The 51300-nt window shown below is 69.4% G+C and carries 52 protein-coding genes, 1 tRNA gene and 3 pseudogenes; 17 read left to right on the forward strand and 39 right to left on the reverse strand.

The annotated features are described in order from the left end of the window. The 4 genes and pseudogenes from ASF71_RS24950 to ASF71_RS06205 all read right to left on the reverse strand — a co-directional run. Positions 1-374: NAD(P)/FAD-dependent oxidoreductase (locus ASF71_RS24950; protein ID WP_235514175.1), on the reverse strand; the 374-nt coding region annotated here is incomplete at both ends. Position 375: 1 nt separating this feature from the next. Then, positions 376-1001 (reverse strand): annotated as a pseudogene (locus tag ASF71_RS24955) (NAD(P)/FAD-dependent oxidoreductase); the annotation flags it as partial. Between the two features lie 38 nt (positions 1002-1039). After that, positions 1040-1172: pseudogene (locus tag ASF71_RS22380) on the reverse strand (FAD-binding protein); the annotation flags it as partial. Positions 1173-1279: 107 nt separating this feature from the next. After that, positions 1280-1353 (reverse strand) — tRNA-Gln (locus ASF71_RS06205). Positions 1354-1648: 295 nt separating this feature from the next. Here ASF71_RS06205 and ASF71_RS06210 point away from each other — a divergent pair. After that, positions 1649-3358 (forward strand): 30S ribosomal protein S1, encoded by a 1710-nt coding sequence (locus tag ASF71_RS06210; RefSeq protein ID WP_056296711.1) that lies wholly within the window; start codon positions 1649-1651, stop codon positions 3356-3358. A 151-nt stretch (positions 3359-3509) separates the two neighbouring features. Here the strand turns inward: ASF71_RS06210 and ASF71_RS06215 are convergent, their stop codons facing one another. From ASF71_RS06215 to ppgK, 6 genes are all read right to left on the reverse strand, one after another. Further along, a complete protein-coding gene (locus tag ASF71_RS06215) occupies positions 3510-4118 on the reverse strand; it encodes a thymidine kinase (RefSeq protein ID WP_056296714.1) in 609 nt (202 codons plus the stop codon). Between the two features lie 6 nt (positions 4119-4124). Then, complete coding sequence (locus ASF71_RS06220; protein WP_056296716.1) at positions 4125-5132, reverse strand: NAD-dependent epimerase/dehydratase family protein; 1008 nt, start codon at positions 5130-5132, stop codon at positions 4125-4127. A gap of 64 nt (positions 5133-5196) precedes the next feature. After that, positions 5197-5415, reverse strand: a complete 219-nt coding sequence (gene rpmE, locus ASF71_RS06225) for a 50S ribosomal protein L31 (RefSeq protein ID WP_029483090.1) — start codon at positions 5413-5415, stop codon at positions 5197-5199. Between the two features lie 77 nt (positions 5416-5492). After that, positions 5493-6653 (reverse strand): amidohydrolase family protein, encoded by a 1161-nt coding sequence (locus ASF71_RS06230; RefSeq protein ID WP_056296720.1) that lies wholly within the window; start codon positions 6651-6653, stop codon positions 5493-5495. Positions 6654-6704: 51 nt separating this feature from the next. Continuing rightward, positions 6705-7439, reverse strand: coding sequence for a sporulation protein (locus ASF71_RS06235; RefSeq protein WP_056296722.1), 735 nt, complete (start codon positions 7437-7439; stop codon positions 6705-6707). Positions 7440-7486: 47 nt separating this feature from the next. Further along, positions 7487-8242 carry a polyphosphate--glucose phosphotransferase gene (ppgK, locus tag ASF71_RS06240; RefSeq protein WP_056296724.1) on the reverse strand — a complete coding sequence of 252 codons (756 nt, stop codon included), beginning with the start codon at positions 8240-8242 and terminating at the stop codon, positions 7487-7489. Between the two features lie 140 nt (positions 8243-8382). On the opposite strand from ppgK, the gene ASF71_RS06245 reads away from it, so the two are divergent. Further along, entirely contained in the window at positions 8383-9111 is a 729-nt protein-coding gene (locus tag ASF71_RS06245; RefSeq protein WP_056296727.1) for an SDR family oxidoreductase, read from the forward strand. A gap of 57 nt (positions 9112-9168) precedes the next feature. On the opposite strand, the gene ASF71_RS06250 is transcribed toward ASF71_RS06245, so the two are convergent. The 4 genes from ASF71_RS06250 to tatA all read right to left on the reverse strand — a co-directional run bounded on the left by ASF71_RS06250 (position 9169) and on the right by tatA (position 12040). Beyond that, positions 9169-10092 carry a ferritin-like domain-containing protein gene (locus ASF71_RS06250; RefSeq protein WP_056296731.1) on the reverse strand — a complete coding sequence of 308 codons (924 nt, stop codon included), beginning with the start codon at positions 10090-10092 and terminating at the stop codon, positions 9169-9171. Positions 10093-10389: 297 nt separating this feature from the next. Beyond that, complete coding sequence (locus ASF71_RS06255) at positions 10390-11082, reverse strand: anti-sigma factor domain-containing protein (RefSeq protein ID WP_056296734.1); 693 nt, start codon at positions 11080-11082, stop codon at positions 10390-10392. A gap of 6 nt (positions 11083-11088) precedes the next feature. Then, on the reverse strand, positions 11089-11697 hold the full coding sequence (locus ASF71_RS06260) for an RNA polymerase sigma factor (RefSeq protein ID WP_056296739.1): 609 nt from the start codon (positions 11695-11697) through the stop codon (positions 11089-11091). Positions 11698-11776: 79 nt separating this feature from the next. Then, complete coding sequence (tatA, locus tag ASF71_RS06265; RefSeq protein ID WP_056296742.1) at positions 11777-12040, reverse strand: twin-arginine translocase TatA/TatE family subunit; 264 nt, start codon at positions 12038-12040, stop codon at positions 11777-11779. 390 nt (positions 12041-12430) lie between these two features. Here tatA and ASF71_RS06270 point away from each other — a divergent pair, with 390 nt between their 5' ends. The 6 genes from ASF71_RS06270 to ASF71_RS06295 all read left to right on the forward strand — a co-directional run bounded on the left by ASF71_RS06270 (position 12431) and on the right by ASF71_RS06295 (position 18500). Next, positions 12431-12670: a twin-arginine translocase TatA/TatE family subunit gene (locus tag ASF71_RS06270; RefSeq protein ID WP_056296745.1), complete on the forward strand. Its 240-nt coding sequence runs from the start codon at positions 12431-12433 to the stop codon at positions 12668-12670. A gap of 13 nt (positions 12671-12683) precedes the next feature. Continuing rightward, the gene (gene tatC / locus ASF71_RS06275; RefSeq protein ID WP_056296749.1) at positions 12684-13481 is read left to right on the forward strand and encodes a twin-arginine translocase subunit TatC; all 798 of its coding nucleotides are present in this window, start codon (positions 12684-12686) and stop codon (positions 13479-13481) included. A 136-nt stretch (positions 13482-13617) separates the two neighbouring features. Continuing rightward, the gene (locus ASF71_RS06280) at positions 13618-14553 is read left to right on the forward strand and encodes a prolipoprotein diacylglyceryl transferase (protein WP_056296753.1); all 936 of its coding nucleotides are present in this window, start codon (positions 13618-13620) and stop codon (positions 14551-14553) included. A 111-nt stretch (positions 14554-14664) separates the two neighbouring features. Beyond that, complete coding sequence (glmU, locus tag ASF71_RS06285) at positions 14665-16119, forward strand: bifunctional UDP-N-acetylglucosamine diphosphorylase/glucosamine-1-phosphate N-acetyltransferase GlmU (protein ID WP_056296756.1); 1455 nt, start codon at positions 14665-14667, stop codon at positions 16117-16119. A gap of 85 nt (positions 16120-16204) precedes the next feature. Further along, a complete protein-coding gene (locus tag ASF71_RS06290; protein WP_056296759.1) occupies positions 16205-17092 on the forward strand; it encodes a UbiA family prenyltransferase in 888 nt (295 codons plus the stop codon). A 55-nt stretch (positions 17093-17147) separates the two neighbouring features. After that, positions 17148-18500, forward strand: a complete 1353-nt coding sequence (locus ASF71_RS06295) for an NAD(P)/FAD-dependent oxidoreductase (RefSeq protein WP_056296762.1) — start codon at positions 17148-17150, stop codon at positions 18498-18500. 12 nt (positions 18501-18512) lie between these two features. Here the strand turns inward: ASF71_RS06295 and ASF71_RS06300 are convergent, their stop codons facing one another. From ASF71_RS06300 to ASF71_RS06330, 7 genes are all read right to left on the reverse strand, one after another. Further along, complete coding sequence (locus tag ASF71_RS06300; RefSeq protein ID WP_056296765.1) at positions 18513-19166, reverse strand: hypothetical protein; 654 nt, start codon at positions 19164-19166, stop codon at positions 18513-18515. Between the two features lie 58 nt (positions 19167-19224). Beyond that, on the reverse strand, positions 19225-21000 hold the full coding sequence (locus ASF71_RS06305; RefSeq protein ID WP_056296768.1) for a S8 family serine peptidase: 1776 nt from the start codon (positions 20998-21000) through the stop codon (positions 19225-19227). 253 nt (positions 21001-21253) lie between these two features. Beyond that, complete coding sequence (pruA, locus tag ASF71_RS06310; RefSeq protein ID WP_056296770.1) at positions 21254-22825, reverse strand: L-glutamate gamma-semialdehyde dehydrogenase; 1572 nt, start codon at positions 22823-22825, stop codon at positions 21254-21256. Between the two features lie 43 nt (positions 22826-22868). Continuing rightward, the gene (locus tag ASF71_RS06315; RefSeq protein ID WP_056296772.1) at positions 22869-23801 is read right to left on the reverse strand and encodes a proline dehydrogenase family protein; all 933 of its coding nucleotides are present in this window, start codon (positions 23799-23801) and stop codon (positions 22869-22871) included. Then, positions 23794-24450 (reverse strand): GntR family transcriptional regulator, encoded by a 657-nt coding sequence (locus ASF71_RS06320; protein ID WP_056296775.1) that lies wholly within the window; start codon positions 24448-24450, stop codon positions 23794-23796. The genes ASF71_RS06315 and ASF71_RS06320 overlap by 8 nt, the downstream gene beginning before the upstream one ends. Before the next feature lie 58 nt (positions 24451-24508). After that, positions 24509-24982, reverse strand: a complete 474-nt coding sequence (locus ASF71_RS06325; protein WP_056296778.1) for an MgtC/SapB family protein — start codon at positions 24980-24982, stop codon at positions 24509-24511. Between the two features lie 30 nt (positions 24983-25012). Then, entirely contained in the window at positions 25013-25414 is a 402-nt protein-coding gene (locus tag ASF71_RS06330) for a hypothetical protein (RefSeq protein WP_056296781.1), read from the reverse strand. 122 nt (positions 25415-25536) lie between these two features. Between ASF71_RS06330 and recO the strand changes: the two genes are divergently transcribed. After that, positions 25537-26274, forward strand: coding sequence for a DNA repair protein RecO (gene recO / locus ASF71_RS06335; RefSeq protein WP_056296784.1), 738 nt, complete (start codon positions 25537-25539; stop codon positions 26272-26274). A gap of 38 nt (positions 26275-26312) precedes the next feature. Here recO and ASF71_RS06340 read toward each other — a convergent pair whose 3' ends face one another. Next, a complete protein-coding gene (locus ASF71_RS06340; RefSeq protein ID WP_056296786.1) occupies positions 26313-27230 on the reverse strand; it encodes an alpha/beta hydrolase in 918 nt (305 codons plus the stop codon). Between the two features lie 154 nt (positions 27231-27384). Between ASF71_RS06340 and ASF71_RS06345 the strand changes: the two genes are divergently transcribed. The 4 genes from ASF71_RS06345 to sdaAA all read left to right on the forward strand — a co-directional run bounded on the left by ASF71_RS06345 (position 27385) and on the right by sdaAA (position 30666). Then, a complete protein-coding gene (locus ASF71_RS06345) occupies positions 27385-28704 on the forward strand; it encodes a lycopene cyclase family protein (protein WP_082505635.1) in 1320 nt (439 codons plus the stop codon). Then, entirely contained in the window at positions 28701-28874 is a 174-nt protein-coding gene (locus ASF71_RS23540) for a hypothetical protein (RefSeq protein ID WP_156372651.1), read from the forward strand. Before ASF71_RS06345 ends, ASF71_RS23540 begins: the two co-directional genes overlap by 4 nt. 55 nt (positions 28875-28929) lie before the next feature. Beyond that, the gene (gene sdaAB / locus ASF71_RS06350; RefSeq protein WP_056296791.1) at positions 28930-29595 is read left to right on the forward strand and encodes an L-serine ammonia-lyase, iron-sulfur-dependent subunit beta; all 666 of its coding nucleotides are present in this window, start codon (positions 28930-28932) and stop codon (positions 29593-29595) included. A 201-nt stretch (positions 29596-29796) separates the two neighbouring features. Beyond that, positions 29797-30666, forward strand: coding sequence for an L-serine ammonia-lyase, iron-sulfur-dependent, subunit alpha (gene sdaAA, locus ASF71_RS06355; protein WP_056296845.1), 870 nt, complete (start codon positions 29797-29799; stop codon positions 30664-30666). A gap of 74 nt (positions 30667-30740) precedes the next feature. Here the strand turns inward: sdaAA and cax are convergent, their stop codons facing one another. The 8 genes from cax to ASF71_RS06395 all read right to left on the reverse strand — a co-directional run bounded on the left by cax (position 30741) and on the right by ASF71_RS06395 (position 40246). Continuing rightward, positions 30741-31916, reverse strand: coding sequence for a calcium/proton exchanger (gene cax, locus ASF71_RS06360; protein ID WP_056296795.1), 1176 nt, complete (start codon positions 31914-31916; stop codon positions 30741-30743). 69 nt (positions 31917-31985) lie between these two features. Further along, complete coding sequence (lysS, locus tag ASF71_RS06365; protein ID WP_056296797.1) at positions 31986-33566, reverse strand: lysine--tRNA ligase; 1581 nt, start codon at positions 33564-33566, stop codon at positions 31986-31988. Between the two features lie 42 nt (positions 33567-33608). Beyond that, entirely contained in the window at positions 33609-34502 is an 894-nt protein-coding gene (locus ASF71_RS06370) for a menaquinone biosynthetic enzyme MqnA/MqnD family protein (protein WP_056296801.1), read from the reverse strand. A gap of 99 nt (positions 34503-34601) precedes the next feature. Further along, the gene (locus ASF71_RS06375; RefSeq protein ID WP_369814965.1) at positions 34602-34958 is read right to left on the reverse strand and encodes a nuclear transport factor 2 family protein; all 357 of its coding nucleotides are present in this window, start codon (positions 34956-34958) and stop codon (positions 34602-34604) included. After that, on the reverse strand, positions 34955-36100 hold the full coding sequence (gene mqnE, locus ASF71_RS06380; protein ID WP_056296809.1) for an aminofutalosine synthase MqnE: 1146 nt from the start codon (positions 36098-36100) through the stop codon (positions 34955-34957). Before mqnE ends, ASF71_RS06375 begins: the two co-directional genes overlap by 4 nt. Positions 36101-36209: 109 nt before the next feature. Further along, positions 36210-37235, reverse strand: coding sequence for an ABC transporter permease (locus tag ASF71_RS06385; RefSeq protein WP_056296812.1), 1026 nt, complete (start codon positions 37233-37235; stop codon positions 36210-36212). A gap of 31 nt (positions 37236-37266) precedes the next feature. Continuing rightward, positions 37267-38289 carry an ABC transporter permease gene (locus tag ASF71_RS06390; RefSeq protein ID WP_056296815.1) on the reverse strand — a complete coding sequence of 341 codons (1023 nt, stop codon included), beginning with the start codon at positions 38287-38289 and terminating at the stop codon, positions 37267-37269. A 244-nt stretch (positions 38290-38533) separates the two neighbouring features. Beyond that, positions 38534-40246 carry an ABC transporter substrate-binding protein gene (locus ASF71_RS06395; RefSeq protein WP_056296818.1) on the reverse strand — a complete coding sequence of 571 codons (1713 nt, stop codon included), beginning with the start codon at positions 40244-40246 and terminating at the stop codon, positions 38534-38536. 244 nt (positions 40247-40490) lie between these two features. Here ASF71_RS06395 and ASF71_RS06400 point away from each other — a divergent pair, with 244 nt between their 5' ends. Further along, positions 40491-41510: a D-alanine--D-alanine ligase family protein gene (locus tag ASF71_RS06400; protein ID WP_056296823.1), complete on the forward strand. Its 1020-nt coding sequence runs from the start codon at positions 40491-40493 to the stop codon at positions 41508-41510. A 42-nt stretch (positions 41511-41552) separates the two neighbouring features. On the opposite strand, the gene ASF71_RS06405 is transcribed toward ASF71_RS06400, so the two are convergent. From ASF71_RS06405 to cobA, 7 genes are all read right to left on the reverse strand, one after another. Beyond that, a complete protein-coding gene (locus tag ASF71_RS06405) occupies positions 41553-42677 on the reverse strand; it encodes a ComEC/Rec2 family competence protein (RefSeq protein WP_235514179.1) in 1125 nt (374 codons plus the stop codon). Beyond that, positions 42674-43006, reverse strand: a complete 333-nt coding sequence (locus ASF71_RS06410; protein WP_056296827.1) for a DUF3006 domain-containing protein — start codon at positions 43004-43006, stop codon at positions 42674-42676. Before ASF71_RS06410 ends, ASF71_RS06405 begins: the two co-directional genes overlap by 4 nt. 12 nt (positions 43007-43018) lie before the next feature. After that, a complete protein-coding gene (locus ASF71_RS06415) occupies positions 43019-43495 on the reverse strand; it encodes a hypothetical protein (protein WP_056296829.1) in 477 nt (158 codons plus the stop codon). Continuing rightward, the gene (locus ASF71_RS06420; protein WP_056296831.1) at positions 43488-44360 is read right to left on the reverse strand and encodes a folate-binding protein YgfZ; all 873 of its coding nucleotides are present in this window, start codon (positions 44358-44360) and stop codon (positions 43488-43490) included. The genes ASF71_RS06415 and ASF71_RS06420 overlap by 8 nt, the downstream gene beginning before the upstream one ends. Positions 44361-44428: 68 nt before the next feature. Further along, complete coding sequence (gene hemA, locus ASF71_RS06425) at positions 44429-45541, reverse strand: glutamyl-tRNA reductase (protein WP_056296834.1); 1113 nt, start codon at positions 45539-45541, stop codon at positions 44429-44431. Beyond that, positions 45538-46095 carry a bifunctional precorrin-2 dehydrogenase/sirohydrochlorin ferrochelatase gene (locus ASF71_RS06430; protein WP_235514180.1) on the reverse strand — a complete coding sequence of 186 codons (558 nt, stop codon included), beginning with the start codon at positions 46093-46095 and terminating at the stop codon, positions 45538-45540. Before ASF71_RS06430 ends, hemA begins: the two co-directional genes overlap by 4 nt. A 96-nt stretch (positions 46096-46191) precedes the next feature. Continuing rightward, positions 46192-47709 (reverse strand): uroporphyrinogen-III C-methyltransferase, encoded by a 1518-nt coding sequence (gene cobA / locus ASF71_RS06435; RefSeq protein ID WP_156372652.1) that lies wholly within the window; start codon positions 47707-47709, stop codon positions 46192-46194. 53 nt (positions 47710-47762) lie between these two features. Here cobA and ASF71_RS06440 point away from each other — a divergent pair, with 53 nt between their 5' ends. Both ASF71_RS06440 and ASF71_RS06445 read left to right on the forward strand, forming a co-directional pair. Beyond that, the gene (locus ASF71_RS06440) at positions 47763-48494 is read left to right on the forward strand and encodes a GNAT family N-acetyltransferase (RefSeq protein ID WP_056296840.1); all 732 of its coding nucleotides are present in this window, start codon (positions 47763-47765) and stop codon (positions 48492-48494) included. A 46-nt stretch (positions 48495-48540) separates the two neighbouring features. Next, on the forward strand, positions 48541-49236 hold the full coding sequence (locus tag ASF71_RS06445; protein WP_156372653.1) for a dienelactone hydrolase family protein: 696 nt from the start codon (positions 48541-48543) through the stop codon (positions 49234-49236). A 51-nt stretch (positions 49237-49287) separates the two neighbouring features. Here ASF71_RS06445 and ASF71_RS06450 read toward each other — a convergent pair whose 3' ends face one another. Continuing rightward, positions 49288-49956, reverse strand: a complete 669-nt coding sequence (locus ASF71_RS06450; RefSeq protein ID WP_014685802.1) for a response regulator transcription factor — start codon at positions 49954-49956, stop codon at positions 49288-49290. A 236-nt stretch (positions 49957-50192) separates the two neighbouring features. Between ASF71_RS06450 and ASF71_RS06455 the strand changes: the two genes are divergently transcribed. Further along, a complete protein-coding gene (locus ASF71_RS06455) occupies positions 50193-50558 on the forward strand; it encodes a DoxX family protein (protein WP_056296843.1) in 366 nt (121 codons plus the stop codon). 75 nt (positions 50559-50633) lie between these two features. On the opposite strand, the pseudogene ASF71_RS06460 reads toward ASF71_RS06455, so the two are convergent. Next, positions 50634-51300: pseudogene (locus tag ASF71_RS06460) on the reverse strand (cell division protein FtsH); the annotation flags it as partial.

Genomic DNA, 51300 nt, shown 5'->3' on the forward strand with positions numbered 1-51300 from the left:
CCCACGCTCGTGGCGAGCTGGCGGTACACGTAGTCGCTCACGTCGCCGGCCGCGAACAGCATCGGCACGCTCGTGTAGATCTCCTCGGTGACTTCCACGTAGCCGTCCTCACGCAGCGCCACGGCGCCTTTCACGAAGTCGGTGTTGGGAATGTGCCCGATGAAGATGAACACGCCGTCAGTGGGCATATCGTGGACCTCGCCGGTCTTGAGGTTCTTCAGGCGCACGCCGTTGACGTTGTCCTCGCCCTTGATCTCCTCGACCGCYGTGTCCCAGATGAACTTCATCTTGGGGTGCGCGAAGGCGCGGGCCTGGGCCACCTTGTTGGCCCGCAGGCTGTCGCGGCGGTGGATCAGCGTGACCTCGTCGGCGAANGTGTCCCAGATGAACTTCATCTTGGGGTGCGCGAAGGCGCGGGCCTGGGCCACCTTGTTGGCCCGCAGGCTGTCGCGGCGGTGGATCAGCGTGACCTCGTCGGCGAACTTGGTCAGGAACAGACCCTCTTCCACGGCCGCGTCGCCGCCGCCCACCACGACCACTTTCTTGCCGCGGTAGAAGAAACCGTCGCAGGTGGCGCAGGTGCTCACGCCGCGCCCCCAGAACTCTTCCTCACCAGGCACGTTCAGGCGCTTGGGGTTGGCGCCGGTCGCCAGGATCACGCTCTTGGCGCGGTACTCGCCGCCGTACCCCGCCACCGTGAAGGGATAGGGGTGAGACGTGGGGTCGTGGCGGATGCCCTGCACCTCATCCATCTCGATCTTCGCGCCGAACTTCTCGGCCTGCTGCTGCATGCGCTGCGCGAGTTCCATGCCCGGAATCGGGTCGGGAAAGCCGGGGTAGTTCTCGACCTCCTCGGTCTGGGCGATCTGGCCGCCGGGCAGCCCCTTTTCCAGAATGACGGTCGAGAGGTTGGCGCGGCCCGTGTAGATGGCCGCCGTCAGGCCGGCGGGACCGCCACCGATGATGACGACGTCATAGTCCTGGGCAGGGGGACTGGTCATGCCACGAGCGTACCACCGGTCACATTACCTGACCGTCNGGCCGCCGGGCAGCCCCTTTTCCAGAATGACGGTCGAGAGGTTGGCGCGGCCCGTGTAGATGGCCGCCGTCAGGCCGGCGGGACCGCCACCGATGATGACGACGTCATAGTCCTGGGCAGGGGTACTGGTCATGCCACGAGCGTACCACCGGTCACATTACCTGACCGTCAGCTCCGCACAGTTTACTTTTTAAAGTAGTAGCATCAAAAAAGAGCCTCACCCGGAAGTGAGGCCCTCTGTGGTTGGGGTACTAGGACTCGAACCTAGATTGACGGTGTCAGAGACCGGCGTCCTGCCATTGGACGATACCCCAGCGAACTGCATCTGGCAAGCCTCTTTGGAGGAGGCAGGGGGGAGTATAGCCAGCCATCCGCTCGGCGTCAATACACCCCGGGGGAAGCGGTCCAGGCCGCACAAAGTCCGGAGTCGCTGGACCCCGTTCACAACGCTAAGTTTTGCGGTTGTCCCTTTGTCGTCAGTTTGGTATAATCAGGCGTTGCCGCGCCGTATGCCCTATGCCGGAGTCACTTCAGGCAGAAGCAGCGGGCAGGTATCAGGAAGGCGGACGTAGACCGGCAAGGACTGCGCGCCAGGAGGAACAGGAGTTCATGGAAGACAACACTCAGACCCCCGCCCAGCAAGGCGGGACTCAGCCCCAGGCGGGCGTGACCCCCAGCAGCGTTCCCCAGATCGAGGAGCGCGAATACCCAGCCATGACCATGGAGGACATCCTCGCCAGTGAGGCGCAGGAACCCCAGAGTGTCAGCCGCGGCGATATCGTGGACGGCACCATCGTCTTCATCGGCCAGGACGGCATCGCCGTGGACATCGGCGCGAAGGTCGAGGGCGTCATTCCCCTCAACCAGCTGGGCGAGGAAAGCGTGTCGCTGGAGCAGGCCCAGGCCGAGTACAAGCAGGGCGACAAGATCGAAGCCTATGTCGTCCGCGTGGACCTCGCCAACAACCAGATCGTGCTGAGCAAGAAGCGCGCCGATCAGGACAAGGGCTGGCGCGTCCTCGAGAAGATGCAGGAGGCCGACGAGGCCTTCGAAGTCGAGGTGCTGGAGAAGGTCCGCGGGGGTCTGGTCGCGCAGGTCGAGGGCATCCGCGCCTTCCTGCCCGCCTCGCAGGTCGACACGCGCCGCGTGAACGACCTCGATCCCTTCGTCGGCAACCCGCTGATGGTCAAGCTCATCGAGCTCAACCGCAAGCGCAACCGCGTGATCATCAGCCACCGCGCCATCATGGAAGCCGAGAAGGCTAAGGCCCGTGAAGCGACGGTCGGCCAGCTGAACTCGGGCGCCGTGTTCGAGGGCGAAGTCGTCGAGATCACCGATTTCGGCGTGTTCGTGAACCTGGGCGGCATCGACGGTCTGGTGCACCGCAGCGAGCTGACCTACGGCCGCTTCAACCACCCCCGCGACGTGGTCAAGGTGGGCGACAAGGTTCAGGTCCAGGTCATTGACGTGGACGAGGGCCGCGAGCGCATCAACCTGTCGATGAAGGCCCTGACCCAGGACCCCTGGGAAGGTGCCACCGAGCGCTACCACATCGGCCAGAAGGTCAACGGCAAGATCACCAACCTCACCAACTTCGGCGCCTTCGTGGAGCTGGAGTCGGGCCTCGAAGGCTTGGTGCACGTCAGCGAGATGAGCTGGACCAAGCGCGTGCGTCATCCCAACGAAGTCATGAAGGAAGGCGACGAGGTCGAAGCCGTCATCTTGCGGATCGACCCCAAGGACCGGCGCATCAGCCTCGGGATTCGTCAGACCACGGACGATCCCTGGAGCGCCCTGCCTGACCGCTACCCGCCCGGCACGCCCGTCAAGGGCAAGATCACCGGTATGACCGACTTCGGCGTGTTCATGGAGATCGAAGAGGGCATCGAGGGCCTGATTCACATCAGCGAACTCGACACCCAGCGCGTGAACAACCCGGCCGACCTGTTCAAGAAGGGCGACGAGATCGAAGCCGTCATCCTGAACATCGACCCCGTCGAGCAGCGCGCCAGCCTGAGCCGTCGCCGCTTCCTGACCGGGGGCGCCGTGCCCGCGCAGGGCGGAGCCCGCGACTACGTCAGCCAGGGCGGCGGCAGCCGCAGCGACCGCTACAGCAGCGGTGGCCAGGGCGGCGGACGCAGCGGTGGTCGTGGCGGCCGTGGTGGCGGCGCCGACTACAACTACAACGCCAAGGACGCCCAGCAGGGCGGCAAGATCAGCACGAAGCTGGGCGACGTGTACGCCGACCTCTTCGCGCAGTTCGGTCTGAGCAACGACAAGAAAGACGATGTCAAGACCGAAGGCGAAACGAACGAGTAAGTTCGTCCAGCCCTAAGAGAAACCGCCTCCTGATGGGGGCGGTTTTTCTGTGGCGTGTAGCCGCTGTGCTGCTCAGAGAGACGATCTCCCAGCTTCAGGACTCGCCGCTGCCCCATCCCACAGGCAGCAGCGACAACAGACCGCTTCCCTCTCAGCGGCGCACAGCGTGATGCACCCTACAGCGGGCCTCGTAACTCTCCTGTGCCCCGACTAGAACCACGGGGTCGTCGTAGCGTGCGGGCTGGCCGCCGATCAGGCGCTGCGAGCGCGTGGCCGGCGCGCCGCAGACCGTGCAGATGGCCGTGAGTTTCTCGGCGCTCTCAGCGCGGGCCAACAGTTCGGGCATCATGCCGAAGGGTTCGGCGCGGAAGTCGAGGTCGAGTCCAGCCACGATGACCCGCACCCCCGCGTTGGCGAGGTCGAGCACGAGCGGGACGAGGTCGGCCCCGAAAAACTGCGCCTCGTCGATGCCCACCACGTCCACCGCCTCGACCGGCGCGGTGAGCAGGGCGTCCTCACCCGTCAGGTGCGCGCGGATGGCCTGCACGTCGGGCACGGCCAGCGCCTCGGCCGTGCGCCCGGCGTGGCTGGCGACATGCGAGACGTGATAGCGGTCGTCGAGCGCAGGCTTAAAGACGGCCACCCGCTGCCGCGCGATGACGGCGCGGGTCACGCGGCGGATGAGTTCCTCGCTCTTACCGCTGAACATCGGGCCGACGATCACCTCGACATGACCGCCAGAATAGGGAGACTTGAGCACGCAAGATTATGGCAGGCCGAAGCCCTGGTGCTCGTCGGCAGCGGCGTCCAGGTACGCCAGAAGTTCGCTCTCTCGCGCTGCGGGCAGCAGAGGAGCCAGACCAGCAGTCCGGCTCCATGCCCGGGTGTCCTCGGCGGTAACGGCGGGATCGGTCAGGGTCAGGCCCGCTGCGAGGGCCGCCGTGTGGTCCACGTTCATCAGGCCGCTCTGGGCCGAGCCGCGCGGAAGGAACACGGGAAACTCGTGCGGAGCGGCGCCCACGGCCTGTAATTCGGACAAACTGGCCCAGCGTACCTCTCGCACTCCGAGCAGGCGCAGGAACTCGGCCCAGGTCAGACGTGGCCCCGACACGTTGAAGACACCGGGACGCCGCGCCTCGGTCAGCCAGACCGTCAGGCGAGCCAGGTCGCGGGCATCAATCACCTGCAGGAAGTCCTGACCGTCGCCGGGAACGAGGACGGGCCCCTCCCCTTCCCCGGCCCGCGCTGCACGGTCCGGCCAGTAGGGGTAGCGCCGCGTGTAATCGTCCGGCCCCGCCACGATCTGCGGGCGCAGGATGGTGGACGCGTCCGGAAAAGCTGCCTGCACCAACGCTTCGCAGGCGACCTTGAGGGGGCCGTAGGTCTCCGAGGTGACGGCGGCGGCCTCGTCCGAGCAGGCGGGGAGCAGCGGATCACTCTCGCGGACCACCTCCCGGTCCTGCTCGGCGTAGACGCTGACGGTGCTGATGAACACGTAGTGGTCCACCCGGGCGCGCAACGCCGCGGTACTGGCACGCACCTGCCGTGGCTGGTAGCCGCTCACGTCCACGCAGGCGTCCCAGCGGCGCCCGGCCAGGGCCTCCAGGCCGCCGCCGGGGGCGTCGCGGTCCCCTGTCAGGTGCTTGACCCCGGCCGGAAGGTCGGCCGCCGTCTGGCCCCGCGTCAGGACCGTAACCCGGTGCCCCGCCGCCACGAAGGCCTCCACGATATGCCGCCCCACGAACCGGGTGCCGCCGAGAATCAGGATGTCCACGGCGCCACCCTATCCAAAAAAACCGCCCCACCTCGCGGGCAGGGCGGTAAAGGCCGGAAGAGCCTTACTTCTTCTTGGTGCGGTAGCTGTCGCCGAAGCGCTTGTTGAACTTGTCCACGCGGCCTTCGGTATCCAGGAAGCGCTCTTCGCCGGTCCAGAAGGGATGCACGCCGCTCCAGACGTCGACGTGGATTTCGGGGCGGGTGCTCATGGTCTCCATGATGACCTTGCCCTGGTAGATGATCTTGGTGGGAACCGCTTTGGGGTGGATGTCCTTTTTCATGCTGTGCCTCCTCCGTCACGTCGGGGTGGCCCTGGGGGCCGCTCGCGGGGTGCGTGACGGGCAACCCTAGCAGTGTATCACCACACGTACCCCTCGTGCCAGTCCTCGCCCCGCCGGATGAACGGCGCGCGGGTGCCCAGAGCCCGGTGCCCCCCCTTGACTGCCGCCCGGACGATCACGCGGGGGTCGAGGCCGGGATACAGCGTGCGCGCGAAGGCGACCTCGTCCCGCACGTCCAGGGTCTCGCCGCTGGCGACCGAGTCGGTGCCCAGCGCGATCTCTACACCGGCCGCCGCGAAGGCCGTCCAGGGAAAGGTTCCGCATTCCAGGTTGGCGTTGCTGCGCGGGCAGGTCACGGCGGCGCAACCCGCGCGGGCGATGCGGGCGATGTCGTCCGGCGTCACGTTGGCGAGATGGACCAGGGTAGGCCGTGCCGCCAGGACCCCCAGCTCGTCGAGGTACCGCACCGGGGTCAGGTCCGGCTCCGGCACGCGGCCGATCACCTCGGCGAAGGTGGGCGGGTACAGAGGGGCAAAACGGTTCTCCCAGATGGGGCCGCCTCCGCTGGCGAACAGCTCCAGTTCGGCGGGATGCTCGGCCACGTGCATCTGGGTGGGCAGGCCCTCGCCCGCGGCGTAGTCCATGACGAGCCGCATGAGGCGCGAACTGAGGTTGAAGGGCGTATGCGGCGAGAGGCCCACGCGCAGGCCGCCGGGCCGCTCCCGCCGCCGCCAGCCCTTGACCTGCTCACGCATCACCCGGAAACGCTCATCGGCTTGCTCCGGCACCGGCCCCAGCACCTCGAAGTACAGGGTGCCCGTGAGGTCGTCCCGGTCCAGCAGCGCGTCCATGACTTCCGGGGACCACACGATGTCGCCCACGCCGCCGGTGCCCAGGCGCGTCAGCGTGTCGGCTCCGGCGAGGGCAGCGGCCCGCCCCCGGCGCTCCCGGCCGGCGATGACGACCTCAGGAATCCAGCGGAAGTAGGGCAGCGCCGCGAAGTCGTAGGCGCTCATGTCGAGGTGCGTGTGCGCGTTGACAGGCGGCGGGGCGATGACGCCGCCCACGTGTTCCTCTGTGGCCTGCGGGTAGTTGGCGCGCAGGGTGTCGGGGTGCCCGGTCGCGGCCACCACGCCGCCTGACACCACAACCGCGCCCGGCGACTGCGCGCCCCCCAGCCCGGTATACAGCAGGTCGCAGGTCAGCAGTCGGGGCGGCGCGGCGGGAGAAGCAGTCATGGCCGGAATGCTAGAGCACCCAGCCCCGGGTCGGCTCCCCGTACTCCCACGTCAGCTCAGGGCGCGCACCCGGTCCTGCAGCTCACGGGCCACGGCGCCCGATCCCTGGCGCAGCAACGCGGCGGGCACGAACCAGCGGCCCTTGTGCTCGACCTCGCTCGTGAAGAGGCTCGCCACGCCGGTCGCGCGGCGGTCCACCTCCAGCAGCAGTTCCAGGCCGCCCGGCGCCGGGAAGAAGGCCAGCTCCAGCTCGGTCAGGCAGTACTGCCCGGCAGGAGGCCGGAAGCTGAGCTCCTGCACCACGCCGCCGTAGCGGTACTCGGTCTCGCTGTGGTGCAGGCGGAACCCGAGGTCCTGCGCCGCCTGGATGACCGTTTCCATGTCCTCACTGGGCCGGATCCACACGCCGTCGGTATCGCCGGGGTCCGCCGCGCCCACGACGTCGGCGTCCGTGACGAGCCACACCTCCGAGCCCGGCAGACTCAGGGGCGTGCCGTGCGGCACTGGCAGCTCGAAGGGAAACTCGCGCGTCTCGCCGGGGCGGATGGTGAAGCCCGGAACCACCGGCTGCGAGAACAGCGTGTGGGTGATGGTGCTGTCGTCGCTGCGGTAGCGCGTCGCCAGCCCCAGGTTGACGCGCTCGATGCGCTGCTCGACCCGGCCACCTTGCACGGCGACCACGCCCGAGAGGGACTCGCCCACGCGCGCCTCGGGGCGGCTCAGGCGGGTATCCACGCGCGCCGCGCCGATGCCGACGGCGGCCATCATCTTTCCGAGAAATCCCATACGCCCTCAGGTACGCCCCGGAAAGGCGCGGGGTTCCCGGCCGCGGCCTAGCTGTGGCCCGACAGGCGGTGCTCGGCGATCATGGCGGCCCCGACGATCCCCGCCTCGTTTTGCAGGGCGGCAGCGACCAGCTTGCTGCGCGCAGGAACGATCAGGTCCTGCCACTTGTCGGCCTTCTTGCTGACGCCGCCGCCGATGATGAACAGGTCCGGCGAGAGCAGCAGTTCGAGGTGTTCGATATAGGTCGCCACGCGCTTGGCCCACTGCTTCCAGTTCAGGTCGTCGCGCTCGCGGGCGCGGTCGGACGCCCAGGTCTCGGCGTGCTTGTCGCGCAGCCACAGGTGGCCGAACTCGGTGTTGGGCACGAGAACGCCGTCGTGGATCAGGGCGCTGCCGATGCCGGTCCCGAAGGTCAGCACGAGCACCGTTCCCTTCACGTCCGCGCCGGCCCCAAACCGGGCCTCGGCCAGCCCGGCGGCGTCGGCGTCGTTGATGAGGGTCACGTCGCGGCCCGTGGCACGGGTGAACAGGGCGTCGGCGTCCAGCCCGATCCAGTCCTTGTCCACGTTGGCCGCGCTCAGGGTCTTGCCGTGCTGCACGATGCCCGGAAAGGTGACGCCCACGGGGCCGCTGTGTCCGAAGTGCTTCACGAGCTGCGCCACGACAGCCTGCACGTCGTCGGGTTTCGCGCCCTCGGGGGTGGGGATCCGGTGACGCCCGGCCACCAGCTTGCCGGTCGCCGTGTCCACGGGCGCGCCCTTGATACCACTGCCGCCGATGTCGATGCCCAGAATCACGCTCATATGCCCTACAGCGTACTGTGGCACGCGCCCGAAATGTTCGCGCCGGACGCGCTGGGAACAGGACTGGGCGGACAGATGAAGACCCCTGCCCTCCCCTGTCCCGCGCCCCGGCCCTGTGCCAATGCTCTAGCCTGCGCCCCATGACCCTCTTCAGACTGGACGGCAGGCGGGCGCTCGTGACGGGCGGCAGCAAGGGCATCGGGCTGGCGGCGGCGCACCACCTCGCGCGGCTGGGGGCCCAGGTGACGGTCGCGGCGCGCGGCGAGGAGGCCCTGCGCGCGGCCGCCGAGGCCATCGGCGCACGCTGGGTCGTGGCCGACGTGGGCACGCCCGAGGGGGTGCGCGCCGCCGTGGAGGCCGCCGGGGACGTGGATATCCTGGTGAGCAACGCGGGCGGGCCGCCCCAGTCGCTGCCTAGCGCGGTCACGGAGGAGGCCTGGGCCCAGGGTTTCGAGACCACCTTCCTGAGCACCGCACGCCTCGCCGGGGCCGTACTGCCAGGGATGCGCGAGCGGCGTTGGGGACGGATCATCGCCGTGACCAGTCTGACAGTAGAGCGCCCCACACTGATGCTGCCGGTGAGCAACGCCCTGCGCGCCGCCGTGACCAACCATCTCAAGACGCTGGCCCTGGAGGTGGCCGCAGACGGCGTGACCTGTAATACCGTTGCGCCGGGCTACACCGCCACCGCGCGTCTTCAGGCCCTGCACCGCGATCCCGCGCAGGCCGAAGCCCTGATGGAGCGTATTCCGGCCCGTCGCTTCGGGGAACCGGGCGAGGTGGCGGCGGCGGTGGCCTTTCTGGCGACCCAGGAAGCCGCATACATCACCGGACAGGAACTGCTGGTGGACGGCGGCTGGGGCATCTAACTACGGAAAACCCGCCGCCACCGGTGAAGGAGGCAGGCGGGTCCGGGGTTCAGAGGCTCAGACTAGGCCGCTGAAGTCCCCGTTGAGGCCGTTGGGGAAGAAGCCGCCCTTGCTGGCATTTGCTCCCAGGTAGACGATGTTCAGGACTTCGCGGGGGCTGCGGCCGTAGGCCACGCTGTTGGCGTCGGCCACCACGATGTTGGCCTTGCCGTTCTTGGTGAGGCCTTCGTCCTTGCCGCCGCCGACTGCCGCGCGCAGGTCACTGATCTTCTGGATGAGCTGCTCGACGGTCACGCCGTAGGGGGTCACAGCGTCCTTCTGGGCGTACAGCAGGGTGCGGATCTCACCGGCGTGATAGGCCTCGACTGCCAGGATGCCGGCTGCCGAATCCAGGATGCCACCTTCGCTGTAGTCCACGATTAGGCGCGCGGCGCCCTTGTAGGCGGTGACGCCCACGTCTTCGAAGATGAAGGCGCCATGCAGGAAGAACAGGTCGTTGAGGTAGGGGTTGAACGAGGGGCTGAGGGTCGCGCCCGCCGCCGCGTTGGCCGCCGCCGCAAAGGCCGGGCCGATGTCGATCACGGGGCGATCGACAGCGGCACTGCCGAGCTTGGCGCGCAGGGCTTTGACGTGGTTCAGCTCGTCGTCGGCGATCTCCTGGGCGTACTGGGCGACCGCCGGGTTGGTGAAGGCGATGCTGGTGGTACCGTCGAAGCCGCTGGGCAGGATGATCGCGGCGCTGCCACCAATCGCCTTGAGTTCGTTGATGCGGCCCACGGCGGCGAGGTAGAAGGCCGCTTCGAGGTACTCCAGGTTCAGGGCGAAGTTACCGATCTTGGCGTCGTAGTTCGGCTTGACCGGCTCGACGGCGCCCACATTGGTGCAGCCGGCGAGGACGGCGCCGGCGCCCATGAGGCCGGCCATACCGAGGAACTTGCGGCGGGTGCTGTTGCCAGCGGGGTTGTTGGTGTCGTTGCTCATGTGAGACCCTCCTGAAGTTGAGGTCGGAACGTAGAGAAAGAGGCGAGGGGGAAGAACCGTCGGGAACCGCAGAAGGCTGCACCAGAGCGGCGCCGCCCTACAGGACGGCTCCAGCACAACGGCTTCTTGCCTTCACCATGACGATATGCCGCCGCGCGGGAATTGGATCACCGGTCACCGAGAATGAACCTTGAATGAAGCGCGTCCGGCCGCCTGCCGTTTTCCAAAGAAGCGGCCCCACCGCGACGTTCGTGTCCGGTGGGGCTCTCTTAGCAGAGGTCCAGAAAGATCGGCGGCTTAGAGGGCCTGCACGAACAGCGGCGTGGTGGTCGGCTGGGGGCTGCCCCCCGGCGGCTCGACGCTGACGGCCACACTCGCGCCCCGGGGCAGCGAGGCCGTGAACACTTCCTGCCCGAAGACCCCCAGCGAGACGGGCGCTCCCCCCTGGATCTGCCAGAGCTGATAGGTACGGCCCTCGGCAGGAGCCTGGGTCAGGCGCACGTACACGCGGCCGTCGGGCAGGCGAACCAGATTGCCCAGCGGCGCTCCGGCCGCTCCCAGCACCCGCGACTCGGCCCCCGGGACGGCAGCGTAGCGTGCCAGGGCGTCGGCCGGAGGCCGCAGCCACAGCCCCACCCCCACCGCTGCGGCCAGAGACACAGCGGCCCACAGGGCCGTCAGAGACCGGGCCGGGCGCGCGGCGGGCGCAGCAGACGCAGTAGGCCGCGGTACAACCCGGTCTACAGGAGCGGCCGGGGCCAGGGCTGCCTCGGCGCGCAGGCGCTCCAGCAGACGCTCGTGGGCGCCCGGCGGAACCTGGGCGGCGCTGAGATCCAGCGTCTCGACAAGGGCCAGCAGGGCGTCCTGGTCGGCCTGAACGTCGGCGTACAGCGCCGGGTCGGCGTCGATCCGGGCCTGGACCTGCGCCGCCTCAGCGGGTGAAAGCTGGCCCAGCGCATAGGCCAGAAGTTGTTCACGGTCGGAGTTCATCAGCTTTCACCTCCTGTGGGGCGGGGTCGGGGGGGGCGGAGGGGGGTCCTGGGCCGCGCGGCCACCCAGAACGGCGCGCATCTGGTCGAGGGCGGCGCGCAGACGCGACTTGACTGTCCCCAGGGGCAGGCCCGTGATCTGGGCGAGTTCCGAGTGCGAATAGCCGCGGTAGTACGCCAGTTCGACGAGCTGGCGCTGCCGGTCCTCCAAACCGTCCACCGCGCGCCCGGCCAGCAGGCGGTCGGTGGGGTCGGGAGCGCTGCTCGGCGCGTCCCAGTCGGCAATTTCCAGCTCGGTGACAGGGCGGTCGCGCAGCTCCTGCAAAAAGCGGTTGTGGGCGATGCTCACGAGCCAGGTCTTGGCTTTGGCACGGGAAGGGTCAAAGCGGGCCGCATGTTTCCACGCATTCATGAAAGCGTCCTGCACACAGCTCTCGACGTCGTCCCGCTGCTGGAGCATCCGGTGGCCCAGGGCATAGAGCAGCCGGGCATGTCGCCGGTGCAGTTCGCTCAGGGCGTCCTCGTCCCGCTGGGCCATACGCGCGATGAGGACTTCATCGGTGGGATCCGGAGTTAAAGATTCCGGCCGGGCAGAGGCGGAGCGGGGGTCGGTCATAGGCTGGGGGCAGCCTAACAGGGGCGGCCTCCCGCTGCCTATCGGCCGTGTTCACCCGGCGTCCATCTGCGAGCGGGCCTCAGGGACGGCGCTGGGCTGGTGTTCCCTCAGGAACCAGATCGGCGACCGGCGCCACCACGGAGAGGGATGAAACTGCTGGCGTCGGGGCCGGTGCCGCTTGCCCTTCCGTGCGCAGGTCATCGCTCAGCTGACTCGTATGCCGGCGGAATTCCCGCAGCGTGCTGCCCAGCGTCTTTCCGAGCTCGGGCAGTTTGCGTGGGCCGAAGACGACCAGCGCCACGACCAGGATCAACAGGATTTCGGGCATTCCCAGGTTGGGCATAAGCGGATACCTCCTCTGTAGAGAACGTCGGGGTGTTCGGGAACGCGGCGCCCGTCTCCGGGGTCACGTCTGACCAGCTATATGCAGGAGTCGGGCCGGTTGGATCACCGGTCGTTCATTCCCTCGCTGTTGCCCGGGCGCCGGACGCCCGAGCGTGAAGGTTTACGCAGGCCCGCCGACTGATCCGGGCGGCCGCCAGCCGCATATCCGTGGTCAGAGGCAACCCGGCGTTGCCCAGGGTCTTGCCGGTGCCGCCCGGCGTCTTTCCCTGCTTCTCCTTCTCTCCTCCCCCTCTTCACACTCGCGCGCTACGCTGCGGCGCATAGTGGCGCACAGGCACCGAGGGTGCCGCGTCTCTTCCCACTCCGCATTCCAGCCTGGAGGCTTGCCATGTCACTCGGACCACTCGAAATCATCCTGATCCTCGCCGTCGTCGCCCTGATCTTCGGGGCCAAGAAACTCCCCGAACTCGGCAAGGGCGTGGGTCAGGGTATCCGCGAATTCAAGCGTGAGGTCCGCCCCGGCGATCAGGGCAAGGACGCCGTCCCCCTGACCGACGTGAAGGTCACGCCGCTCGACCCGGCCGGCCGGCCCGCCGAAACCGTCACCGAGCGCGACCACCGCGCCTGAGCCGGGAGTCGACATGGCCATGCCCTCGACCCCAGGCCCCACCCGCACGGCCGGCGACCTCAAAAGTGCGCCGCTGTTCGATCACCTTGACGAGCTGAGAAAGCGGCTGATCATCAGTCTGGTCTTTCTGGCCATCGGCATGGTGGTGGCCTTTCAGTACCGCGTGCAGCTCATTGAACTGATCAAGGTCCCGCTCACGTATTCCGAGCTGTACCGCGAAGGCAAGGTCGAACTCGTCACGCTGCGCCTCGCCGGGCAGCTCCTGATCAGCTTCAGCCTCGCGTTCTGGGCGGGCCTCGCGCTGGCGCTGCCCTTCATCGTGTGGCAGGTGTGGGGCTTCATCGCGCCGGGCCTGTATCCGCACGAGCGGCGCTGGGGCCTGCCCTTCATCCTGGGTGTGGGCTTTTCGTTCGCGGGCGGCGTGCTGTTCGGGTACAAGCTCGTGCTGCCCACCATGATCCCCTTCCTGATCGAGTTCCTGGCCGGCACCGTCACGCAGATGCAGGACCTTCAGGAGTACATCGGGACCGTCACGACCTTCCTGATCGCCTTCGGGGTGGCCTTCGAGCTCCCGATCCTGGCGGTCGTGCTGACCCGCATCGGGATCGTGAACCATACGATGCTGCGTAAAGGCTGGCGCATCGCCCTCGTGGCGATCATGGTCGCGGCGGCCGTCATCACGCCGACGCCCGATCCCGGCAACATGCTGCTCGTGGCCGTGCCCCTGTACGTGCTGTACGAACTGAGCGTGATCCTCTCGCGGGTCTTCCGGGTCGTTCCGGCCGCCGAACAGGCGATTCTGGAACCCTGACGTCCGCGCGCCCCCTGCCCCCCACCGCGGGGGGCTTTTTTTGCCGCCCAGCGCGGCGTGCGCGGTGATTTGAGCAGGGCAGCGCGCCGACAGCGTTACTCGAAGCTCCGCACTGGCCTACACTGGGCGGCGACTTATGAACCCAGTCTTCCTGAACATCGGCGGCTTTACGATCGCCTGGTATGGCCTGCTCATCATGCTGGGGGTGGTGGCGGGCATCGCGGTCGGGACCCGGCTGGCCCGGCAGCGCGGCCTGAACGTCGACCTGTTCGAGCGCATGATCCTGTGGATGCTGTTCTGGGGCATCGTGGGGGCGCGCATCGTATTCGTGGCGACCTCTTGGCAGCTCTTCGAGAACGTGCCCTTTCCGCGCGTGCTGCTGGACATCGTGAACCTGCGTGCTGGGGGCATCTCAATTCACGGCGGGCTGATCGGCGGCATCCTGACCATCGTCTACTTCGCGCGCAAGTACAAGTTCAACTTCTTCCAGTACGCCGACCTGTGCGTGCCGGGCGTCGCCTTCGGGATCATCGGCGGGCGCATCGGCAACATCATGAACGGCACCGACACGGTCGGTCGCGTGACGAACTGGCCCATCGGCTACCACTGGCCTGCCAGCGCCCGCGCCTTTCACGACGGCATGTGCGTCCCCAACCCGAACATCGACATGGACCTCTCGCAGTACTGCCAGCAGGTCGGCGGGCAGCTCGTGATGACGGCGCCCGTGCACTTCACGCAGATGTACGGCGTCATCATCGGAATCATCCTGAGCGTCGCGTCGTACTTCTGGCTGCGCTCGCGCATCCCAGGCTGGGCCTTCTGGCAGTTCTGGCTGTGGTACAGCATTCTGCGCGCCGGCTGGGAGGAGACCTTCCGCCTCAACCCGCTGACCGTCAAGAGCTACCTGAGCCAGGGCCTGAACGCCCCCGGTATCGGGCTGTGGACCGACACCCAGATCATCAGCGTGCCGCTCGTGTTGCTGTGCCTGTACATGCTGTGGCGCCTGCGCCGCGCGCCCCGCCCGGCCGCGCCGCAGGTGGCCGTCACCGTGGACCCGCCCACCACACCCTGAACCTCGCCCCGCACCGCGGCCCGCCTCCCCACCGGAGCGGGCCGCGTTCTCATGTGCCAGGAGAACTGTCCCGGGGGCGGCTGGCTTAGACTGGGGCCAAAGGTGAATTTGATGACACAGACCGACCGTCCACTGGACGTACTGATTCTCGCCGCTGGACAGGGCACCCGCATGAAGTCGGGCCTGCCCAAAGTGCTGCACCCTGTCGCCGGTCGCCCGATGGTCGCCTGGGCAGTGAAGGCGGCCCAGGACCTCGGCGCGCGGCGCGTGGTCGTCGTGACCGGCCACGGGGCCGAGGCCGTCGAGGCCGCCCTCCAGGCGCCCGGCGTGGCCTTCGCGCGGCAGGAAAAACAGCGCGGCACCGGCGACGCCTTCCTGAGTGGGGCAGCGGCGCTGGAGGGCACCGAGCAGGAGAGCGCCGAGATTCTGGTGCTATACGGCGACACCCCCATGCTGCGCGTCGAGACCCTGCGTGACCTGCTGGCCGACCACCACGCGCGCGGCAGCGCCATAACGGTCCTGACCGGCGAACTGCCCGACGCCACGGGATACGGCCGCATCGTGCGCGGCGCGGGCGGCGACGTGGAGGGCATCGTCGAGCAGAAGGACGCAAACGAGGCGCAGCGGCGGATCGGGGAGTTCAACAGCGGGGTGTACGTGTTCGATGCCCAGGCGCCTCGGCTGGCGCGCCAGATCGGCAACGACAACGCCTCGGGCGAGTATTACCTTACCGACCTGCTGGGGCTGTACCGTGCGGCGGGGGCTCCGGTGCGCGCCTTCAAGCTGGCCGACGCGGGCGAGGTCGAGGGCGCCAACGACCGCGTCGGCCTCGCCGCTCTGGAAACGGCGATGGGCCGGCGCATCGTCGAGCGCCACATGCGCGCGGGCGTGACCGTGCAGCGGCCCGACACGGTGGTCATCGAAGACACGGTGGAACTCGGGCAGGACGTGACCCTGGAACCCGGCGTGATCCTGCGCGGCCAGACCCGTGTGGCACCGGGCGTGACGGTCGGGGCCTACAGCGTCCTGACCGACTCCGTGCTGGAGGTGGGCGTGACGGTCAAGGCCCACAGCGTGCTGGAGGGCGCGCAGGTCGGGCGCGGGAGCGACGTGGGGCCCTTCGCGCGGCTGCGTCCCGGCACGGTGCTGGGTGAGGGCGTACACATCGGCAACTTCGTGGAGACGAAAAACGCCGTGCTGGCCCAGGGCGTTAAGGCCGGGCACCTCGCCTACCTGGGAGACGTGGAGATCGGCGACGAGACGAACGTGGGCGCGGGGACCATCATCGCCAATTTCGACGGCGTGAACAAGCACCGCACGCGAGTCGGGGCGGGCGTGTTCATCGGCAGCAACTCGACCCTGATCGCCCCGCGGGTGGTGGGCGACGCGGCCTTCATCGCGGCCGGCAGCGCCGTGCACGCCGACGTGCCCGAGGGTGCGATGGCCGTCGCGCGCGGCAAGCAGCGCACCCTGGAAGGCTGGTCGCGCCGCTACTGGGGCGGCCTGCGCGAAGGCGTCGAGCGCAAGCTGCCCTGGCTGGCCGGGTGGCTGAACAGAGGAGGCTAGAAGACGGGCAAGGCCAGGCTCCGCAGGGACAGCGGCCCGACCCCCCACGGCCTACAATGCCGGGCGGCCACCGCCCCCCCACCCCATGTCCACCCGCCGCCCGACCTCTGCCCGCCTGCCGCTGACCCGACTTCTGGTCGTGTCGCGGCCGGCCCTGTGGGTGAACACGGTGGGCACACTGGTCACGGGGGTGTGGCTCACGGGGCGGCTCTACAGCCTGGACGCGGGACTGGTCGCGCTGCTGCTGTACCTCACCCTGCCCTTCAACCTGCTGATCTACGGCCTAAACGACCTCTCCGACCGCGAGGAGGACGCCCGGTCGAGCCGCAAGGGGAGCTGGCAGGGCGCGCGCCTGACCCCTGGCGAGGGTGGGCCGCTGCTGCGCGCCACCCTGGCCTGGAACCTGCCGGCGCTGGGACTGCTGGCCATCCTGCTGCCCCCGGCGGCGACGGGGGTGCTGCTGCTCTCGGCCGGGCTGTTCGCGGCGTACAGCCTGCCGCCGCTGCGCCTCAAGGGACGGCCCTTTCTGGACGGCCTGAGCAACGTGGCCTACGCTCTGCCTCTCGCCCTGCCCGCCCTGGCGCTGGGCGAGCGCGTGCCCTGGGCGCCTCTCCTCGCCCTTATGAGCTACTCGGTGGGCAAGCACGCCTTCGACGCCGCGCAGGACAGTCCCGCCGACCGGCTGGCCGGCACGCGCACGGTGGCGACTGCCCTGGGCACGCGCGGTACGGCCCTGTACGCCCTGGGCTGGTTCGCGCTGGCGGGCGCGCTGCTGTGGCCCGTCTCGCGCCTCAGTGCCCTGGCGCTGTGGGGCGTCTGCGGCGGCATGGCACTGGCACTGGCGCGCCGACCCAGCCCCGAGCAGGCCGCGCGGCTCTACCCCCTGAGCATCGTCACCCCCTGGATCGTGGGCACGGTGGCGGGCGTGGGACTGGTGTACCTCCTCGCGCGCGGCGAGTGGCGCGGGCTGTGAGGCGACCTGCCGGCGGGCCGCGGACGACCCTGGGCACGACCCGGGAAGCTCCAGGATGACGCCACGCAGCGCCGGCATTCTGGGGGGCGGCGTGGCCGGGCTGACCCTGGCGGCGCTGCTGGCCGCGCGGGGCTGGCAGGTCACGGTCTACGAACGCGACCTGCCCGGCGGCAAGCTGCGGCGCCTGGAGGTCGGCGGCCTGAGCTTCGACACCGGCCCGAGCCTGTTCACCTTCCCGGAGGTGTGGAGCGCGGTTCTGGCGCGGCTGGGCGAACCCGATCCGCTCAACCTGCGCCCGCTCCCCGGGGGCCTGGGCGTACACCACACGCCCCACGGTGCGGTGCCGTTGCCGGTCCCCCCGGATCATCCGCTTCACGGCGAGTGGACGCGCTACGTCGCCGCCGCTGCGCCGCTGCGGCCCCACCTGACGCGTCTGCTCACCACGCCGCCGCGCCTGCGCGACCCGGCCTTCCGGCGAGCGAGCGCGGCACTATTCGGTGTGACAGGCGGCCACCTGACGGCCGAGGGCTGGCTGCGCGCCCAGCACTTTCCGCCTGCGCTGGCGCACGCCCTGCGCACCCACGCGCTGAACGCCGGACTGCCGCCCCAGGACGCCCCGGCACTGTACGCCCTGATTCCGGCGCTGGTGGGCGCGGAGGTGCTGCGGCCGGCCGGAGGGATGGGAGCGCTCCTCGGCAACCTGCTCGACTTTGCGCGCGCGCGCGGCGTGGGGGTACGCGGGCAGGCGGAGGTCGTCGCCTTGAGCGGACAGACCCTCCGGCTGGCCGGCGGAGAGACGGCGCGGCACGACCTTCTCGTCAGCGCCCTGGACCCGGCGCGGCTCGCGGCGTTGCGGGGCCGGCCCGCCCCCTCTCCCCCGGCGCGGCGCACGGTGGCGGGCGTGGCGCTGTACGCGGCTCTTCCCCGCCCCGCCCCGTTGCCGGCGACCTCGGTGCTGCCGCCGAGCCGTTTTTCCACCTTCCGGGCCGCCATGCGCGCGGGAGCGCTGCCGCCCGACACGCTGGCCCTGGTTCACGCCGAGGGGCACCGGATCGCCGTGCTGTTGACCGCGCCGGCCACCGGACAGGCCTACGGCCCGGATCACCCCTGGGTACGGACCCAAATCGCGCGGGTCGAGCGTACCCTGGGCGTGCCCGGCCTGCTCGCCTCGGCTCTGGAGGTGCGGGTCCTGCCGCCCTCGCACTACGCGGCGGGGGGGCATCCGGGCGGCGCGATCTACGGCGCGGCCCTGGCCCCCTGGCGCGGCGGGCCGCTGCACCCACAGCCCTACCGCTTGCGGCCGGGGCTCTGGCAGGTGGGGACGGGGGTGCATCCGGGCGGGGGGCTGCCGGCCGTGCTGGGCGGGGCCCTCATCGTAGACGGATTGCTGCGGGAGTCGGGGAATTGAGAGGGCTGATCCTCAACCGCCCGGCGACTGAGGCAGGTGCTCCAGAATCAGCAGGGCGTCGCTGAGGGACTGGGCCTCGTCAGCATCCGTCGCAGCAAGACAGGCCTCTTCCAGCCAGCCCATCAGCTCGGCGCGGGACCACTCGGGGGGGCAGGGGGCCGTTAGCAGCACTCCGGCCAAAGCCAATGCCCCTTGGGGATGCGCCCGCCAGAGGGCCAGCAACTCGGAACGCGTGACCCCGAACGGCTCCAGGGTAGTCCAATCCAAGTACATCCGTGCCCACAATATGAATCCTGGCACCATGTCCCCCCAGTAGGCCAGGGCAAAGGCGTGCAGGGCGGCCCGCTGGGCTTCCGAGAGGGGAAAGCCCTGCTCGTGGGCGTACTTCAGCCGCCACGCGACCGGCTCCGGCTCGGTCTCCCAGGGCGGCAGCAGTTCCAGCAGGCGCGGCAGGAAATACCGGAAATCCTCCCAGGTGCCGACGTGGTCTATAGCATCGAACAGGTACGACCGCATCAGCCCCGGCGACAGTTCACGGAGTGGAACGCTCAGCAGTTGCCGTACCTCGCCTGGCTGGAGTTCGTAGGGCTGGTGGCGGATATGCGTAGGCCGGGGCACACTGGCGAAGGCGGCATACAAGTCTTCCACAGCCTGCACCAGCGTCATGGGTCCAGCATAACGAAGGCCCCCAGCACAGAAGCCGGGGGCCAGTCGAGAGGAAGCCTTACTGCCCCGTGAGCGCCTTGAGCGGGTTGACCAGCCCGTAGCCGAAGTTGTTGTCCTTGCCTGCCGCGCCCAGGTCCCTGGCCGTGCTCGTCAGCAGGTTCAGGAGCTGTGCATTGGTCAGACCCGGCTTGGCGGCCCATACCACAGCGGCGGCGGCACTGACATGCGGGGTCGCCATGCTGGTGCCGTCGAAGTACTCGTAGTCGGCGGTCGTCACAGCGGCGGTGCCCGTGGCCGGCAGCTTGGCGAGCAGGCCCTGGCCGTCACTCTGGGTCAGGCCAACCACCGGCACGGCGTAGCTGTTGGTCAGGGTCATGCCCAGGCTGCCGGCGGCGTTGTTGTAGACCATGACGGCCCTGGCCCCGCTGGCGACCGCGTTGGCGACCTTTTCCTCGAAGGAGCAGGTGCCGCGCGCCACCAGAGCGATGTTGCCCGAGAGCGCCGAGTTACGGGTGCTCGTTCCGCAAAACTGGTTGGCGCCCGCCGTGCCGGTGCCGTCGCCCGCCTTAACCACATTGCCCGTGAAGCTGGACTTGCCGCTCAGGTCGGCGGCCTGCACATCTCCGAAGGTCACGCCGGCACCCGAGGCCGAGGCGCGGGTGCCCTGGCCCAGCGGCACGCTGCTCAGGACATGCACGCCCGGCCCGACGAGGTCCACCTGCGAGCCGAAGTTCGAGAAGTCGGCCCTGGCCTCGGCGTCGTCGATGGCGCCCACGCCCACCACGTTGGTGTAGGCGGCGGGGTACGACACGGCGGCGCCGTCGTTGCCGGTCGCGGCGATGATCAACGCGCCCTTGTTGTAGGCGGCCGTGTAGGCACGCTGCTCGGTCTGGCTGACGCTGCCGCCGCCCAGCGACAGACTGATGACCACCTTGCTCTCGGTGCCGCCCTGACTCTTGAGCTGCGCGGCGCACCAGTTCACGCCGTTGATGATGCCGCTGCTGCTGCCCGAGCCGTCGTTGCCCAACACGCGCGCCATGTACAGGTTCACGCCGGGCGCCGCGCCACCCACGCCGTTGGCGTCCTCGCCCGCCTGGAGGCCGCTGGCGCCGGTGCCCGAACCGTACTGAGCGAAGATGGTCCCCGAGACATGCGTGCCGTGGTGCGACACGTCGTTGAGCTGGTAAGGGTCGCCCCGCCCGGTCTCGCTCGTGACGAAGTTGCGGAAGCCCTTGAGCTTGCGCGCGAACTCCGGGTGGTTGCCGTCGATGCCGGTGTCGCCCACGCACACTGCCACGCCCGCCCCCGTGTAACCGCTGGCGCGCAGGGTGGGCACCTTGAGCGCCGCGTCGCCCCAGGTCGTCTCGCCGCTGGCCGTGTAGACCGGCGTGGCCTGGGCGCTGATGCCCTGGGCACTCAGGCCGCTGCGGGCAGGCTGCGCGTCGCTGACGCCGCTGCGCAGCCCCATCGCCGTGCGCTTGAGGTCCGGCTCGACATACTCGACCGACGGGTCGGCGCGCAGCCTGGCCAGGGCCTCCGGCGACAGGCGCACGGCCGCCGCGCCGATGTCGGCCCACTGGCTCGTCAGGGTGCCCCCGGCAACAGAGATGGCCTGCGCCTGCACGGCCGCCTGGGCGCTCAGGTCCTGCGCATTCACCCCCTGGGCGCTCAGGCTGCCTTCCTTGAAGCCCACGAGGTAGGCGTCGGCGGCCACCGCCTGATCGCCCGAGGGCTGGGCTGCGCCGGCGGGCGCCGTCACGCTCTGCTGTCCGCAGGCAGCCAGGGAGAGGATCAGGGTCGCGGCGAGCAGCAGTCTGGAATGGGAACGCAGCATGAAAACCTCCGGGGAACAGGCCAAAAGGAGCGGGGCGTCCGGCCTCGTCTGCGGCCGGATGGTAGGAATGTTCAACGTCGATCTGGAACTTGCGCCGACTCTAGAGTCGGACTCACGACCCGCCGGTCACTTCTCTAGACAATTCTGGACTCGGTTCAGAAGAACAAGTGTTGTCCCATTGCGCCGGAGAGTTCCAACGAAAGGGCGGGCGGTCCCAAAGGACGCCGCCCGCCACCCTGCCCGCCGCCGCGCTTTACCAGCGCTCGGTCACGGTTTTGAGCTGCATGAAGTTGGCGAGGTAATCCGGGCCGCCCGCCTTGGAGTCGGTGCCGCTCATGTTGTAGCCGCCGAAAGGCTGCACGCCCACGATGGCCCCGGTAATCTTGCGGTTGAAGTACAGGTTCCCGACCTCGAACTCCTGCCGGGCCTGCTCCAGCCGTTCGCGGCGGCGGCTGCACACGCCGCCGGTCAGGCCGTATTCGGTCGAGTTGGCGATGTCCAGGGCGTCCTGCCAGTCCCTGGCGCGCAGCACGGTCACGACCGGCCCGAAGATCTCCTCCTGCGCCAGACGGGCGTCCCGCTTCACGTCGCCCACGATGGTCGGCTGGACATAGTAGCCGGGCTGGCCGCCGCACTCGCCGGGGGCCTGACCGCCCAACAGCACGGTGCCTTCCTGCGGCGCGAGGTCGAGGTACGACTTCACCTTGTCGAAGCTCATCTGGTTGACCACGGCGGTCACGTTGGCGTTCTCCTCGCCGGTGCCCATCTTCAGGGCGCGGGTCCGTTCGACGAAGCCGTTCACGACCGCGTCGTAGACCTCATCCACCACGATCAGGCGGCTCATGGCGCTGCACTTCTGGCCGTTGAAGCCGAAGGCGCCCTGCACGGCGGCCGTGACGGCGACGTCCAGATCGGCCGTTTCGTCGACGATCAATCCGTCCTTGCCGCCCAGTTCCAGAATGACCTTCTTGATCCACTTCTGGCCGGGCTGCACCTTGGCGGCCACCTCGTTGATGTGCAGGCCCACCGCGCGGCTGCCTGTAAAGGTGATGAAGCGCGTCTTGGCGTGCGTGGTCAGGAACTCGCCGACCTCCTTGCCCACGCCCGGCAGGAACTGCAGCACCCCGGCGGGCAGCCCGGCCTCATACATGATGTCGGTGACGAATCCGGCGATGAGGCCCGCGTCCTCGGCCGGCTTGGCGATCACGCAGTTGCCCGCGACGATGGGCGCGGCGAGCATCCCCAGGTAGATCGCGCAGGGAAAGTTCCACGGGCTGATGCTCACGCCGACGCCCAGCGGCAGGCTCATCAGGCCGTTTTCCTCGCCCTCGAACCAGGTGGTCTCACTGCTGCCGAAGCCCGCGTACTTCATGGCACTTCTAGCGTAGTACTCCAGGAAGTCGATGGCCTCGGCCACTTCCACGTCGGCCTCGGCGTAGTTCTTGCCGACCTCGATGCTCATCAGGGCGCAGGCTTCCAGACGGCGGCGCCCCAGGATCGCGGCCGCCTTGAGCAGGATGCGGGCGCGGGCGTCCATCTCCCACTTTTTCCAGCTCTCGAAGGCGGTCCAGGCACCGTCCAGGGCCTTCTGGGCGTCCTGGGTGGTGGCCTTGCCGGTCGTGCCCACGAGTTCGTCGGTGTTGCAGGGGTTGCGGCTCTCGATCTTGCCTGCGGTCTCCACGACCACGCCGTCGATGACGACCGGATAGTGCCTGCCGACCAGTTCGGCGCGCACTTTGGCCAGCGTGTCCTGATACGCCTTGACGTTCTCGGGCTGGGTGAAGTCGATGAAGCTCTGCGGGCGGTAGTCCTGAACTTTGATCATGGCAACCTCGGAAATCTGGATGGAAAGTGGTGTCGCGAGGGCATTAGCCCTTGAGCATGCCCTGAAGGACGAACAGCGCGTTGCTGGGGCGCTCGGCGATGCGGCGCGAGAAGTACGGGTACCAGTCGCGGCCGTAGGGCAGGTAGACGCGCACCCGGTAGCCATCCTTCACGAGCTGCTTTTGCAGGTCGCGCCGGATGCCGTACAGGAGCTGGAACTCGAAGCTATCCTTGCCGATGCCGTGGGCCAGCACGAAGCGCTTCACGTCCTCGATCAGGCGTTCGTCGTGGGTGGCGACGTTGGTGTACGCCCCACTCTTGAGGTGCTGGTACACGAGGCGGCGGTAGTTGGCGTCCACGTCGGCCTTGTCGGGGTATGCGACCGTCTCGGGTTCCAGGTACGCGCCCTTCACGAAGCGCAGGTTGGGCTTGAGGTCGTCCAGACCCTCGCGGTCCTTAAGGCTGCGGTACAGGTAGCTCTGGAGCACCGTGCCCACGTGCGCGCCGCCGAACTCGCCGGTCAGGGTGCGCAGCTGCGCCAGCGTCTGGTCCACGCGCGAGTGGTCTTCCATGTCCAGGCACACGAAGCCGCCGTACTCCTTGGCCTTCGTGATGATCCGGCGGGCGTTCCCCAGCCCCAGGTCCTCGCCGCCGTCGTCCTTGCCCTGGCCCACGCTGCTGAGCTTGATGCTCACGTAGGGCGTGATGCCCGCGCCCTGCATCGCCTCGATCACGCCCAGCACGTTGTCCGCAAAGCGGGTGCAGTCGGCGGCCGACTCGATGAACTCGCCGAGCAGGTCCATGTTCGACGAAATCCCGTCGGCCTGAAGGTCCTTCATGGCCTGCACGGCGCTGGGAATGTCCTCGCCGGCCACGAAGCGCTGGGCGACGGGCCACGCGCGGGCACGCAGCAGTTTTTCCACGCTGTCACGTTCGGCGACGGTCAGGATGGCCTTGCGGTAGAGCTGGTCAATCATGGTGTTCTCCAAGGTCGTGTAGGACGAGGGCGGCGAAGGTCCGGACATGCGCGCGCGCCAGCTCACGGGCTGCCGCCGCGTCGCGCTCCAGCACGGCGGCCAGCAGGGCGGCGTGCTGAGCGCCCGTACCGGGATGGGCGTTGTAGGTGCGGGTCTGGTGCTTGATGAGGGCCACGCGCTGTTCGAGGTCGCGCGCGAGGTCGGCCAGGGCCGCGTTGTGCGAGGCCTGCGTGATGGCGCGGTGAAAGGCCAGATCGAGCCGGGTCTGCTCGCGGTAGTCGCCGGGAATGGCCGCTTCCAGCGCCGCGAGCGCGCCCCGCAGCGCCAGGGCGTCGGCCGGGGTATGCGCGGCGGCGGCCAGGGCAGCGCCCAGTCCGTCGAGTTCCTCGCGCACCACGTAGGCGCCCTGGGCCTCGGCGGCGCTCACGCGGCGCACCCGCACGCCCTTGTTGGCCTCGGCCACCAGTAGTCCGTCCTGTGTCAGACGCATCAGCGCCTCACGGATGGGGGTACGCGACACCCCCAGGCGTTCGCACAGTTCGGCCTCGCCCAGCCGTTCGCCGGGCGCGATTTCTCCGTCCAGCACCGCGCGGCGTAGGTGATCGTACACCTCGTCCCGCACGAGTGTTGGACGTTCGAAAAGGGCCATGTGGATATTGTATACAATCGTCCGTAAGAACTCTATGGGGTATGCCCGGAGACGAGGGTTAGTCCTCGTCGGGGCTGGTGCGGCCAGTCAGGTGCGGCGCGAGGCGGCCCAGCGGCCACAGGGTAAAGACGAACAGCAGCGTGGCGCAGCTCGCCAGCAGGTACAGGTGCAGGCCGCAGGCCACACCCACAGCCGCCGTGGCGAGCAGGCTCGCGGCGGTGGTCAGTCCCCGGGCCTGCCCACCGCGCCCCGACGAGAAGATCGCACCAGCCCCCAGGAAGCTCACGCCGCTGACCACTGCGCTCAGGATCCCGATGAGGTCGAAGCGCACCTGCGGCACGCCGGCGCTGAAACGCTCCACGATCGCCTCGCCGAGCAGGACGAACAGCGCCGCACTGACCCCCACTAGGATGTGGGTCCGCAACCCGGCGCTGTGGCGGTGGCGCTCACGTTCCCACCCGATCACGCCGCTGAGCACGTACGCGGCGAGCACCCCCGGCAACAGCCGGAGCTCCGACAACAGACCGTCCATGCCCCAGGGTACGTCGGGACGGGAGCCGGGTTACTCGGCGTACACCGGTTCGATGGGAAAGATATGGTCGGCGAGGCGCTCAAGGCCCCGCGTGCCCGCCCGGCCCTGGCAGGGTCCGGTGGGGGTACACAGGGTCACGTAGCGGGTACGCCGGGCGGCGACGACCACGCGGTAGAGGCTGGCCTCGGAGCGGCTGCGGGTGTAGTGGCACAGGTCGCAGTGCAGAGCGTTCTTGCCCTTGGGGTCCAGCGGCGTGAACTCGGCGAGCTGGTCGCCGTGTACCAGGGCCAGGCGGCCGTCGGCCACGGGGTAGAGCCCCAGCGTGGGCGCGCCGCCCCCGGCGTCGGTTCCCCCGAAGATCTCGCGGTGGGTGTCGGGAAACAGTTCCCGCAGCAGGTCGCGGGCGCTGTGGGCCTTGGGGACGTCGCTCATGCGCGGCAGTGTACGCGCGCCGCCGGTACCCGAACGTGCCCTCTGGCACGCGGCGCATGACCCGCGCCGCCTAGAATGGACGGCGTGAACTCCCCGTCTTTCGCCCGCCGCCCGGCCCAGCCGTGAGGTCGCGCACCGCCAACCGCAGCGGCGTGGTCATCCGCCGCCGGGTGCTGCCGGCCGGGGACATCATCGTTACGCTGCTCACCCCCCAGGGCAAGCTCAAGGCGATCGCGCGCGGCGGGGTGCGCGGGCCGCTCTCCAGCCGCCTGAACCTCTTTCACCATGTGGGCGTGCAACTCTACCAGACGCCGCAGTCGGACCTCGCCACGGTCAAGCAGGCGGTGCTGGAAGGCGCGCTGCCCCGCCTGGCCGAGCCGGAGCGCTACGCCTTCGCGCACCTCATGGCCGAGTTCGCCGACGCCCTGTTCCAGGAGGGCGAATTCAGCGAGCAGGCCTTCGACCTGTTCGCTGGGGCGCTGCGCGGCGTGGCCTTCCAGCCGGACCCCGAGTGGGTCGCGCTCGTCATGAGCTACAAGCTGCTGGGGCTGGCAGGCATTGTGCCGCAGACCTTGCGCTGCGCCCGCTGCGGCGCCCCCAACCCCGCACATCCCGACCCCCTGGGCGGGCAACTGCTGTGCGGCGGCTGCGCGGCCCTGCCCCCCTACCCGCCCGAAGCCCTGGATTTCTTGCGGCAGGCCGTGCGGCGGAGCGTACGCGTCAGCATGGACAGCCCCGTGCCGGGCAGCCAGCGCCCCGCGCTATGGCGGGCGCTGGAGCGCTTCGTAACGGTGCAGGTGGGCGGCGTCCAGAGCTGGCGTCAGCTCGTGCCGACGGCGGACGTGGCGGTTCCGGCCTAGCCCGCACCCCGTCACTGGCCGGGCGCGGGGTCAGGAGGCTACCGCAGCCGGTGCGCTTCGATGAAGCTGATCATCTGCTGGCGGGTCGCGCCCAGAAAGGTCAGGTTGCGCGCCGCCGCGCCAATGATGGTGACGTGGTTGAGTTTGGGCAGCACCGTGAGCGTGACTGGAATGCCCGCCTTTTTGAGTGCCGCTTCCATGTTGATGGCGTTTTCCGGATACACGGTCGTGTCGTTGGCGGCCACCAGCAGCAGGTGCGGCGGCGCGTCGGGGCGTACGTGGCGGTCGGGCATGACCTCGTCGGGCGTGGCGCCTTCCGGGAAAGCCACGCGGCTCGGAAACTGCCGGAAGTCGTAGGAGTACGGCCCAGCGATACCGATCACGCCGCGCACCGCCGAGATGGGCACGCCCGCCCCGGCCAGCCAGCGGACGTTGTCCACCGCTTCGACCGCGTTGAACCCCCCGGCCGAGTGGCCCACCACAAACAGGTCGTCGGGGCGCCCGCCGTAGGTGGGAGCATTGTCACGCATCCACTTCAGAGCCGCCGCCGCGTCCTGCACATAGGTAGGGTAGCGGTTCTGTGGCGCGAGGCGGTAGCTCATGACACCGGTGACGTACCCGGCGCGGGCCAGACTCTCGCCGACGAACTGGTAGTCCGCCTTGTCGCCCCCCTGCCACGACCCGCCGTGGACAAACAGCACGGTCGGGGCGTTGCGGACCTGCGGGGGCGCATACACGTCAAGCAGGTTGCGGGCGTCGGGGCCGTAGCGCTGGTCACGCACGACCTTGAGCCCACGCGGGCTGTTCGTCGAATTGACGAGGCCCAGGGCCACACTTTCGAGCCGCGCGCCGGAGCACGAGGCCAGCGAGAGACCCAGGGCAAGCGCGCCCAGCCCCAGGGCGAGGGGGCGGCCCAGCCTGGGAAGGCGGCGGCGCGGGACGGACGAGAAAGCCATGTGCGCAGGGTAGAGCCGCGCCCCAGCCCCAAAGGCACCCTGCGCGACACTTGGGCCCCCTAGCCCCGCCCCGGCTGCCCGGCCCAGTGCTATCACCCGGGGCTGTGGCCCGGCGTGCGGTTGTGCGGGCCGGGAGCACGCTACCTTGCGGCCCATGAGTGCCCACGCCCCCGCGACAGACGCCATGGTGGTCGGCGGCGGCCCCGCCGGGCTGGCCCTGGCCGCCGAACTGGCCCGGCAGGGCCTGAGCGTGCGCGTGGTGGCCCCGCATCCCCCCCGGGCCTTCCCGGCGACCTACGGGGCGTGGCGCAGCGACCTTCCAGGCTGGGCCCAGGCCTGCGCCGCCCAGGTCTGGGCCGACGTGCGGGTCTATACCGGGCTCGGCCCCACCTCCTCCCCCACGCCCCTGCTGCGGCCCTACGCCCTGCTGGACAACGCGGCCCTGCTCGCGGCCCTGCTGGAGCGCGCTGGGCCGGGGCTGACCTGGACCCGGGGGCAGGCGACGGGCGCGGCGCGGCACGGCAACCTGTGGGCCGTGACGGGCGGGGCCAGCGAGACGTGGCACGCGCGGGTGGTCGTGGACGCCAGCGGGCACGGTGGGCTGCTGCGCCCCACCCACTTTCCGGGCGGCGCGGCCTTCCAGACAGCCTACGGCGTCGTGGCGCGCTTCCGGCAGCCACCCGCTGCGCCCGGCAGCATGGTCTGGATGGATTACCGCGCGCCCGCACCCGTGCGGGGCGAGGCCACCTTCCTGTATGCCATGCACCTGGGCGGCGACCGCTATTTCGTCGAGGAAACGAGCCTGATCGCCCGCCCCGGCCTGACCCGCGACGTTCTGGCCGCGCGGCTGCACGCCCGTCTGGCGGCCCAGGGCACTCCGCCCGGCGAGATCGAGAGCGAGGAATGGGTCCGTTTTCCCATGAACGCCGCCGCGCCGCCTGCGGGCGAGGTGCTCGCCTTCGGGGCGGCGGCGGGCGGAGTGCATCCGGTCAGCGGGTTTCAGGTGTCGGGCGCGCTGCGGGACGCGCCGGGCGTGGCGGCGGCCGTCGCCGGAGCGCTGGCCCGCGGCGAGGACGCGGCCTCGGCGGGGTGGGCCGCCCTGTGGCCCCCAGAGCGCCGCGCCGCCCGCGAGGTGCAGTTGCTGGGCGTCCGCGCCCTGCTCACGCTGCCGCCCGCCGCCCTGCCCGAATTCTTCCGGGCGTTCTTCGCGCTGCCCCAGCAGCAGTGGCAGGCCTTTCTGGACCCGCAGACGGGCGCGGGCGAACTGGCCCGCACGATGTTGCGTCTCTTCGCCGGAGCGCCGGGTGCGGTGCGCCTGCCGCTGGCCCGCGCCGCCCTGGCCGAACCGGGGGCCAGTGGACGGGCGCTGCGGGCCGCCGCTGCCCCGCCGGCGCCCATGCCCGCACCGACCCTAAAGGTCGCCTCGCCGTCCTCCCATCCCGCAGCCGCGGCCGGGCGCGAGGCTGGGTCATGACCAAAGCGGAGAACAGCGACGTGGACACCCACGAAATCATCGAGAGCGCCATGCAGGGGGCCGACGGCAACGAGGATGCCAGCGGCCTGGACCCCAATCCCGCCGTGCGCGGGGAGAAGTTGCAGGAAGTGCAGGAGAACCTCGCGGAAGTCAGCGGCGAGCAGGACTGACCTCCCGCGGCGACCGCCCCGGCCGACCGTGCCGGGGCGGTTTTATACTGCGTCCATGTCCCTTCTCGACATGATCGGCCCTGTGATGATCGGCCCGAGCAGCAGCCACACGGCGGGCGCCTGCCGACTGGGGCTGGTCGCGCATCATCTGCTGGGCGAACCCGCCAAGACGGCCACCATCGGCCTGCACGCCTCGTTCGCCAAGACCGGGCGTGGACACGGCACCCACCTCGCGCTCGTGGCGGGGCTGCTGGGCTACTCGCCCGACGATCCCCGGCTGCCCCAGGCCTTCGCGGAGGCCGAGCGGGCGGGTCTGAGCGCCGAGTTCCGTGAGGTGGACCTGGGCGACGTGCACCCCAACACCGCGCGCATCGAGTTGCGCGGCGAGACGGGGCAGGTCATGGTGCAGGGCAGCAGTACGGGCGGCGGCGTGATCCTGGTCACGCAGGTGCAGGGCCTGGGCGTGAACTTCAGCGCGGCCAGCCCCACCGTCCTGCTGCGCTACCAGGACGCGGTCGGCATGATCGCCCGCGTCGCTAGCACCGTCGCGGCCGACGGCGTGAACATCGCAGCCCTGACCTGCACCCGCGAGAACCGGGGCGGTCAGGCCCTGCTCGCCATCGAACTCGACGCGCCGCTCTCGCCCGAAGCACTGGCCTTCTTCACGGCCTGGAAGGACACCAACTGGGTGAGACTGCTGCCCAAGCTGATGGACGGCTAGCGCGTCCCCACTTCCCGGACACCGGGGCGGCACTCGTCTAGGCACCTCACGTGGGCCGCCTAGACTGGGTATTCATACGGAGGCCATTCCGTTTTACTGCCGGGCTCACCCCGGAAGGTCGGCGGCCCTCCCCTCAGTCCGTCCCCATCCCCCAGGAGGAGCCCCGCTTTGACCCCGTCCGACCTCACGCTAGACGCCCTGATGAACGCGCCCGCCCCCGCCTCGGCCTGGGTCCTGGAGCGCGACTGTGCCGAGACGGGGCTGGACCCGGAGGACATCCGCGCCGAGATGCTGCGCCGCATCGGCGAGATGCGCGCGAGCATCGAGCGGGGGCTGGCGAGCCGCGCCCCGAGCATCACGGGGATGGTCGGCTGGAACGCCCAGGGACTGTGGGAAGCGCCCGACGTACTGAACGCCCCGCTGATCCGGCGGGTGCAGGCCTACGCGATGGCCGTGAACGAGGAAAACGCCCGCATGGGCCGCATCGTCGCTGCGCCGACCGCGGGCAGCGCGGGCACCATTCCCGGCGCGCTCATCGGGGTGGCCGACCACCTGGGGATCGGGGACGAACGGCTGGTGGCCCCCATGATTCTGGCGGCAGGCGTGGGCAAGGCGATCAGCAAGCGCATGTTCATCTCGGGCGCGGCGGGGGGCTGTCAGGCCGAGATCGGGTCGAGCGCCGCGATGGCCGCCGCCGCCGTGGTCGAACTGCTGGGCGGCACTCCGCGCGCCGCCGTGCAGGCAGCAAGCATGGCTCTGATGAATACCATCGGGCTGGTGTGCGACCCGGTGGGCGGGTACGTCGAGGTGCCCTGCGTGAGCCGCAACGCCTTCTATGCCGTGCACGCCGTGAGCGCGGCGCAGCTGGCCCTGGCGCAGCTGGAGAGCTTCATTCCGCCCGACGAGGTGCTGGGCGCGATGGCCTCGGTGGGCCGCATGATGCCCGCCGCCCTGCGCGAAACCGCCGAGGGCGGGCTGGCCCAGACCCCGACCGGACTGGCCGTGACCGCCCGCATGGAGGGCCGCGAGCCGGAAGGCCCCGGCGGCATGGTCGAGCTGCCGATGGCGTAGACCACCCGGACTGGACAAACAGGTAGAGACAAGACACCGCCGGGGCACAAGCTCCGGCGGTGTTCCCCTGAGCTTCAGGCCTGCGGCGCCAGAGCCACCACCGGCCCCGGTCGCAGCGTGGCAGCGGGCGCACTCTCCTCTCCCCTGGGCGTGACGAAGAAGAACGACAGCGCCAGCAGCAGGTACACGGCGATGAGCAGCACCCCCTCGAACCACGTGGCCTCGCCGTCCTTGGTGACGGTGGTGACGATCAGCGCCACTGCCACGATGGCGACGAGTTCCAGCGGGCTGCCGAACACCAGATTCATGGGCCGCCCGATGAAGTACGAGATGATGACGAGCAGCGGGGCCGTGAACAGCGCCACCTGGATGGTCGCCCCGACCGCGATGTTGATCGCCAGCCCGATCTTGCCCTGGCGCGCGAAGTAGCTGCCCGCGATGTACTCGGCGAAGTTGCCCACGACCGCCAGCACGATGATCCCCAGGAAGAAGGGGCTGAGGCCCAGCGTGCTGCTCGTCGCCTCCAGCGCACCCGAGAGCATCTCGGATTCCAGGGCGATGAGGGCCGTCGCGCCCACGAGGACGGCCGCCGCCTTCCAGACGGGCCACAGCGCGCCGCCCCCACCGTGCCCCACGCCATCAGCCCCTTCCTGCTCGTCGCTGGCCGCGAACACGTCCTTGTGGGTCACGAGGGTATAGACCAGATTCAGCGCGTAGACGGCGATCAGCACGACCGCCACGCCGAGGCTGAGGTACTCGTCGAGGTTGTTGCGGATCGCCTCGGTGCCCGCCAGGAAGCCCGGCAGCCGCTCGGTGTAATCAAAGAAGGCCGGGATGAGCAGCGCGATGACCGCCAGGAACAGCATGGAGTTGAGCTGCCCGGCGTTGGCCCCGCTGAACTTCTGGCGGCTGCGCCCGAAACTGCCGATGAGGATCGCCAGCCCCAGCCCCAGCAGCGCGTTGCCGATGATGCTGCCGGTGATCTGCGCCTTGACCACAGCCACGTTGCCCGACAGCAGCACAAAGATGGCGATGATGAGTTCGGCGAGGTTGCCGAAAGTCACGTTCAGCAGCCCGCCGATGGTCTGCCCGGCGCGCTCGGCGACCTGCTCGGTGGCGCGGCGCAGCCAGTCGGCCAGCGGAATGATGGCGACCGTCGCCGTGAAAAAGACCCACAGCGGCGGGGCATGAACGACGTATTCCAGCAGCAGACTGACTGGAATGAACAGCAGGAGGAGGTTCATCCACATGCCGGCAAGTGTAGGCCGCAGCACAAGCGGGGGCCGAGACCTCGCCCCGGCCCCCGCTTGGTCAAGCGCTTACTCTTGCGCTTCTGCGCCCGTCCCACTCTCTGCTGCCTCGCCGCCCGCCGTCTCGGGACGCAGCAGCGGAAACAGCAGCACGTCGCGGATCGAGTCGCAGTCGGTGAGCAGCATGGCAAGGCGGTCCATACCCATGCCCATGCCGGCGGTCGGGGGCATGCCGTATTCCAGGGCCAGCAGGAAATCTTCGTCCTGCTGGTGCGCCTCGTCATCGCCCGCGTCGCGGCGCGAGGTCTGGGCCTCAAAGCGGGCGCGCTGGTCCAGGGCGTCGTTCAGCTCGGAGTAGATGGGGGCCAGCTCGAAACCCGCCACGTACAGGTCGGCGCGCTCGGCCAGCCCCTCGCGGCTGCGGTGCGCCTTGACGAGCGGGCTGATGACCAGCGGCATGTCGGTCAGGAACGTGGGGTTGTCCAACAGCGGCTCGACGTACTCGCCGCCGAGCTTGTCGAGCAGCTTGTAGTCGGGCGTCTTGCGGTGCTCGGGGTGACGCTCGTCGCTCCAGGCGCGCAGCTTGGACAGGTCGAGCGGGTCGAAGTCCATCCCTGCCTGTTCCTTGAGGGCCGTGACGAAATCCAGCCGCTTGAAGGGCAGCTCGAAGCTGATCTCCTTGCCCTGGTAGGTCAACTTCGGCTCACCCTTGAGTTCGACCACGAGGTCGTGCAGCAACCGCTCGACCAGCCGCATCATGTCCTCGTAGTCGCCGTAGGCGAAATACGCCTCCAGCATGGTGAATTCGGGGTTGTGGGTGCGGTCGATACCCTCGTTGCGGTAGTTGCGCCCGATCTCGTAGACCTTCTCAAAGCCGCCCACCAGCAGCCGCTTGAGGTATAGCTCCAGGCTGATGCGCAGCGAAAACTCGTGCGAGAGCGCGTTGTGGAAGGTCTGGAAGGGCTTGGCCTCGGTGCCGCCGGGCACGGTCTGGAGGGTCGGCCCCTCGACCTCCATGAAGTCCTGCCGGTCCAGGAAACTGCGGATGAAGCCGATCATGCGCGAGCGCGTGCGGTACACCTCGCGGCTCTCGGGGTTGATCATCAGGTCGAGGTAACGGCGGCGGGCACGCAGTTCTTCGTCCTGTAGGCCGTGGAACTTGCTGGGCAGGGGGTGCAGGCTCTTGACCAGGGGTTGCCACGAGGTTACGCGCAGGGTGAGCTGCCCGGTGCGCGTCACGAAGGGGAAGCCCCGCACGCCCACGATGTCCCCGAGGTCAATCTTCTTGGTCGCGTCGAAGTTCTCGGTGTCCTGCTTGGAAAAATGCAGCTGGAGATGCCCGAACTCGTCGCTCAGGTCCGCGAAGGCCGCCTTGCCCATGTGGCGCATCAGGGTGACGCGGCCCGCCAGGGCGTAGACCTCTTCCGGCCACTCCTGCCCGGCCTCCAGCTTGCCCGGCTCGCCGCCTTCACCTTCCGTGGGCGCGGGGGCCGGGTGGGCCGCCAGCACGTCGCGGGCGTGGTGGGTACGGGGGTAGCTGTAGGGGTGGGCCTCGAATCCGGCGGCGACCTGCGCGTCCAGATTGTTCAGGCGGCTGACGGTCTGCTCGTGCAGGCCCTCGCGGCGCGGAGTGGGGGAAACATCGGACATACAGGCCAGTATAGGGGCGCGTGGCCGCCGGGCTTTTGGGGCCTAGCCTTCGCCCGGTCTCGGCCCGAAGGTCAGCGGCGCGTGACCGGGGACCGCCTTGTCGGCGAACTCGTGCAGGCCCAGGCGGTCGGGAGCCTCCAGGTGGTAGCGGAAATTCCAGAGGTAGTGCTGCACCACCCGCTCGGGCAACCCCAGCAGTTCGGCGTGGTGCGCCGACACACGGGCGAGGTGGCCCAGGCCCTCGCGCCTCGCCTCCCGCATCGCCTGTACCAGGGCGGCGGGCGGCGGGTTGTCCTTACGGTAGGCCCACACAGCGAACGTGAAGGGGTGCCCGGTGAGACCAAACCACTCTTCGGCCAGATCGGTGACGGTGATGGTCTGCCCGCTGCTGCCGGTGCCGGTATGCGGCAGCGTGGTCATGGTGGTCTCGGGGGTCAGCGGCCCGACCACGCCGTACCACTCCTGGAGGGCATTGTTGCCGATCCTCAGCACGCCGTCGTATCCAGACGCGAGCAGCTCCTGGGCCGGTCCCTCGGCGCGCTCCAGCACGGGCGAGAGGCCGCGCTCGCGCAGCAATACCTCCAGCAGCGCCACACTCATGGCCGACTGGGCGGTCAGGGCCACCTGGCGCAGGTCCTCCAGCGGCCGGGTGTGGAACAGGTTGACCGAATACACCGGCCCCAGCACCGCCACGCTGAAGTCGGGCAGCGCCTGCAAGGCGTCGGCGTGCCGGATGAACTCGACCGCGCTGATGTTGGCGATGTCCACCTCACCCGAGAGCAGCGCGGCGTTCATCTGGGTGGGCACTCCCGTGATAGCTGTGACGCCCGGCGGCAACGTCAGCGGGTCGAGAATCGGCGCGACGTTGGTGTAATGGATCCACCCGGCGCGGTAGGGGGCCGGCTGGACTGGGGCGGCACTTGTCGTATCAGTCATGGGTCTTCTCTCTGAAAGTCTGGGCACAGGAGCGGCAGGTCGCCTCCGGAAACGCGCAGGAGACGGGAATTCGCCAGGGCTAGTCCGCCGCCCGGAGGCTCACGCCGTCTCCGGTACAGCCACCACCTGCACGGCCACGCCCTGCCACGCGCCGCCGCGCCGGGCATACAGGCGCGTGAAGCTCTGGAAGCGCTCGCCGTTCACGTACAGGGTGCCGCGCGTGACCCCCGCCTCGCCGAACACGCGCGAGGCATGACGCTCGAAGGCCAGGGCCACCGGCGGGTTGTGGAGCATGGAGGCCAGCACATCGGCCTTGGCGACCATGTGTCCGTCGGGCGCGAAGCCCACCCAGTCGTCGGCCAAGACGCGCGCCATCAGCGCCGGGTCGCGGCGGTGGTAGGCGGCGTTCCAGCTGTCGTCGGCGGCCAGCAGGGCGTCGAGATCAGGGCTGCTCAGTCGGCGGCCTCGGCGCCGGAGCGCGCGAAGGTTTCGAGCTCGTTGTAATAGGCGTCGCGCAGCACCGGCGTGCGCCCGGCGTGCTGAATCATGCGGATCATGCCCGCCTCGCTGAGCTTCATCGGGCTGGTGGCTCCGGCTGCGTGGGCGATGTGCTCCTCCTGAATCGTGCCGTCGATGTCCGACACGCCCCAGTCGAGGCTGACCTGCGTCAGTTCCGAGCCGATCATGACCCAGTAGCCCTTGATGTGCGGGAAATTGTCGAGGTAGATCCTGGCTACCGCGAGGTTCCGCAGGTCATCGAGACCGGTCGTGAAGTCGGTCTTGCCGAGGTTCTGCGCCAGCGTGTTGCCCAGCGGCTGGAAGGCCAGTGGAATGAAGGCGTGGAAGCCTCCGCCGTACCGGGTCATGCTGTCGTCCTGAAGTTGCCGCAGCCGGTCCATGTGGTCGAGGCGTTCCTCGAGCGTCTCGATGTGGCCGTAGAGCATGGTGGCGTTGGTCCGCATTCCGAGGCTGTGGGCCTCGCTGTGAATCTGGAGCCACTTCTCGGCCTTCACCTTGTTCCTGGCGACCTGCTTGCGCACGCGGTCGGCGAAGATCTCGGCGCCGCCGCCCGGCATGGCCGAGAGTCCTGCGTCCTGAAGCTCGCGCAGCACCTCCAGCGTGGGCTTCTTGGAGATGCGGCTCAGGTGCTCGATTTCGGCCGCCGTGAACGCCTTGACCTGAAGGTCGGGGAAGGCCTCGCGCAGCCCGCGCACCATCTCGGGGTAGTACTCCCACTTGTGGTTGGGGTGGTGCCCGCTGCTCATGTGCAGTTCGGTGATGCCCGGCAGGTAGCGTTTGCGGACCTGCGCGGCCACCTCCTCGGGACTGTAGTCCCAGGCGCGCTCTTCCCCCTTATGGGCGGCGAAGGCGCAGAAGGTGCAGCCCACATAGCAGAGGTTGGTGAATTCCAGGCGCATCGAATGCACGAAGTACACCTTGTCGCCGTGCAGCGCTTCCTTACGCATGTTCGCCAGCCGCATCAGGGCGTTGAGGTCGTGGGTGTGGAACAGCTGCATTCCCTCTTCAAAGGTCAGCCGCTCGCCCGCCTCGACCTTATGGACGATGGGCACGAGGCTCTGGTCGCGAAGCCACTTCATGGGCAGAGCATACGCCTGGGGCAGCGGGATATTTGTGGTGCGTGGGCGGAAGAAAAAGAAGCGGGGCCGTGAGCGAACGCTCGCGGCCCCTGCTTCTGCGCGCCCTTGTTTAGCGGGTACGCGGGTCGAGCGCATCGCGCAGGCCGTCACCGAAGAGGTTGAAGGCCAGGCTGAACAGCACGATGAACACGGCGGGGAACACCAGCACGTACCAGTATTCGGGCTTGAGCCACGCGCGCGAAAAGTCCACGAGCTGGCCCCACTCGGAAAAGCCGTTCTCGAAGCCCAGGCCCAGGAAGCTCAGGGCGGCGATGCCCAGAGGAATGGTGGCGAGATCGAGCACCGCGATGGTGAACACGGTGGTCAGGCTGTTGGGGATGATGTGGCGCAGGATCAGCGGCAGGTCGCGCGAGCCGAGGCTACGGGCGGCGTCCACGTATTCGAGCTGGCGCACCTTGAGCACGTCCCCGCGAATCACCTTGGCGTAACTGGCCCAGCCGGCGACACAGTACGCCACGATGATCGGAAAGGTCGGGTCACCGCCGGGATTCTTGGCCCGCAGGATGGTCAGGATGACCACCGTGAGCACCAGCCCCGGCATGGCGAACAGCACGTCAATGAAACGCTGGATGAGGTTGTCCACCCAGCCGCCGTAGTAACCGCTGACGGCGCCGATCAGGATGCCCACCGCGAGCGTGATGCCCACGATGATGAACGACATCTTCAGGGCGGTGCGCGTGCCCCAGATCAGACCGTAGAAGATGTTGTAGCCGTTCACGGTACCGAACGGCGCGAAGGCGCCGGGCACCGAGTTGGGCGGCGCGGGTTCCTGCGCGAAGCTCAGGCGCTCCATGCGGTAACAGCTCTGCGGCGGAGCGAAGATACCGCGCCAGAACGCGCCGCCCAGCGGGTTGTAGATCTGGTTCTGCGTGGTCATGTTCAGGTCACGCAGGCAGTTGCCGGTGGGCTTGGCGATCAGGGGCGCAAAAATCGCAATCAGGAAGAACAGCACCGTGATGAAAAAGCCGGTGACGGCCAGCGGGTTGCGGCGCAGCTTGCGGACGCCCGCGCTGTGCCAGAAGTTCTGCCAGCGGCTGCGTTTGGGGGGCGTGACCGGACCGGACAGGGTCGTCATGCGGCACCTCCTTGGAAAATGACGGCGCGCATCAGTCGAACCTCACGCGGGGGTCGATCACGCCGTACAGGATGTCCACGATCAGGTTCATCACGACCACGATGAGGGCCGAGAGCAGCGTAAAGCCCAGCACGCCCGCGATGTCGAGCTGCAGCGCCGACTGCACGAACCACTGCCCGATACCGGGGTACGCGAAGATGGTCTCGGTAATCACCGAGCCTGCCAGCAGGCCGATGATGAGCGAGCCGCTCAGGGTGACGATGGGCAACAGGGCGTTACGCCGCGCGTGCTTGTTGTTCACGGTGCGGTCGGCGAGGCCCTTGGCGCGGGCCGTGCGCACGTAGTCGCTCGTGAGCACTTCGAGCATGCTGTTGCGCATGACCTTGAGCAGCGTGGCGCTCAGCACGATCACCAGGGTCACGGCCGGCAGGAACATGTGCCTCAGCACGTCCCAGGCGATATCCCAGCGCCCGTTGAGCATGGCGTCCAGAGACAGCAGACCGGTGTAGCGCCGCAGGCTGCCCACCGAGAACTGATTGAGGATGTCGAGTTGCCCCGCGCCCGGCAACCAGCCCAGGTAGGCGTAGAACACCGCGAGCAGCAAGATCCCGAGCACGAAGGTCGGCAGGCTGTACCCCAGCACCACCAGCACACGCACGAACTGGTCGATGAACTTGTCCTTGTGTAGAGCACTGACGGTGCCCAGCCACACGGCCAGCAGGATAATGGGGATCACCGTGACCAGACTCAGTTCGAGGGTGTTGGGCAGGCGTTCGGCGATGGTGGCCGTCACTTCCTTACCGCTGGCCTTGGAAAAGCCCAGGTCGCCCCGGATGGTACTGCCGAACCAGTTGGCGTACTGCACCGGGAAAGGATCGCGCAGACCGCGTTCGTTGATGATCTGTTCCAGACGCGCGGCCTGCTGATCGCTGCGGATGTACGGCGCAGCGCGCTGTTCCGGCGTCAGCAGCTGGGTCAGGCCGATCACCAGCACGGACAGGACGAGCATCACCAGGGGGGCCTGGATCAGTCGTCTCACAATGAAATTGAGCATACGTGCCTCAGCATAAGATACGCGCCGCGCCAGGTTTCCGGGATGTCCCGCTCAGCCGACACGCGGAAGAACCGGACAAGCCCCTGGAGAACCTCCCGCAACGCGGAAGCGGGGGGGCAGCCACCGGGGCCACCCCGCCCGCTCTGGCGGGACTTGAAAACTGTTCGGGCAGCGGCAGAGCGTCGTGCCTGCTCCGTCCGGACACACCGGGCCCGCAGGCCCGTGCGCCGTTACCCGGTCTTGCTTACTTCTTGACCAGGCCCTTCCATTCCAGCGAGGTCATGGGGTTATAGGTCGCCTTGGTGCGGCCTTCGCCCGTGATCCGGCTGCTCTGGAAGATGTACGCGACCGGTGCGGGCACCAGGATGTACGGGGCCTGCTCGTAGGCGCGGTTGCCGATCAGGCTGTACAGGCGGTTGCGCTGGGCCGTGTTGACGGTGGCGCGGGCCTGGGCGTTCCACTTGTCGATCTGCGCGTCCTTGAAGTTGCTGCGGGGGCTGTAGAAGCCGTCCGAGGCATAGAAGGTCGTGATGAAGTTGTCCGCGTCGGCGTAGTCGGGCGACCAGCCGATCAGGATCATGGCTTCCTCACCCTTCTTGGACGAGGCGAGCATTTCGCTCCACTGCTTGCCCTGGATGTTGACCTTGAACTTGGGGTTGATGGCCTCGATGTTGCGCTTGAGGATTTCCATGGCCGTCTGCGAGGCGGGGGTGTTGGCGCGGTAGTTCGCGGTCAGCACGAAGCCGTTTTTCCAGACGTTGCCGCCCCAGGCGCGCTGAAAGTAGGCCTTGGCCTGCGCGGCGTCGAACTTGTAGGTCTTGACCTTGGAGTCGTAACCGGGGAAAGAGTCGGGCAGCAGCATGGTGCGCTGGACGCCCTTGCCCTTCTGCACGTCGGCGATGTACTGCGCGTAGTTGAAGGCGTAGGAGAAGGCTCGGCGCACGTTCACGTCGCTGAAGAAGTTGGCCGGGATGCCCTGGCCGTCGAGCTTGCCGCTGCCCAGCAGGCCCGTGCCCTTGATGCTCTCATTCATGAAGATGGCAGTCGCGGTGGTGTTGGGCAGGTCGTCCACCCAGGTCACGCCGGGCTTGCCCTTGATCTGGGCCTCGTCCACCGCGCGGCCGCTGGCCTCGATGATGTCGGCGTCGCCGCGCAGCAGCGCCTGCTGGCGGGCCGCCTGCTCGGGGACTTTTTGCTGGATGACGTTCTTGATGCTGGGCTTCTGGCCCCAGTAGCCGTCGAAGGCCGTGAACAGGTAGTTGTTCGCGTCCTTGCGCACGAGCTTGTACGCGCCGGTGCCGTTGGGCTTCTGGCTCAGGTTGCTGCCGGTGAGGTCCTTGCCGACCCAGGTCTTCCAGGTGGCTTCGGTGCCGTCCCACTCGCCGATGCTCGCGCCGTACTTGCGGTCCACGATGGCCTGGCCCGTGTAGGCCAGCTTGGCCAGGAACGCAGGGTCTACCTTGGGCAGCGTGAACACGAGCTGGCCGGCGGCGTTGCACTTGGCAGCGGCGCTGATCTTGGCCCAGGTGACGCTCTTGTCATCGTTGGCGTTGGCCTGGGTGCCCAGCAGCGACTCGCTGATGAACCAGTTGCCCGACTCGCCGCTATTGGTCACGAGGTTGCGGCGGAAGGAGTATTCGGCGTCGGCGCAGGCCATGGTGTCGCCGTTGTGGAACTTGACGTTCTTGCGCAGGTCGAAGGTGTAGGTCTTGCCGCCGTTGCTGACGGTCCACTTCGTCGCCAGACGGGGCTCGAGCTTCGTGAGGCTCGCGCCGCTGTAAGTCAGCAGCGTTTCGTACATATTGTCGACGAGCGCCGAGGAGGCGGTGTCGTAAGTCACGCCGGGGTCGAGGGTCGGCACGTCGCCGGCCGTCTGGATGACCAGGGTGTCGGCGGGCGAGGCAGCGAAGGCGGAACCGGCGAGGAGCAGGGTGCTGATCAGGGCAATCTTCTTCATAGGCCTCCTGGAGGGGGTGAACAGCGCAGGCTCCGCCTGGAACACGGCGTTTCTAGGTGGAAGCTGGTCTGTTCGGGGAATCAACGGAGTGATCATAGCGTATGTCAATTGACCTATTCATGAATAAGTCCTCATGCCGATGCATACGGCAAAAAGGTGAGTTTGGCCACCCTGGCCCCGGCGCACTCCCCATCCAACAGGCCAGAGGCGACAAGTACCCAGGCGGCGCGGCATACTGCCCCGCGTGAAGAAGAGAATCCTGCTGCTGGCGGGCGGTCAGTCCGGCGAACACGAGGTCAGTCTCATGAGTGCGCGCAGTGTGCTCGCCGCCCTGCCGCGCGACCAGTTCGACGTGACGCCCGTGGTCATCAGCAAGCAGGGGCGCTGGCTGCCCCCCACCGACACCGTGCGCGCCCTGGAGACCGGCGTGTCGGTGCCGGGCGGCGACCTCGTGCTGCACCGCGCGGCCAGCGCCGAAGGGTACGACGCCGTCTTTCCGCTGCTACACGGCCCGATGGGCGAGGACGGCACCATCCAGGGCCTGTTGACCCTGGCGGGAATTCCCTTCGTGGGCAGCGGCGTGCTGGGGTCGGCCGCCAGCATGGACAAGGTCATGACCAAGCAGGTGCTTGCCTCGGCCGGCATTCCGCAGGTGGCGTGGCGCCTCGCCGTGCGCCGCGAGTGGACGCAGACCCCGGATGCCGTACGGGCACGCGCCCATGAACTGGGTTACCCCCTGTTCGTGAAACCGGCCAACCTGGGGTCCAGCGTGGGCATCAGCAAGGTGCGCGCGGCCGCCGAGCTCGACGACGCCCTGACACTGGCGTTCTCGCTTGACCGCCGCGTGATCCTGGAGGCGATGACCGCCCACAAGCCCCGCGAGGTCGAGGTGGGCATTCTGGGCAACGACGCGCCCATCGCCAGCCCGGTGGGCGAACTGAGCTTCGGGGCCGAGTTCTACGACTACGCCACCAAGTACACCGAGGGCCAAGCGACCATGCATATTCCTGCGCCGCTGCCCCCCGAGGTCGCGGCCCGCGTGCGCGAGCTCGCACTCCAGGCCTTCCTGGCCCTCGACTGCGCCGGGCTGGCCCGCGTGGACTTCTTCTATGTCGAGGAGACAGGCGAACTGTTCCTCAACGAGGTCAACACTATGCCCGGTTTCACGACTACCTCCATGTACCCCAAGCTGTTCGGCGCGGCGGGCCTGAGCTACAGCGAACTGGTCACGCGGCTGGTCGAGCTGGCGCTGGAACAGCGGTAGAGACCGGGAGGCGCCGGGGGGCCGGAGGGGCCGCCCCGGCGCTCACTTGTCGGTCTTGACCTTGTAGGTGCCGTCCGCGTTTCCGGTGAACGTCACCGTGCCCTGCTGGTCGGTGCGGTACACCTTGACGCGGTTCTTGGCGTACAGATCCAGCGCCGCCTGGGTGGGGTGGCCGTAATTGTTCGGCCCCACGCTGATGGTCACGGTCTCGGGCCGGACCGCGTTGAGCCACGCCTGGTTGTCGCCGTTGGCCGCGCCGTGGTGGATGCTCTTGTAGACCTGAACGGGGCCGCGGATTCCGGCGCGGTCTTCGGCCAGCCAGGCGCGCGTCTCGGGCGTCTCGCTGTCGCCGGTCATCAGGGCACTGAACCGGCCGAACTCCAGACGCAGACCCACACTGTTGTCGTTCTGGTCGTCGCCCATGTCGGCCGGCGGCCCCAACACGCGCACCTTGACGCTGCCGAGGTTCACGACCTGGTTGCCGGCCTTCTGAAAGGTGGTGCCGTCGGCGCGCAGGGCCGCCACCAGCCGCTCCCAGGTCTTGGTGGTACCGGTCAGCCCGTTGTTGATGAACAGGGTGGGCCGGGCCTCCTGCGCCGCCGTGACCAGCCCGGTGATGTGGTCCGAGTCGGCGTGGGTGGCGACCATCAGGTCCACCTTGTCCACGCCGTACTCGGCCAGCAGTTCCTTCATGCGGGTGGTGCTGCGCCCGCCGTCGACAAGCAGGGTCTTGCCCTCGGGGCTGCGGACGAGTACGGCGTCGCCCTGGCCCACATCCAGAAAACGCACCGTGACCTGCCCGGCCGGCAGCGCGGTGCCGGTACCACCGCCGTTCCCGTCGCGCTGCCCTGCGCACGCGCCGAGAGCGGCGGTCAGCCCCACCACGAGCAGGGCCAGCAGGTCAGAGGGCGTGGGGCGGGTCAGGCGGCGGTGCAGTGGGCCGCGCGGCGGGCGCGGGGCGGAGGCGGCCCGCTGGCCTCCGGTCGCGCGGCGGCCGGCCGGCCGGGAGGCCGCCTCTCCCCTCCCGGCCTTTGCGGCAGAGCCAGACCCGCCCTGCGCCGCAGGAGCTTTCGGAGACGTGGCCCGGTCGCCGGCCCCGCCCGCAGGCTGACGCTCTTTCTTCTTCGTGGGGGCTTTCGGGGCCGCTTTCCTGGGGGCGCCGCTCACAACGTGATCTCCCCGGTGCCGCCATCGTCCGCGGCGTTCTCCGGGCCGTTGAGGGTGTCGAGCCGGGCCTGCGCCGCCTCCCGGCGCGCGCGGGTCAGCTCCGGCAGTCGGCGGGCGTGCAGGCCGTCGGGTCCACCGGTCACGTCCAGCAGGTCGCCCTCACCCACGTCCTCGGGAAAGGTGCCGAGCGGCACCACGACGGTCTGCCCATCCGGCAGTTCCAGACGGGCGGCGCGGCCGTGAGGCGTGTCTTCCAGGCCGTCGACCGTCCAGAGGTCGCCCGACGGCGGCCGGGACAGACCTCCAGGCAAATGGTGCTCACTGCTCATGTGCTCAGCGTACTACGGCGCCCGGTTCTCTCCGGCGGCGCGGGCGTAGGCGGGCAACTGCGTGCGCGCCAGGAGATACAGCGCGGCGGCGGCGGCCCAGCACAGGCCCCAGGCCAGAGGCTGGTGCAGAGCCGCGCAGCCCAGCAGAAAGGGAATGGCCGGCGCGCTCGCCGCCTGCATCGCCGCGGTGAGGGCCGCGCGACCGGGCGCCTGTGCAGGGGCGCGTGTGTCCCGCGCCGCCTGCCGGGCGAGACGCAGCGCCACGAGCCCGAACCCCAGGCCCAACGCCGCGAAGCCCCACGCCGCCGCCGCCGGGTAGGGCGCCGGGGCGCTCAGCAGGTACAGGGCGCCCAGGGGCAGCCCCGGCGCGGCCAGCGCCAGCAACGCGAGGTGGAAGGCCCGCCGCGACGCGCGCGCCAGACCCGCCGGCCCGTCGCGCAGGTCACGGGCGAAGGCGGCCCAGACTCCCGTTCCGGCGCCCTCAGGCACGGGCTGGGGTCAGGAGCCGGACCTGGGCGGGGACACCGCCGACTTCGACGGCCGCGCCTTCCTCCAGTTCCTTACGAAGCCGCGCGAGGCTCGCTCCGCCCGCGTTCAGGCCCGACTGCCCCACGACCTTGCCCCCCGCCGTGACTTCGGCCCGTTCCGGCAGCCCCTCACCCACGAGCGCGGCGAGGTGATACCGGGCGTTGCCGCGCGCCTCCAGGCGGGCCATGATCTCTTGGCCCACGTAGCAGCCCTTGCGGTAGCTGATGGCCGGCAGCGGCCCGCCTAGGTCCAGTCCGATTTCCTGAAGCAGCGTCCCCGTGAACCCGTCGCGGGCCACGTCGGGAATACCGGCGGCGATGCGGGCGACGTCGAGGTCGGCCAGCGGGCGCTCCTGGCCTAGCGCGCCGAGAACGGCGGCTTCGTGGCGCAGGAGGTAATGCAGGTCCACACCGGACGTCCCGCTGCGGTTCACGCGGCCCGCGAGCACCGCGCCGCCACCGAGGTCGAAGGTCTGGGCTATGGGGCCGTCTGCCTGCCAGCCGGGCAACGCTGCCGCGTCCCAGACGTGCACGGTCGCCAGCGTGTCCGAGAGGTCGGTGACCTCCACCTGATCGAAGATGATGTAGCGGCGCAGCCGGGCGGCCAGCGCGGGGGCCAGGCCCTCGTCGAGGTGAAGGTACACATCGTCCGCGCGGCGATACGCCCGCGCGAAGTGCTCGATCTGGCCGCGCACGTTCAGGAAGCAGGCGGCGACGAGCCCCGGCGTGGGGGCGCCGCGCAGGTCGCCGGTCATCTGGCCCTGCACGAAATCGACCCGGTCGGGGCCGGTCACGCGCAGGCTGCTGGAAGGAATGCGGGTCCACATATCCGCAGGCTACGGCAAGCGCCCCCGCACGTGTGTGACGGGGGCGCACCTGGGCAAAGAGGCAGGGCTCAGTCGCTCGCCAGCCCCAGCGCCGCCTCGGGCCAGGCGCGGCGGGCCAACTGGGCCTCGCGGGTCAGGTGCCAGCGGCTCAGGTCGGCGGCGGCCTCGCGGATGATCGCCTCGGCGTGGGGCAGGGCGTCGCGCCGGCTCTGGAGGTTACGGCTCACGACCGCCGTGAGGTCGTCGAGGTTGTGCAGGTACGCGCCCGGCACGTCCGCAATGTCGGGATTCAGGATACGCGGCACGCTGATGTCGATGAGGAACATCGGGCGCTCCGGGCGGCCCTCGAGCGCCTTCCACACCCCCTCGGCCCCCAGGACGTAGTGGGGCGCGGCGCTCGACGCGATGACCACATCGGCCTCGGGCAGCGCCTCGTGCAGCAGCTCGGCGGCGCATACCCGGCCGCCGAGCTTGTCGGCGAGCTGCCGGGCGCGGGCCTCGGTGCGGTTGACCACGATCACGTCGTCCACGCCCGCCGCGCGCAGATGGGTCAGGGTCAGCTCGGCCGTCTCGCCCGCGCCGAGGACCAGGGCGGTGCGGCCGGCGAGGCTGCCCAGCGCGGCTCCGGCCAGTTCAACGGCGGCGCTGGACACGCTGACCACCCGGTCGCTCATGCCGGTTTCGGAGCGTACGCGCTTGCCCGCCGCCAGGGCGCCCTGGGCGACCTTGTTGAGCAGGGTGCCGCTCAGCCCGCGCTCGCTGGCCGCCTGCCACGCCCGCTTGACCTGCCCCTGAATCTGGGTCTCTCCGATGACGAGGCTGTCGAGGCCCGAGGCCACGCGGTACAGGTGGCGCACGGCGTCCTCGCCCCGGTACACGTACAGGTGGCCGTCCAGGGCGTGGCCCCAAGCACCCTCGAAGGCGGCGCGCGGGTCTCCCCCGATCCCGGCGAGATACACCTCGGTGCGGTTGCAGGTCGCCAGCAGCATGACCTCGCGGGAGTGCCGCGCGAGGTGGGAGAGCAGCGCGCCTTCCTCGCCCGCGCGCACGGCGGCGCGTTCGCGGATCTCGACGGGCGCGGTCTGGTGGTTGAGACCCACCACCGCGAAGTCCAGTGGGGCAGGCGCCGGCAGGTGGGTCTGCCGCAGGAAACTGCGCGCGGTCGGGCAGGCGAGCGTCATGCGGCCCCCCCGACGGCGCGGCAGATATCGGCGTCGAGCCGGCCCAGGGCGGCGGCGCGCTCGGGCCCGGCCAGGGTCAGGGCGTCCTCGCGGCGCGTGGTCCAGGCGTTCAGTTCGGCCGTATCGGGCAGCCTGGCCTGCACGCTCTCGCGCAGGGCGCGGGCCAGCATGGGCAGTTCGCGCCCGGTCGAGACCGCCACCTGCACCCCCGCGCGCTCGGCCACGGCAGGAAACCGCAGGGTGCCGCGCCTGGCCTCGCCCGCGTGGTTCACCAGCACGCCGGCCGCGCGGGCCTGCTCGGCGACGGCGTCGTTCAGCGCCGCGTCGTCGGTCGCGGCCACGACCAGGCGGACGCCGGTCAGGTCGGCCGGGGCGTAGGGACGGCGCTCAGCGCGCACCGGCAGTGCGGCCAGGTCGGGCAGGATGGCCGGAGCCACCACCCGCACGTCCAGCCCCGACGCCAACAGCGTGGCCGCGCGGCGCAGCGCCACCGCGCCGCCGCCGACGATCAGGGCCACTTCTCCCCGCAGATCTAAAAAGGCCGCCAGACTCACCCGCGTAGCATACGCCTCCGGGCCGGGGCGGGCGTCCCCTACCGAACGGTCAGAAAGTGGTCTGGGACGGGATTTTCCAAACCGGCCGGGCCGTCCCTACGCCGGTGACTCGGCCTGTAAGGCAGCCTCGGCCGCCGCCTCGACCAGGGCCTCCAGACTGGCGGTCTGGGCGACGGTCACGCGGGTAAATCCGGCCTCGCGGGCCGCGTCGGCGGTCTGCGGACCCATCGCCGCGACAGGCAACCCGAGCGGATCGAAATCGTCCGAGGCGAGCGCCGCGAGGTGCCGCGCCGCGCTGCCCGACGCCAGGGTCACGGCCGCCGCCGACTTGAGCCGCTGCGTGGCGTTCTCGGAGGGTTGGGCAGGCTCAGTGCGGTACAGCTCGGCGCGCTCGTAGCGCAGGCCGCGCGCCGTGAGGGCCTCACCCAGTTCGGCCTCGGCAAGTTGGGAGGTCAGGTGCAGAACACCCTCGCCCGCCCCGGCCGGCAGTTCCAGGCCCAGGTGCCGCGCACCGGGAGTGGACGGCACGAAGTCGGCACGCACGCCCTGCGCCTCCAGACTGCGGGCCGTGCTGGGACCGACCGCCGCGACGCGCACCCCGGCGAGGTGCCGCGCGTCCAGACCCAGTTTGCCCAGGTGTGAGAAGAGTTCGGTCACGGCCTGGTTGCTGGTCAGCAGCAGCCACGACGTGCCCGAGAGGTCGCGCAGCCGGGCATGTAGGGCCGCCTCGTCGCCGGTCGGGGCGAAGCGGATCAGGGGCACTTCGAGCACGTCGGCCCCCCCGGCGCGCAGCAGGTCCGAGAGGCCGCTGGAGCCGTCGCGCGTGCGGGTCACGGCGACCGTCTTGCCTGCCAGCGGACCGCCGCGCAGGGGCGCGAGGTCGAACCAGCGCAGGGTGTCGCGCAGACGCACGACCTCGCCGATCACCGTCACGGCGGGGGCCTCCAGCCCGGCCTCCCGCACCACATCGGCGATGGTCGTCAGGGTGCCGACCGCCACACGCTGCTGCGGCGTGGTGCCCCACTGCACGGTGGCGGCGGGGGTCTGGGGGTCGCGCCCGGCGGCGATCAGGTCAGCCGAGATCTGCCCCAGGTTGCGCACGCCCATCAGGAGCAGCAGGGTGTCCACCCCCGACAGCCGCTCGTAGTGCGCGCCGCCCTCCTTCGTGTTGCCCGTCAGGACGGCGAAGCTGCGCGCAGCCTCGCGGTGCGTGACAGGAATCCCTGCGTAGGCAGGAGCGGCGATGGCACTGGTGACGCCCGGCACGATCTCGAAGGGCACGCCGGCCTCATGGCAGGCCTCGGCCTCCTCGCCGCCGCGCCCGAAGACGAACACGTCGCCGCCCTTGAGCCGCGCCACGCGCTGGCCGCCGTTCGCCTGGGCGGTGCGCACGAGGAGCGCCGTGATCTGCTCCTGGGAGATGTACTCGGAAAAGCCCTTCTTGCCCACGTAGATGGTCTCGGCCTGGGGGCAGTGGCGCAGCAGCTCGGGGTTGGCGAGGTAGTCGAACAGCACCACATCGGCCTGGGCGAGCGCCTGCGCTCCGCGCAGGGTCAGCAGACCCGGATCGCCGGGGCCGGCACCGATGAGGGACACGAAGGCACGCGAAGTCATGAGACACAGGCTAGCGGGCCGGGCGCGGGACATATGCGGGATAGGGTGAGGCCATGAGCGAGATCCTCCTGCGACTGGCCCAGGCCGAGGCCGCCGCCCACACTCGGTTCGGCACCTCGGGGACGGTGGCCCGCTTCGGCCCGCTGGTGGCGGTCGCCAGCGGCCAGCACCTGCCGGTCGACAGCGCGTGGCACAGCGGCGCCGGGGTTCCCACCGACGGCGACTGGGCCGATTTCGAGGCCTTCAGCACGGCGCAGGGGCAAGCCGCCACCGTGCATCTGCTCTCGCACATGGCCCCGGCGCTGCTGCCGGCCCTGAATGCCCGCGGCTACCGGCCGGACTACGTGCTGCACGCCTATACCCACGACCTCGGTGCGCTTCCCGCGGCTCCCAGCTGGCCGGTCCACGAGGACCCGGACCCGGAACACTGGGCCGCGCTCGCCGCGCAGGGCTTCGGGCCAGGCTCGGAAACGATCATGAGGGTGGTCGCGGGGGCCGAGGGCACGCGGCGCTTCGTGGCGACCGTGGACGGGGAGGCGGCAGGCACGGGCGCCTTCGCCCTTGAGGGAGGAGTTGCGGCGCTACACGGTACGGCGACGAGGCCCGGATTCCGGGGACGGGGCGTGCAGGCCGCGCTCCTCGTCTTCCGGCTGGCACAGGCGGCGCAGGCAGGAGCCGACCTCGCCAGCGTGTTCGTCACGCCGGGCAGCGGCAGCGAGCGCAACGTGGGGCGCGCGGGTTTCCGGCTGGTGGGGATGCGCCTGACGTTTACCCGGCAGAACTGAGCCGTTCGGTCGCCCGGCGACCCGGCCGGGCAGGATAGGCTGGGCCATGTCTGCCGCGAATGAAATCGAGTTCATGGCCGAGGACCGCGCCCTGCGTGCCTACGTCGCCCGCCCGGAAGGCCTGGGCCCAGGAGCGGCCACGCACCCGGGCGTCCTCGTGATCCACGAGATCTTCGGGCTCAACGACGACATCCGCCGGGTGGCCGACCGGCTGGCCCAGGCCGGATACGTGGCCCTGGCGGTAGACCTCTTCGCCGGCCAGAACCGCGCCGTCTGTATGACGCGCATGTTCGGCGGCGTGTTTCTCAATCCACTCGAACACCAGGGCGCCCGCGACACCCGGCGTGCCCTGGAGGTGCTGGGCGGCCTGGAGGGCGTTGACGCCGCGCGGCTGGGCGCGGTGGGCTTCTGCCTGGGCGGCAGCCTCGCGGTGGCGCTGGCCTGCACCAGCGACCACGTGCGCGCGGTCGCGCCCTACTACGGGTTCAATCCCCGGTCACCCGAAGCGCTGCGCCGCAGTTGCCCAGTGGTCGGCAGCTACCCGGAGCGTGACCCCACCCGCCGCCAGGGCGAGGCTCTACAGGCCGCGCTGGACGACGTGGGCATCCCGAACGACATCAAGGTCTATCCGGGGACGCGCCACAGTTTCGCCAACCGGGGGCCTGCCTTCGACGGCGTGGCCGCCGAGGATGCCTGGAACCGGGTGATGGCCTTTTTCGACGAACACGTGGCCGGAGGCTGAACCTACGGAAGCGGCCCAGACACGCCTTGTCCGGGCCGCTTCCGTGGTGGCTCAGGGGGTCTTGAGCGCGTACCCGATGCCGCGGACCGTACGGATGATCCCGTAGCCGTCGAGGTCCCGCAGTTTGGCCCGCATGTTCGCCATGTGCACGTCCACCACGTTGGAGTTGCTGGGCAGTTCGCCGTTCCAGACCTCGCGCTCGATCTCCTGACGCGAATACACGCGCCCAGGCTGCCGTGCCAGGAAGGTCAGCAGGTCGAATTCCTTGGGCGAGAGCCGGACCTCATGGCCGTTGTAGTGGCACAGACGTTTCTGGGGATGAATTTCCAGTGCGCCAATAGAGATGACCTCGCCGTGCTGCTGGTGCCGGAGCTGCACCTTGACACGCGCCACGAGTTCCTCCGGGTGGAAGGGCTTGGTCATGTAATCGTCGGCGCCGGCTTCCAGGAGGTTCACCTTGCGGTCTACGGCGTCCATCGCAGTCAGGATGATGATGGGCACGCTGCTCGTCTTGCGCAGGCGCCGGGCGATCTCCGCGCCGTCGAAGTCGGGCAGGCCCAGGTCGAGGATGACGAGATCGGGGCTGTTCTCCCGCGCGCTCGTCAGGCCGGTAATGCCGTCGGGCGCGGCAATCACGCGGTAGCCTGCCTGTTCCAGTTCGTACTGCACGACCCGTGTGATATCGGGGTTGTCTTCAATTAAGAGGATGCGTTGCTCCATTGCGGCCTTGTGTTCTCCTGACTGGTGAGAGTTGGTGGTCGGCCGGACACTGGGGTCCGGCGCGCCCAGGCCTCCACCAGGCGGCAGAGGTGAAACGGAAATTAGAGTCATCCTAGGGGCCAGGACACCGTGGGGAACGCCAGAGCGGTTCATCTTTTTTTAACACCGGCCTATGCCGCGTCTCCAACGTCGCCGGCCCCCTGCGCTAGACTCGCCCGCATACTCAAGGAGGCACCATGAGCGTGACGACAGTAATCGGACGGGCCTTGCTGGCGAGCATCTTTATCAAGAACGGGTACGACCACCTGCAAAACCCCGACTACATCGTGCGCGCCGCGCGCGGCGCCGAAGTTCCCGAGCCGGAACTGGCGGTCAAGCTCAACAGCGCCGTGATGCTGGGCGCGGGCGCCATGCTGGCCCTGGGCGTCGCGCCCGGCCTCGCTGGCACCGCCCTGGCCGCGAGCCTCATCCCGACCACCGTGGTCGGCCACCCCTTCTGGGACAAGCAGGGGCCTGAGCGCCAGCAGCAGCAGATCCACTTCCTCAAGAACCTCGCGCTGTTCGGCGCGCTGCTGGCCATCTCGGGCAGGCGCCGCCACTAGCACCGGGTCACCGAAGCAACACCGGACGACGGGCCGCGGAAAGTCTCGTTTCCGCGGCCCGTCGTCTGTCCGCGCTCAGGCGGGGGTGGGCAGCGGTCCTCCGGTGGGCGTCGCCGTCTCCAGGGGCGGCAGCGTCCCCCCGGCCAGCAGCACCGAGAATTCCTCGCCCATGAGGGTCTCGCGCGTCATCAGCACGGTCACGATCTCGTGCATCTGCTCCAGGTGCGCGTGCATGAGGGACAGCACGCGGGCATAGGCCTCGTCGATGATGCGCCGCACCTCCTCGTCGATGAGCTGCGCGGTCGCCTCGCTCATGGCCGCGAGCTGCGGGCCGCCGCCGAGGTAACCGCTCTCGTCGCTGGCGAGCGCCACCTTGCCGATGCGCCCCGACATGCCCCACTCGGTGACCATGCGCCGCGCGATGCCCGTGGCCTGCTGAAAGTCGTTCGCCGCGCCGGTCGTGACCTCGCCGTACACGATCTCCTCGGCGGCGCGGCCTGCGAGCGCCACGGCCACCATGTCGTCGAGCGCCGGGCGCGTGACGTGCAGGCGGTCGTCGGCGTCGGGCATCATGTACCCGGCCGCGCGGCCACGCGGCACGACCGTCAGCTTGGCAACCCGGTTGGCGTGCGGCAACAGTTGAGCGGCGAGAGCGTGGCCGACCTCGTGGTAGGCCGTGACCTTGCGGTCGGCTTCCCGTACCACCAGCGAGCGCCGCTCGGGGCCCATCAGCACCCGGTCG

It is taken from the genome of Deinococcus sp. Leaf326 (assembly GCF_001424185.1).
Classification (GTDB): Bacteria; Deinococcota; Deinococci; order Deinococcales; family Deinococcaceae; genus Deinococcus.

Coding starts and splice junctions, on each gene's coding strand:
- ASF71_RS06305 (WP_056296768.1), bottom strand. CDS start 21,000: ATGCTGCGTTCCCATTCCAGACTGCTGCTCGCCGCGACCCTGATCCTC.
- ASF71_RS06210 (WP_056296711.1), top strand. CDS start 1,649: ATGGAAGACAACACTCAGACCCCCGCCCAGCAAGGCGGGACTCAGCCC.
- ASF71_RS06345 (WP_082505635.1), top strand. CDS start 27,385: ATGAGTGCCCACGCCCCCGCGACAGACGCCATGGTGGTCGGCGGCGGC.
- ppgK (WP_056296724.1), bottom strand. CDS start 8,242: ATGAGCGTGATTCTGGGCATCGACATCGGCGGCAGTGGTATCAAGGGC.
- sdaAB (WP_056296791.1), top strand. CDS start 28,930: ATGTCCCTTCTCGACATGATCGGCCCTGTGATGATCGGCCCGAGCAGC.
- tatC (WP_056296749.1), top strand. CDS start 12,684: ATGGCCATGCCCTCGACCCCAGGCCCCACCCGCACGGCCGGCGACCTC.
- hemA (WP_056296834.1), bottom strand. CDS start 45,541: ATGACGCTCGCCTGCCCGACCGCGCGCAGTTTCCTGCGGCAGACCCAC.
- ASF71_RS06395 (WP_056296818.1), bottom strand. CDS start 40,246: ATGAAGAAGATTGCCCTGATCAGCACCCTGCTCCTCGCCGGTTCCGCC.
- cobA (WP_156372652.1), bottom strand. CDS start 47,709: ATGACTTCGCGTGCCTTCGTGTCCCTCATCGGTGCCGGCCCCGGCGAT.
- ASF71_RS06270 (WP_056296745.1), top strand. CDS start 12,431: ATGTCACTCGGACCACTCGAAATCATCCTGATCCTCGCCGTCGTCGCC.
- ASF71_RS06455 (WP_056296843.1), top strand. CDS start 50,193: ATGAGCGTGACGACAGTAATCGGACGGGCCTTGCTGGCGAGCATCTTT.
- ASF71_RS06450 (WP_014685802.1), bottom strand. CDS start 49,956: ATGGAGCAACGCATCCTCTTAATTGAAGACAACCCCGATATCACACGG.
- sdaAA (WP_056296845.1), top strand. CDS start 29,797: ATGAACGCGCCCGCCCCCGCCTCGGCCTGGGTCCTGGAGCGCGACTGT.
- ASF71_RS06245 (WP_056296727.1), top strand. CDS start 8,383: ATGACCCTCTTCAGACTGGACGGCAGGCGGGCGCTCGTGACGGGCGGC.
- ASF71_RS06315 (WP_056296772.1), bottom strand. CDS start 23,801: ATGATTGACCAGCTCTACCGCAAGGCCATCCTGACCGTCGCCGAACGT.
- pruA (WP_056296770.1), bottom strand. CDS start 22,825: ATGATCAAAGTTCAGGACTACCGCCCGCAGAGCTTCATCGACTTCACC.
- cax (WP_056296795.1), bottom strand. CDS start 31,916: ATGTGGATGAACCTCCTCCTGCTGTTCATTCCAGTCAGTCTGCTGCTG.
- ASF71_RS23540 (WP_156372651.1), top strand. CDS start 28,701: ATGACCAAAGCGGAGAACAGCGACGTGGACACCCACGAAATCATCGAG.
- tatA (WP_056296742.1), bottom strand. CDS start 12,040: ATGCCCAACCTGGGAATGCCCGAAATCCTGTTGATCCTGGTCGTGGCG.
- ASF71_RS06385 (WP_056296812.1), bottom strand. CDS start 37,235: ATGACGACCCTGTCCGGTCCGGTCACGCCCCCCAAACGCAGCCGCTGG.
- ASF71_RS06290 (WP_056296759.1), top strand. CDS start 16,205: ATGTCCACCCGCCGCCCGACCTCTGCCCGCCTGCCGCTGACCCGACTT.
- rpmE (WP_029483090.1), bottom strand. CDS start 5,415: ATGAAAAAGGACATCCACCCCAAAGCGGTTCCCACCAAGATCATCTAC.
- ASF71_RS06325 (WP_056296778.1), bottom strand. CDS start 24,982: ATGGACGGTCTGTTGTCGGAGCTCCGGCTGTTGCCGGGGGTGCTCGCC.
- ASF71_RS06445 (WP_156372653.1), top strand. CDS start 48,541: ATGTCTGCCGCGAATGAAATCGAGTTCATGGCCGAGGACCGCGCCCTG.
- ASF71_RS06320 (WP_056296775.1), bottom strand. CDS start 24,450: ATGGCCCTTTTCGAACGTCCAACACTCGTGCGGGACGAGGTGTACGAT.
- ASF71_RS06280 (WP_056296753.1), top strand. CDS start 13,618: ATGAACCCAGTCTTCCTGAACATCGGCGGCTTTACGATCGCCTGGTAT.
- ASF71_RS06260 (WP_056296739.1), bottom strand. CDS start 11,697: ATGACCGACCCCCGCTCCGCCTCTGCCCGGCCGGAATCTTTAACTCCG.
- ASF71_RS06255 (WP_056296734.1), bottom strand. CDS start 11,082: ATGAACTCCGACCGTGAACAACTTCTGGCCTATGCGCTGGGCCAGCTT.
- glmU (WP_056296756.1), top strand. CDS start 14,665: ATGACACAGACCGACCGTCCACTGGACGTACTGATTCTCGCCGCTGGA.
- ASF71_RS06370 (WP_056296801.1), bottom strand. CDS start 34,502: ATGACTGATACGACAAGTGCCGCCCCAGTCCAGCCGGCCCCCTACCGC.
- ASF71_RS06440 (WP_056296840.1), top strand. CDS start 47,763: ATGAGCGAGATCCTCCTGCGACTGGCCCAGGCCGAGGCCGCCGCCCAC.
- ASF71_RS06340 (WP_056296786.1), bottom strand. CDS start 27,230: ATGGCTTTCTCGTCCGTCCCGCGCCGCCGCCTTCCCAGGCTGGGCCGC.
- ASF71_RS06420 (WP_056296831.1), bottom strand. CDS start 44,360: ATGTGGACCCGCATTCCTTCCAGCAGCCTGCGCGTGACCGGCCCCGAC.
- ASF71_RS06390 (WP_056296815.1), bottom strand. CDS start 38,289: ATGCTCAATTTCATTGTGAGACGACTGATCCAGGCCCCCCTGGTGATG.
- mqnE (WP_056296809.1), bottom strand. CDS start 36,100: ATGAAGTGGCTTCGCGACCAGAGCCTCGTGCCCATCGTCCATAAGGTC.
- ASF71_RS06410 (WP_056296827.1), bottom strand. CDS start 43,006: ATGAGCAGTGAGCACCATTTGCCTGGAGGTCTGTCCCGGCCGCCGTCG.
- ASF71_RS06300 (WP_056296765.1), bottom strand. CDS start 19,166: ATGACGCTGGTGCAGGCTGTGGAAGACTTGTATGCCGCCTTCGCCAGT.
- ASF71_RS06295 (WP_056296762.1), top strand. CDS start 17,148: ATGACGCCACGCAGCGCCGGCATTCTGGGGGGCGGCGTGGCCGGGCTG.
- ASF71_RS06235 (WP_056296722.1), bottom strand. CDS start 7,439: ATGGGATTTCTCGGAAAGATGATGGCCGCCGTCGGCATCGGCGCGGCG.
- lysS (WP_056296797.1), bottom strand. CDS start 33,566: ATGTCCGATGTTTCCCCCACTCCGCGCCGCGAGGGCCTGCACGAGCAG.
- ASF71_RS06330 (WP_056296781.1), bottom strand. CDS start 25,414: ATGAGCGACGTCCCCAAGGCCCACAGCGCCCGCGACCTGCTGCGGGAA.
- ASF71_RS06250 (WP_056296731.1), bottom strand. CDS start 10,092: ATGAGCAACGACACCAACAACCCCGCTGGCAACAGCACCCGCCGCAAG.
- ASF71_RS06230 (WP_056296720.1), bottom strand. CDS start 6,653: ATGACTGCTTCTCCCGCCGCGCCGCCCCGACTGCTGACCTGCGACCTG.